Consider the following 56,418-nt stretch of genomic DNA (forward strand, 5'->3'; position numbering starts at 1 on the left):
GGCGCGGGCGCACCGCCGCCCCGGCGCGGCGGCCCGCCACCGCAGGGTGATCCGCGCGGCCCCCAACCGCCGCGCGGACCGGGCGGTCAGCCGCCCCGCCGACCGGGACCGCCGCCGCCACCCGCGCAGCGCTCCGGTCCCGGAGCGCCGGATCCGGCACGAGCCACCCAGAAGCTGAGCAGGCCCGACCAGACCACCAGGAAGACCTCGCTGAGCGAGGCGGTCGCCGAGCGAAACCAGCGTTCCGGCACAGCCACTCGGCCGCGCCCGGACCGCGACGGCAGCCGCCCGGCCACGGGCGGTCACCGCGCGGCCGGCGGTACCACCCCGCCGTCCGGTCCGCCGCCGCGCAAGAGCGGCGGTGGCGGGTCCGGCCCGGGTGGCCGCCGCCCGCAGGCGAAAAAGAAATCGCCGTGGCGGATCGTGCGGCGCGTGCTCTACGTGCTCGTGGCGCTGGCCATCGTGGTGCCCAGTGCGGTCTTCCTGGTCGCGTACACCACGGTCTCGGTACCCAAACCCGGTGACCTCAAAACCAATCAGGTCGCGTCGATCCTCGCCTCCGACGGCACCTCGGAGCTCGCGAAGATCGTGCCCGACGACGGCAACCGCACCGACGTCACCATCGACCAGATCCCGCCGCACGTGCGCAACGCGGTGATCGCGGCCGAGGACCGGGACTTCTACACCAACCCCGGCTTCTCCATCTCCGGCTTCGCCCGCGCCGCGCGCGACAACGTGCTCGGCAAGGAGAGCGCCGGCGGTGGTTCGACGATCACGCAGCAGTACGTCAAGAACTCGATGGTCGGCAACCAGCGCTCGCTCACCCGTAAGATGCGCGAGCTGGTCATCTCGGCCAAGATGGCGCGGCAGTGGGGCAAGGACGACATCCTCGCCGCCTACCTCAACACCATCCCCTTCGGCCGCGGCACCTTCGGCATCGACGCGGCGGCGCACGCCTACTTCGACAAGCCGGTCCAGGAGCTGACCGTGGAGGAGGGCGCGATGCTCGCCGCCACCATCCAGCAGCCCTACGGCCTGGACCCGGAGAACAACCCGAAGGGCGCCGAGGCGCGCTGGAACTACGTGCTCGACGGCATGGTCGGCGCGGGCTCGCTCCCGGCCGCCCAGCGCAAGGGCATGGTGTATCCGCAGGTGCAGCCCTCGACCAAGGCCGGCGAGGAATCGGCCGGTTCCGGTCCCGAGGGCCTGATCAAGCGGCAGGTGCTCGCCGAACTGTCCGAGGCCGGCATCAGCGACACCCAGCTGAATACCGAGGGCCTGCAGATCACCACGACGATCGACGCCAAGGCGCAGCAGGCCGCCGTGAACGCCGCCCAGAAGAACATGCAGGGCGAGCCGGACAACCTGCGCACCGCGGTGGTCTCGGTGGACCCGAAATCCGGTGCGGTGCGGGCCTATTACGGCGGTTCGAACGGCCAGGGCTACGACTTCGCCAACGCCGGTCTGATGCCCGGTTCGTCGTTCAAGGTGTTCGGCCTGGCGGCGAATCTCGAACTGGGCAAGCCGCTCTCGACGATGTACGACAGCTCGCCGATCACGGTGAACGGCATCAAGATCACGAACGTGGAGGGCGAGCAGTGCGGCACCTGCACCATCGCCGAAGCGCTCAAGCGGTCGCTGAACACCAGCTTCTATCGCATGGAGCTGGACATGGGCCAGAACTCGGGCCCGCAGAAGATCGCCGCCATGGCACACAAGCTCGGCATCCCCGACACCATCCCGGGCGTCGGCAAGTCGCTGGTCGAGCCGGACGGCGGGCCGCCCAACAACGGCATCGTGCTCGGCCAGTACCAGGCCCGGCCGCTGGACATGGCCTCGGCGTACGCGACGCTGGCCGCCTCCGGCGTCTACCACAAGCCGCACTTCGTCTCGAAGGTCGTGACCGCCGACGGCCAGGTGCTGCTGGACCGCGGCGACGTCGCCGGTGAACAGCGCGTCCCGGCCGCCATCGCCGACAACGTGACCTCGGCGATGCAGCCTATCGCGGGCTGGTCGCGCCACCACGACCTGGCCGGCGGGCGCGTCTCGGCCGCCAAGACCGGTACCGCCCAGCTCGGCGACACCGGCGAGAACCGCGACGCCTGGATGGTCGGCTACACCCCGTCGCTGTCGACGGCGGTGTGGGTGGGCACCGAGAACGGCGAGAAGCTGCGCAACGCGAGCGGGGGCATGATCTACGGTTCCGGCCTGCCGTCGGACATCTGGAAGGACACGATGGACGGGGCCCTGAAGGGCACGCCCAACGAGAACTTCCCGAAGCCGGCCCCGATCGCCGGCCAGGCGGGCGTGCCGTCGTGGACCGCGGCCTACACCCCGCCGTCGACGACGCAGGAATTCGTGCCGCCGGTGGTGGTGACTCCCTCGCAGGTGGAGATCCTGCCGGGCATCACCATTCCGGTGCCGGGCCTGGCGCCCAACCAGCAGCGCCCGCAGCAGCAACAACAGCAGCAGGGCCAAGGGCAGCAACAGGATTCGGGCCAGGGCCCGCTGCCCGGACAGCCGGTCGCGCCGTCCGGCGACCCCGCCTCGCCCGAAGGTAATCAGCAGCAGGGGACAGGGAACGGGACCTCGCCGCGGCAACGGTAGCCTCGGACGCCGTGATCGAGCAGCAATTGGCGCACCCCCCGGCCACCGGGGACGCGGAAGCCGACGACACACGCGGCTACGCGTCTCCGGCGCCGCCGGCGCCGGACCCGAGGTCGGCCGACCGGCGGGACAAACCCAGCCGCACCGATTCGCTGACCTCGCAATTGTCCACGATGATCGGCGGTCCGGTCGGTGACCACGCGCTGATCGGCCGTGCCCGCTTCTGGACGCCGCTGCGGGTGCTGCTCGCGTTCGCGGTGCTGTTCCTGGCGCTGAGCTGGGCCGGGAAGGCGGGTTGCCTGCAGCAGACCTCCGACGGCTCGGGCGGCCTGACCCTGGACTGGAACAACGGCCGCCAGTACGTGGCCATGTGCTACTCCGACACCGTGCCGCTCTACGGCGCCGAGCACCTCGACGAGGGCGCGTTCCCGTACAAGAAGCAGTGGACCGAATACGGCGCCGACGGCAAGCCGCAGACCCGGTACATGGAGTATCCGGTGCTGTCGGGCCTCTACCAGTACGCCGCGATGGAGGTGGCCGTCGCCTGGCAGCAGCTGCGGCTGCCCGCGGCGTTGCCGGTGGTGGTGTATTTCAATGTCGCGGTCGTCGGTCTGGCGATGGCATGGCTGGTGACGGTGTGGGCGTCGGCGCGGCTGTCCGGGCGCCGGGTCTGGGATGCGGGGCTGGTGGCGCTGTCGCCGCTGGTGCTGGTGCACGCGTTCACCAATTTCGACGCGCTGGCAACGGCTTTCGCGGCCACCGGCCTGCTCGCCTGGTCGCGGCGGCGGCCGGTGCTGGCGGGCGTGCTGCTCGGGTTGGGCGGGGCGGCGAAGCTGTATCCGCTGCTGCTGCTCGGCCCGATCCTGGTGCTGTGCCTGCGCGCCGACGGCCGCCACCGGCTGACCGGCCTGCGCGAGCGGCTCCGGGACCGCCACGGGATCGGGCACGGCCTGCGCGAGTACCTCGCCGACGCGCAGCTGAGCCCGCTGCGGTCGGCCGGGCTGGCGACCGCCGCGGCGGCCGGATCCTGGCTGCTGGTGAATCTGCCCGTCCTGCTGCCGTTCCCGGCCGGCTGGCGCGAGTTCTTCCGGCTCAACACCGAGCGCCACGCCGATCCGGACTCGATCTACAACGTGATCACCTCGTTCACCGGGTGGGCGGGCTTCGACGGACCGCTGACCGCGGCGGAGACCCCGAGCGTGCTGAACCTGGTGTCGCTGTTGCTGTTCGCGGGCGCCTGCGCGGCGATCGCCTACCTCGCGCTGACCGCGCCGCGCCGACCGCGGGCGGCGCAGCTGATGTTCCTGGTGGTGGCCGCGTTCCTGCTGACCAACAAGGTGTGGAGCCCGCAGTACTCGCTGTGGCTGGTGCCGCTGGCGGTGCTCGCGCTGCCGCATCGCCGAATCCTGCTGGCGTGGATGACGATCGACGCGCTGGTGTGGTTCCCGCGCATGTACTACTACCTCGGCACCGACAAGAAGGGCGTGCCCGAGCAGTGGTTCACGGGCACCGTCGTCCTCCGCGACCTAGCCGTACTCGCCTTGTGCACGTTGATCGTCCGGCAGATCTACCGCCCCGCCGAGGACCCGGTCCGCGGCGACGGCGTCGACGACCCGGTAGGCGGCGTCCTCGACCGCGCCCCCGACCCGCTGCTCCCCTGGCTACCCCCGTTCCTGCAACCCCGCCCCGTGAACTCCCCCGCCCGAGCCTGACAGCCTCCGAGGTCGGTTCGGCTGGAGCGCAGGTGGTTTGCGACTTTCGGGGACGGGTGGACCTGGCGTCGGCTGATGGTGCTGGCAAGATCACCGCTATGACCTCTCTGAGTGACAAGGCCGCCACGTTCCTCGCCCTGCATCGGCCCGGCGACCCGGTGGTGCTGCCGACGGTCTGGGATGCCTGGTCGGCGGGGCTGGTGCAGGAGGCCGGGTTCGCGGCACTCACCATCGGCAGCCACCCGCTGGCGGACTCGGTGGGCAAGGCCGACCAGGAGGGGATGGATTTCTCCGCGGACGTGCTGCGCCGGGTGCGCGAGATCACCTCGGCCGTCGACATTCCCGTCTCCGTCGATTTGGAATCCGGATACGGGCAGGAGCCCGCGCGGCTGATCGAGGGTCTGCTGGAGGCGGGCGCGGTCGGCTTCAATCTGGAGGACACCGTGCACGCGGAGGGCGGCCGCCTGCGCGAGCCGCAGGAGCACGCCGACCTCGTCGGTGCCCTGCGCCGCGCGGCCGACGCCACCGACGTGCACGTGGTGATCAACGCCCGCACCGATCTGCTGCTGCGTCAGATCGGCGACGCCGAGGACCGGCTCGACCGCGCCATCGCCCGGCTGCGCCTGGCCGCCGAGGCCGGCGCCGACGTGCTGTACCCCGTCGGCCGCCACGAGCCCGCCGACCAGCGCCGCCTGTGCACCGAACTCCCCTTGCCGATCAACGCCATCGGCCTCCCCGACCAAGACGAGCGCCCCACCTTCGCCGACCTCGGCGTGGCCCGCATCAGCTTCGGCCCGTTCCTCCAGCGCACCCTGTCCACCGAGGTGAACCGCCTGCTCGCACGCTGGAGCTGAACCGGCCCCAACGGTGCGCCGCACCGCGTGGTGAGTGGTCACCCTTCGGATCACGCGGCGCGGGTTGCTTTTTCGTCAGGCCGCGGACGTGGCGGACGCGGCGGTCCAGGACGGGTAGTCGCTGTAGCCCTCGGCGGTGCGGCCGTAGAGCACCTCTTCGCGGATCGGGGCGAGCGGCAGATCGTGCGTGATGCGGTGCACCAGATCGGGATTGGCGATGAAGGCGCGGCCGAACGACACCAGGTCGGCGTGGCCGGCCCGGAGCGTGCGCTCGGCGGCCTCGGCCGAGGTGGGTGCGCGGTTCTCGCCGACGTTGGCGATCAAGGTGCCGTGCCAGCGCGGGCGCAGGTCCGCGAGGGCGGGGTAGTCGTCGTTGTCGGTGAGGTGCAGGTAGGCCAGGTCCCGGCGGTCCAGTTCGGCGACCAGGGCGCGATACAGCGGAGCCGGATCCTGTTCGCGCATACCGAACTGCGGATTTCCCGGCGACAGGCGGATCGCCGTGCGCCGCGAACCGACCTGCGCCACAACGGCATCGGTGACCTCCAGGGCGAAGCGCATCCGGTTGGCCGGTGTGCCGCCGTACTCGTCGTCGCGGAGATTGGTGTTGTCGGCGAGGAACTGGTGCACCAGATAGCTGTTCGCGGCGTGGATCTCGACGCCGTCGAAGCCCGCGTCGACGGCGTTGCGCGCGGCCGCGGCGTAATGCCGCACCGCCGCTTCGATGTCGGCCCGCGTCATGGCGCGCGGGGTGAGCGACTCCGCCTTGCCGCCGTCGATCAGGTGCAGCACGTCGCCGTCGGAGACCGCGGACGGCCCGGCCGGCAGCGAACCATCGATGCGGGCCAGCGGATGCCCCTTGCGCCCGCCGTGCATGAGCTGGGCGAAGATTCGGCCTCCGGCGGCATGCACCGATGCGGTCACCCGGCGCCAGGCGGCCACGTGCTCGGGGGTCTGCAAGCCCGGCACCCAGGCCTCGCTCTGCCCGCTGGAATGCGGCCAGATCCCTTCGGTGACAATCAATCCCGCCGACGCGCGCTGACTGTAGTAGTCGGCGACATCCGCCGTGGGCGAACCGTCGGCGTGCGAGCGCAGGCGGGTCATCGGGGCCATCACCACGCGGTTGGGCAGCGTGAGATGCGGGGCGCGGTATTCGGTCAGCAGCTTCATGCGCGTACCGTAAAACCTAACATCAATGTCAGGTGCAAGGAGCGACCCGTGCGAATCGGTGAACTGGCGCAACGTACCGGGGTGAGTGTGCGCTCGCTGCGCTACTACGAGGAGCAGAACCTACTGTCCTCCACCCGCACCCCCGGCGGCCAGCGCGACTACCCGGAATCGGCCGTCGACCGAGTGGTCCGCATCCAGGAGCTGTTCGCGGCGGGCCTGCACAGCCGCACCATAGCCGAACTCCTCCCCTGCATCCACGACACCGACGGCACCCCCAGCGCCCTCGCCACCCCCTGGCTCACCGAAACCCTCGCCGCCGAACGCGCCCGGATCGAAGACTCCATCAAGGACCTGCGCCGCGCCCGCGAGGTCCTCGACGGCGTCCTCCGCGCCGCCGAGGGCCGCCCGGCCGATTGACGTGATATCCGACCCTGCCGTTTGTTCGGATGCGGTCATTCGGACAGCGAGGCCGGGATGCGATCAGCGAACCGCGAGACGTTGTGCGCGAGTGCCATCCCCGAGATTCGTAGCGCTTTCCGGGGCCTCGCGCGGCACCCTCCCGGACCGCAACGACGCCAGCACCATGCCGAGCACGCCCACCGCGAGACCGGCAATCGTCAACGGCCGCAACGGCTGATCGATCAGCGCCCACGCCAGCACGGCGGTGACGGCGGGCGTGGCGAAGAACAGCTTGCCGACCCGGGTGGTGTCCCAGCGTCGCAGCATGGCGTTGAGCAGCAGGAACGCGCCCATGGAGTTGATCAGCACCATCCAGACCATGGCGCCGGCGAAGCGACCGGGGTCCGAGACGTGGAAGTCGTTGTGCGCCACCACCACCAGCCCCGCGACCGGCGCGCTGGCGAGGACGTGCACGGCCGTCGCGCTGCGGGAGTCGATCGCCGGTGTGAATCGCTTCTGATACACCGTGCCCAGGCTCAGCCCGAGCAGCCCGGCGACGCACAGCACCAACCCCGCCACGGAGAACGCGGACTGATCCACCACGGCCAGCCCGACCCCGATCCCGCCGACCCCGAATCCCAGCCACTGCCGCACAGTGACCTGTTCACCGAGCACCCGCCCGGCGAACAACGCGATCACCACCGGATTCAGGCCCTGCACCAGCGAGATCACCGCGGCCGAGACATGTTCGGCCATCGCCGTGTAGAACGCAGCGAACTGCACCAGTTGCATCAGCAGCCCCGCGACCACGGCATGCCCCAGCTCAGCACCGCGCGGGCGACGCGCGCCCACCGCCAGCGCGTACAGCGTGAGAGCGATTGCCGCGGTACCGAATCGGACGAACAGCACCAAGAACGGCGGCGCGGCACCCACGCCGATGACGCCGGCGATGAACGCACTGCTCCACATCACCACGAAGGCCACGGGCGCGGCCGTGTCCATCAGACGATTCTTCACCGGACCTCCCGAGGTAACCACTTAGACCGGTTACTACCGTCGCAGTCGCGGACGTAACCTGTCAAGGCGGTTACTATCGGAGGCGTGTTCACTTTCGTCAGCGGCAACCTGGCGCTGGACTTCGCCGGCACGGTCAATGCCCGGACCACCGAGTACCTGGATCGGCTGACCACGCCCGCGGACCTGGCCCGCTGGCTGCGCGAGGCCGGCGTGCTCGACGCCGCCCCCGACTGCGACGAGACCGCGCTGCGGCGTGCCGTCGAGGTGCGCGAGGCCGGCTACCGCTCGGCCCTGGCCGCCATGCACGGCGAGCCGCCCGCACCCGCCGACCGCACCGTGCTCAACGAGGCCGCACGCGCCGACACGCCGGTCGTCACCCTGCGCGCGGACGGCTCGATACACCGCACCGGCACCGTGCCCGCCGCCCTCGCGGCCGTGGCCCGCTCCGCGATCGAACTCCTCGGCGGCCCCGACCGCGAACGCATCAGGCAGTGCGGCCGCGACACCTGCACCCGGCTCTACGTCGACACCTCACGCGGCGGCACCCGGCGCTGGTGCGATATGGCCCGGTGCGGCAATCGCGCGAAGAGCGCCGCCTTCCGAGCCCGGCACGGTGGGGTGTGACCGAACGTCGAACCCGTTGCGGCCCGGCGGTTTCGCGATGAACTCGGCGCGCCGGCGAGGTCGTCTCAACGATAAATCGAGACCAGCTCACCCGGCGTGAAGCTGGGCACCGGTATCGGTTCCGGGCGGCGGCCACGGAGATTCGCCCGCAGGAAGACGAAGAAGAACACCACCAGCAGCAGGGCCCGCCCCCAGACCCCGAACTGCACCACATGCTCCTCGACCTCGGCCGACTCCCCCGCCCCCAGGGCATAGAAGTACCGGAACACCCCCACTCCGATCGCCGCATCGGCCACCAGATATCCGGCGACCGCCACCCATGGCACCTCGAGCAGCACCAGGAACGGAATCAGCCACAGCGTGTACTGCGGGGAATGCACCTTGTGGAACAACAGGAATCCACACAGCATCGCGCCGCTCACGCCGACCCACGGAAACGCCGCGCCCGCGCTGTAGCGCTTCCACCCCAGCCACACCGCCACCAGGAACGACGCCAGCACCAGCACCGGCGACGCCGCCGACACCACGTCCTGGAACGAATTCTCGCTGCCGGGCGACTCGCCGAACAGCGGCCGCAACCCCCAGTACCAGATCGAATTGGTGGTGATGTCGGCCTGCCGCAACTGCTGGAAGGTGATCGAGGCGCGCCACCCCTCGTAACCGGCGAGCGCGAAGGGCAGGTTGATCGCCACCACCGTCAGCGCCGCAGCGCCCGCCACCGCCAGCGCGCCGCGCACGTCGTAGCCGCGGGCCTCGTCGCGCGGTTCGTCGCCCCGGGTGAGCACGTACACCAGCAGCGGCAGCACGAAGATGCCCGGATACAGCTTGAGACAGAAGCCGATTCCCAGCAGCACGGCCGCGGCGATGCCCCGGGTGCGCAACGAATAGCGGGTCAGCGCGGTGACCACGTACACCGCCGCGACCGCCGTCCACACCACGGGCAGCTCCCAGTTGTGGAAGGCGTAGAGCACCAGCGGCGGGCCCGCCCACAGCAGCGCGGCCGATCCGGACAACCGTCCCAGCAGCCACGCGGTCAGCAGCGCGAACGGCGCCAGCAGCAACGCCGAGTGCAGCAGGAACGCGGCGTCGTCGTCCGCACCGATCGCGCCGAGCCACATCAGCAGCCCGCTGAGCACGGGGTACTCCACCGCACCGCCGGTCAGCGTCCCGTCCGGCGTGATGCCGCCACTGATATAGGGGAAGACATGCTGGTCGATGCTGCGGCCGAGCCACAGGAATTGGATGTCGGAGTAGCAGACCTCGGCATCCTTGATCTTGTCGAACGCCGCGCTGCGACCGTCGGCATCGAACGGGCCGACCGCGCAGCGCGCCTTGTTGAAGTAGGCGAACACCAGCATCACGCCGCACAGCAGCGTCGCGACCACGGCGGGCGCCCGCCCGGCCGGACGCGCGCTGTCCGCTCGGTTCGACATGGGGACCACGATATGTGCCCCGCCTCGCGCGCGCCCGAATTCGTCCCACGCCGGACCTCGATTTCGTCGCGGAAGCCCAGCTCATGTAGCCTTGTCGGGTTGCTGACGCGACGACCCTCCTGCCCACGGACCGTCCGTGGGCCGTCCTTAGTCCACAGGAGGTGATGGGTTCCCGTGCGTCAATACGAAGTAATGGTCATTCTCGATCCCAGTCTGGATGAGCGCACCGTCGGTCCGAACCTGGACAAGATGCTCGGCGTGATCTCGCAGCAGGGCGGCAAGGTCGACAAGGTCGACATCTGGGGCCGCCGCCGGCTCGCCTACGAGATCGCCAAGCAGAGCGAAGGCATCTACGCGGTCGTCGACCTCACCGCCGAGCCCGACACGGTGAGCGAACTCGATCGCCAGCTGGGACTGAACGAGTCCGTGTTGCGCACCAAGGTGCTGCGCAACAACAAGAAGTAAGTCCCTCTCGGAGAGCGAACCGCACTCGTAGTCGTCGGTGCCTGTCTCTAGGCTCTAGCGCAACAGCGAGTGCACGGCGGACTGCACCGAAGAGCAGGAGGAACCATGGCTGGCGACACGGTCATCACCGTCATCGGAAATTTGACGGCCGACCCGGAACTTCGATTCACGCCCGCGGGCGCTGCGGTGGCCAATTTCACCGTGGCATCGACACCCCGCGTGTTCGACCGCAACAGCAACGAGTGGAAAGACGGCGAGGCGCTGTTCCTGCGCTGCAACATCTGGCGTGAAGCTGCGGAGAATGTCGCCGAGAGCCTGACCCGAGGCGCTCGCGTGATCGTGAGCGGACGACTCAAGCAGCGCTCCTTCGAAACCCGCGAGGGCGAGAAGCGCACGGTCGTCGAACTCGAGGTCGACGAGATCGGTCCCTCCCTGCGCTACGCGACCGCGAAGGTCAACAAGACCTCGCGCGGTGGCGGCGGCTTCGGTGGCGGCTCCGGCGGAGGTGGGGGCTACAACAGCGGCGCCAACGGTGGCGGCCGCGGCGGGCAGCAGCAAGGCTCCGCCGGCGGCGACGACCCGTGGGGCAGCGCTCCCGCAGCCGGCTCCTTCGGGGGCGGCGCAATGGACGACGAACCGCCGTTCTAGAACGGCTTTCATTGGGGCCCACGGGCTCCCAGGCATGACGGAGTAAGAACAATGGCCAAAGCACCGGCGCGCGAAAAGGTGCTGAAGAAGAAGGCGTGCGCCTTCTGCAAGGAGAGCAAGGCTGCCGCCAAGGACGGCAAGAAGGCAGCCGCCATCGACTACAAGGACACGACGCTGCTGCGGAAGTTCGTGAGCGACCGCGGCAAGATCCGTGCCCGCCGCGTCACCGGCAACTGCGTGCAGCACCAGCGTGACGTCGCCATCGCGGTGAAGAACAGCCGCGAGGTGGCGCTGCTGCCGTACGTGTCCACGGCTCGCTGAGAGGGAGGCACACGACGATGAAGCTGATTCTGACTGCCGATGTGGACAACCTCGGTGCGCCCGGCGACACCGTGGAGGTCAAGGACGGTTACGGCCGCAACTTCCTGCTGCCCCGCGGCCTGGCCATCCCGGCCACCCGCGGTGCACAGAAGCAGGTCGAGGGCATCCGCCGGGCGCAGGACGCCCGCCGCGTGCGCGACCTCGACCACGCCAACGAGCTGAAGCAGGCCATCGAGGGCCTGACCGGCGTGTCGCTGTCGGTGAAGACCGCCGGCACCGGCAAGCTGTTCGGCTCGGTCACCCCGGCCGACGTCGCGGGGGCCATCAAGGCCGCCGGCGGCCCGGTCGTGGACAAGCGCAGCATCGAGCTGCCGAAGGCGCACATCAAGAGCACCGGCAAGCACGGTGTCGTGGTGCACCTGCACCCCGATGTGGCCGCCAAGTTCGACCTCGTGGTCGACGCCGCGGAGTAATACCGGTCGCCCGGGCATCTCGGGCGGCAGCGCATTCGTCGAAGACCACCTCCGTGCGCCTGGCACGGGGGTGGTCTTCGGCTGCTCGGGCTCGTCGACGCTCATTGTTTGCTATTAATTAGCTATTCTCGGGAGACGCCGCGGCGGAGATCGTCGGCAACTATGCGTGATCGCTTTAACCCCAGTTCGGGATGGTTTGGGGAAAACTCGTCAAACCGACCATTCGTAATGTGATCCACGCCATAACCGGCGAGAGCACTGTTAACCCAACACGCCCGGCCGTTCATCTCGGCCGACACGCCGATGCGCTGTTGATCCACAAGTCCACAGGCACCGAAAATGGCATCTACCTGGGAGATAACGCCTTTCGGCAGATATTTTCCCCAGGTAGTCCACATGGGCTGCACAACGGCAGGTGAACAGTCCCCAGTTTCTCCACAGGGGAGTGCACAGTCCGGTTTGGTACTCCACAGTTCGGTCGCTTAGGTTCTTCCCGGTGTCGTGAACCCACGCCCCGAATCCCCCGATTTCGCGAGTCTTGCAGAATGCTCCGCCGGTTTGCTGGATCGCCGCCTCCGAGCTGCGCCGGTCGCGGCGGCGGCGCTGTGCGGCGGGCCGAACGTGTCGGTGCCGGGGGGTAGAAAGGGTGCTCGATACTCTCGGAGCCGCGAGCGTGAGGGAGAGGACGGTCGAGTCGGGTGGCAGTCGTCGATGATCGCGGGCATTCGGAGTATTCCGACTCGCCGGGGGAGGATTTCGGCCGCCAGCCGCCGCACGACATGGCGGCCGAGCAGTCGGTGCTCGGCGGCATGCTGCTGAGCAAGGACGCCATCGCCGATGTGGTCGAGGTGGTGCGGCCGGGCGATTTCTACCGTCCCGCGCATCAGGCGGTCTACGACGCCATCCTCGATCTGTACGGCCGCGGCGAACCGGCCGACCCGGTCACCGTCGCCGCCGCCCTGGACCGCCGCGGCGACCTCAAACGCATCGGCGGCCCGCCGTACCTGGTCACCCTGACCCAGACCGTCCCCACCGCCGCCAACGCCTCCTACTACGCCGAGATCGTCGCCGAGAAGTCGGTGCTGCGCCGCCTGGTGGAGGCCGGCACCCGCATCGTCCAGTACGGCTACGCCGGCGCCGACGGCCAGGACGTCGCCGAGGTCGTCGACCGCGCCCAGGCCGAGATCTACGAGGTCACCGAACGCCGCTCCAGCGAGGACTACATGCCCCTCGAGGAGCTCCTGCAACCCACGATGGACGAGATCGACTCCATCGCCAGCCGCGGCGGCATGTCCCTCGGCGTCCCCACCGGCTTCACCGAACTGGACGAGGTAACCAACGGCCTCCACCCGGGCCAGATGATCATCGTCGCCGCCCGTCCCGGTGTCGGCAAATCCACTCTGGGAATGGATTTCATGCGGAGTGCTTCGGTGAAGCACGGGTTGGCGAGTGTGATCTTCTCGCTGGAGATGAGCCGGACCGAGATCGTCATGCGTTTGTTGTCGGCGGAGGCGAAGATCAAGCTCGGGGATATGCGATCCGGGCGGATGAGCGACGACGACTGGACTCGGTTGGCGCGCAGGATGAGTGAGATCAGCGAGGCGCCGCTGTTCGTGGACGATTCACCGAATATGACGATGATGGAGATCCGGGCCAAGGCGCGGCGGCTCAAACAACGGCACGACCTACGCCTCGTCGTGGTCGACTACCTCCAGCTGATGACCTCCGGCAAGAAAGTCGAATCCCGCCAGCAGGAAGTCTCGGAATTCTCCCGAAGCCTCAAACTGCTGGCAAAGGAACTGGAAGTCCCGGTGGTCGCCATCAGCCAGCTGAACCGCGGCCCGGAACAGCGAACAGACAAGCGCCCCATGGTCTCCGACCTGCGCGAATCCGGATCGCTCGAGCAGGACGCCGACATGGTCATCCTTCTCCACCGCCCCGATGCCTTCGAGCGGGACGACCCGCGCGGCGGTGAAGCGGACCTCATTCTCGGTAAGCACCGAAACGGTCCGACCGCGACCATCACCGTCGCCCACCAGCTGCACCTCAGCCGCTTCGTGGATATGGCGCGCGGGTAATCGCCGATGTAGGTTCTCGGAAATCGTGGCCAAATCCCGAAATGAATGGCCACAGGTTGGCCAGTTGGCCACGATTTCGAGATTCCACCTCTCCGCTGATCGGCTCGTGCATGATCCTCGCCAGTTGCCGTCCACAGCAGGAGGATTCGGTTTGGTCCGTTGCGCTGCCCGCGAATCCGAGGAGATCGTGCCGCTTGCTGCGGTGAGTGCGGAGACTCTGAGGGGGTGGAGATACCGATCTCGATCAAGAACGATGGCGAGTTTCCGCGCCCCGAGCGCATCAGGGTTATATCGGTCGGGAAATTCGTTCCAGACGGGTCGTGAGGTCAATTCATGCCGGCGTCTTCGACGATCAGGGTCAGCAGTCTGATCAGTTCCGAGCGTTCGGTAGGCGATAAGGCCCGCACGAGTTGGTTCTGTGCGTTCGCGAGCAGAGCGTCCAATACGGCGAGATGATCGACGCCGGTTTGGGTTATCGCGATGATGTTGCGACGGCCGTCGGCCGGGTCCGGGCCCCGCCGGACGTACCCCTGTTCGGCCAGTGAGTTGATGGTGGCGGTGATGTCGCTGCGGTCGATGCCGACGCACCGCCCAAGGTCGGCCTGGCTGGAGGGGCCGAACTCTTCCAGCGCCGCCAAGGTCGCGAAGTGATACCGACGTGCGCCGGTACCACCGAGTGCTTGATCGGTCAGCCGGTTGGCCGCGATCGCCGCCAGGTTCACCAACCGGGTCGGCATAGCACGCAGCCGGACCGGGCTCGTCGGCATCGGCTTCCGTATGGGCATGCATCTACCCTAGCAAAAATTGTTGGCGTCACCCACAATTCGGAGGTATGTTGGCCATACCAACGTTGGAATCACCAACATTTTGGAGGATGACATGTCCACACCATCACCCACCTTCGGACGAGCGCTCGGCGAGGCAGCACGGCAGGTGGGCAAGCTCCACCGTCGCGCCTTGGCGGCATTCGACACCGATTTCCCGAGTTGGATGCTGCTGGCCCTGCTTCACGAAAACCGAAAACCTTTGCCGCTGACCATCGTCGCCGAGGAACTGGAGCGACGCATGGACCTTGCCGCACCCGAAACGAAACACCTTGTGCAACGTGCAGCCGGGCTGGGCTGGGTCGAGTGTCGGTTCGGCGACACCGAGCCCGCCGTCGAACTGGCCGACACCGGGGCGCGACACTTCGAGCGTGTGTACGCCCACGCTCGCGGGATGACCGACGCCGTATTCGACGGTATCGACGCCGAGTCCGTGCAGGCCGCCGTCAACGTTCTGGTCGCCGTGGACCGGAGAGCGGCGGCGCTGCTCGAGGAGGCGTAAGGCATGAAATGCTCAGCGGCCGTGGCTTTCATCGCGTCAGCGGTCCTCTCGCTGACGGCGGCTTGCAGTCGAAACAGCGACGACTCGGCCACTTCGCACCTGACCGATCGCGATCAGATCGCGGGGCTGGTCACCTTGCTCGGCGCGTCCCTCGACGAACGTGATTTCGATCGGCTCCGGATGATCTGTTCGGAGGATGTCACCGTGCACACCCCTGGAGGGCAATCGGCCGGGCCGACCGCGGTGATCGCACAGGCGGAGAAGATCCATTCCCGCCGGCAACGTACCCAGCACGTGCTGTCCGACATCATCGTCGACGTGACACAGGACCGCGCAAAGATCCGCGCCAACTCGGTCGCAACTTTCGTACCCACTGACGTCGATACCACCCCGCCGGAACCGCTGTTCCGCATCGGCGAGGTCTACACCTTGGAGGCAAAACTCACCGATCAGGGTTGGCGCCTTTCCCGAATCGCTTCGGCTCCCGTCTGGCTGCAGGGCGCACTGCCGCCAGGCATGGCTGGCAATTGAGCCAACGACCCGGGGCGTGTGCCCAGGCAGCTCCCGGGTTGTTGCGGACTTGCCCGGCAAGAGGATTGGCCATCGAAATGAGACCGCAGGTCATGGCCACCGTGTGAGACAAACTGAGAACCGCAGGTATAGAAGGCGGCACTGGCCACGATTTTGAGACCCTACAGCCGATGTGAGACAACGGCTTTGCTGTAAATCCGGTCGGATGACCGCGTACGGGTAGAGCGTCATTATCGCGATCGCCGGGGAAGCAGCGTCGTGACCGCGAGCACGATCAGCACGACGCCGTAGCCGGTGGCGGTGGTCAACAGGCTGACGCTGGTCGCGATGACTCCCGCCGCGACGGCCGGGACACAGAAGGCGAGGTAGCTGAGCACGTAGAACGCGGCGACGAGTTTGCCGCGTTCGGTGGCCGGTGCGAGCGGGAGCACAGTGCGGGTAACGCCCTGAAAGCTTGCGCCGAAGCCGATCCCGGCGATCACTGTGCCCACGAACAGCAGTGTCTGCGACCCGGTCCGGATGGCCGCGATAGTCACCGCGAGTCCGATCGCCAGCGCGGCGGCGCCCAAGCGCATCACCCGGGTGGCCGCGACCTTGCGCAGCAGCCAGATCGCCGCCGCACCCGCCCCGGCCAGCGTGAACACCAGCAACCCGCCGAGCAGGATCGAGCTCGAGCCGGTGACCACACGGACCAGGCTCGGACCGAGCGAGAGGTAGAAGCCGCCCAACGCCCACGCTGCGATATCCAGCAGCGCGGTGGCGGCGAAGGCGGATCGGGCCGCTGCCGGGACACCGATCTTCGGCCGGATCGCCTGCCGCACACCGGGCAGCATCGGCGAGGTCTCGGTCACCACGATCGTGCCGATCGCCTCGATCACGAACACCGCGATCAGCACCAGGTACACGGTCTGCCGCGGCCACGGCAGGAACTGGACGAGCACTGCGGAACCGAGGCCGCCGACAGCCAGCCCCGCCATCGGCGCAACGCTGTTCACGACCGGCCCGTGTGGTCGCTCCGCATCGAGGATCGCCGCGGCCAGCGCACCGGTTGCCGCGCCGGTCGCGATGCCTTGCAGCATGCGCGCCGCGATCAGCAACGCAACGCCGTCCGCGGTGCTGAACACCACCATGGCCACCACGTCCATCGCGATGGCGCCGAGGATCACCGGGCGGCGTCCCACGTGGTCCGACAGCGACCCGACGGTCAGCAGCGCCAGCAGCAGGCACACCGCGTAGACGCCGAAGATCACCGTCAGCATGCCCGGGGAGAACGCCCAGCGCGCCTGGTAGACGCGGTAGAGCGGGGTCGGCGCGCTGGATGCGGCGAGGAACGTCAGCATGGTCGCCGCCGGCAGGACGGTGGCCAACCCGGACGACAGGCGCCGGGTGTCCGGAGCGATGAGCATGAAGGACCCCATCTCAGTTAAAGCGAAGATTGTTGCTTTAGTTGACCGTACACGGGGCAAGCCTTAAAGCCAAGACATCTGCAATAATGGTCGAATGTCGGCTACTACTCCAGCCCGGCGGCCGGGTGGGCGCAGCGCGAAGGTCCGGGACGCCGTCTACACCGCCGTCGGCCAGCTCATGGGCGAGGGCAAGGCGGACCGCATCACCATTCCGGTGCTGGCTAACCGGGCAGGGGTCAACCCGACCAGCATCTATCGCCGCTGGGGCGACGTGGACACGCTGCTCGAAGAGGTCGCCGTCGCCGCGCTCACCAAGGACGGCGACGAACCGCCGAACACCGGATCACTGCACGGCGACCTGTCGGCGTGGGCTCGGATCGTGGTCGACGACATCACCCAACCACGCCGGACCCGTTACCTGCGCGCCATGGTGGCCGCCCGGGACGAGGTGATCACCTGCCCGTGCTGGGAGCAGCGCCGCGCGCAGGCCGAGGTGATGCTGGACCGGGCAAGGGCGCGCGGAGAGCGGACGCCGACCGAGCAGCAGGTCCTCGATCACGTGATCGCACCGATGTATCACCACGTGGTCTTCGGCCTGTCCGCCGACCGCGCCTTCGCGGACCGACTGGTCCACGACGTGCTCGCCATGGCCTGAGCCGTCTCCGCGAGGGCGTACTCGCGCCGGTGCGCCCTCCGGCACACTCGGGTCGGTGGCTTCGACGATCGGACGTCGCTTCGCCGATCGTGAAGGGCCGCTGAAGATCGACGTTCGCGTGAAGGTCGGAGTCAGTCGGGACGGAAGAAGGCGAGCATTCTGCGGCTCGCGTCCGGCTGGGTGAGGAGTTCCTGTATTCGGGCGGATTCGCGGCCGATGGCGCTGGTGCGGGCGAACATCTCGCGTTCGTATTCTTCGATGGCGGAAGGGAAGTCGTCGGGGTGGGCGGCCAGGGAGCGGGCGAGTTGGGCGCCGTCGAGCAGGGCCATGTTGGCGCCCTCGCCTACCGGCGGCATGAGGTGGGCGGCGTCGCCGACGAGTGTGACGTCCGGGGCGGACGGCCAGGTGAGGCCGACCGGGAGGGTGCTGATCGAGCGCGGGACGATCGTGTCGTCACAGGCGGCGATCAGGGCGCGGAAGCGCGGGTGCCAGTCGGCGAACAGGTCGAGCAGGCGGGCGCGGGCGGCGGCCGGGTCGTCGAACGGGATGCCGCTGGTGGCGAACCAGTCCGCGGCGGTGTTGTAGAAGCTGAGGCCGATGCGGACGCGGCCGTCGCCATTGCGTTGCGCCGCAAGGGATCTGCCGTCGCCGAGGACCCAGTAGTTGCCGCGGCCGACCATCGCCGCGAGGTCGGGGTGGGTGCGGTCGATGTCGGGGATGCCGAGTTCGACGGCGTTGTGGCCGGTGTGCACAGGTTGGGCGTCCGTGAGCAGCGGGCGAATTCGGGAATTCGCGCCGTCGGCGCCGACCAGCAGGTCGTACGTCGCAGTGCTGCCATCGGTAAAGCGCAGCACGCCGTCGCCTGCGGATTCGACAGCGTGGCCCCAGCGCACCGTGTGTTCGGGCAGCGAATCGAGCAGCAGTTTGCGCAGGTCGGCGCGGTCCACCTCCGGGCGCAGCAGCGGGGCGTCGTCGGGGGTGTCCTCCTGCAGCAGCAGGGTGCCGTCCGGTTCCAGCAGCCGCATGTCCTGGCCCTCACCTCGGGCGATCGCGAGGAAATCGTCGAGCAACCCCGCCTCGCGCAGCGCCTGTTGACCGGAGTGGATGTCGAGCATGCCGCCTTGATCGCGCGCGTTCGGTGACGAATCGCGTTCGTAGACAACAGCTTCGAGGCCGCGCACCTGTAACACCCGGGCGAGGGCCAGGCCGCCCATTCCGGCTCCGACAATCGCGATGGTCATATCCGTCCTCGATTCACCGTATCGGTCAATACACTGTATCAAGCATGGCGCTGTATCGTCTTCGGCATGTTGGTGTGGGAGCGGCCGGAGCCGCCGGATCGACCGGCGCCTGCCCCGCTGAGCCGGGAGCTGATCGTCCGAGCGGCGATCCGCCTTGCCGACGCGGACGGCCTCGACGCGGTGTCGCTGCGCAAGGTCGCCGCGGCGCTGGACGTCGGGCCGATGCGCCTGTACGGCTACATCGCCACCAAGGAGGAACTGCTCGACCTGATGGTCGACGCGGTCCACACCGAGATCCGGCCGACCGGCGACAATTGGCGCGAGGTGCTGCGCTCCTGGTCCGAAGCCACCCGCCGAGCCGCCCACCGCCACGAATGGCTCGCCGACCTACTCGGCGGACGACCGCAACTGGGCCCGAACACGCTCGCCAGCGGAGAGTCGGTCCTGGCCGCGATGACCGGCGTCGACCTGAACACCCTCGTCCCCGCGGTCGCCGCGGTCAACGCCTACGTGATCGGCGCCGTCCGCCGCGAGATCACCGAACGCCGCGCCGAACGAACCTCCGGCATGAACCAGCACCAATGGCAAACCACCTACGGCCCTTATTTGGAGCGCACTTTCGCCGAGGGCCACTTCCCGTCCCTGGCCACAGTCGTACGCGACGGCCCCCACCTAACCCCCGACCAAACCTTCGAAGCCGGCCTCGACTTCGTCCTGGACGGCATAGCAGCCCACATCCCGAGCTGACCCGGTTACCCGGCCGACCGTGCGAGTTCCTTTACCAGAGTGCGGGATTCGGGCTCGGTGGGGTGGTTTTCGAGGCGCCAGCCGCTGGGGGTGGTGACGTGGCCGCGGAGGGTTACTTCGGCGAACCGGGCGCTGCGGAAAGTCACGGTGAAGAATTGGGCTCGACCGTGAAAGACGGCGTTGGTGAAGTCGGCGCCGCCGTGGAACGTCGCCCCGGGAAACCTTGCGTCTCCGAGGAATTCGGTTCGGTGGAAGTGGGTTTCGCCGTGGAACACCGCACCGTCGAACCGTGCGTGCACGAGTCGGCAGCGGCTCAGGGAGAAATCCACCAAGCGCGCGCCGGACAGGTCGATGCTCATGTCCGCCCAATGGGCGGGCGGGGGTTCCGTGTCGTGCCGGAGATGCGTGGACAGCATGCGCTGCGCGGTCTTTCGCACCTGCAGTTCCTCGACGGCCGGCTGGGCGGCGGGCCCGTCGTCGCCGGACTCCGGCAGGACGAACGGCATGCGCAGATAGGCACAGAGGACGCTGACGATGGTCTGGCGATGCTCGGGGTGGCCGTGCGCGAGACGTTCCAGGGCGTAGAGCCCGGCCATCCGTACCGGCGCCTTGTCGCTGCCGAGTTGATCGGCCGCCTTGGTGTAGAGCTCGGTGACGCGGCGCTCGATGGCGTCCGCGCGGGCGAACTCGTCGGAGCGCACCTTCGCCCGATGCTCGGCCTGGTTGAGCCGGAAGCGATGGACGGTGATGAAGGTGGCGAGCACGGCCAGGACCGAGGCAGCACTCTTCCACGCCAGATCGAACGCGCCTCGGTGCGCGGCGACGTCACCGCCCCACAGCAGCCACAACACCACCGCGCCGACGGCGAGTGCGCTGCCCAGGGCTGTCCACACCCATCCCCAATGGAAGTCCTGGCCGGCCGCGGTCCGGGGCACGGGCTGGTCCGACGAATACCGTTCGGGGAGTTCCATACCGACATTTCATCGCATCCCAGGACATCTCGCGGCGCGGCGCGGGAAGTCACGGCTGAGGCGTGAGGCCGGGCTACGGAGTGGTTGGGGGGAGGAGGGATTCGTAGTGGGCGGACATGCTGGGGAAGTAGTCGGCGAAGTTGGGGTGTGGGGCGTTGGTGCGTGCTGCGCCGAGTCGGTCGAGGTAGTACTCCCAGCCGGGGCCGACGTGGGTTACCTGGGCGATTTCGGGTTCGGTGAGCAGGTGGTGGATGAAACGCAACTCGGTGACGCCCTCGGACTCGGTCAGCAGGAGTTCCAGTCGCCAGGCGCCGTGCTCGTCCACGGCGGAGACGCCGAGCCGGTGCGGCGGGTCGCAGGCGTCGATGCGCATGTCCATCCACGGCTGCTCTTCCTCGAAGGCCATCTGCACCTTGATGTTTCGGCCGGGGCCCGGGTCGCCGGTCCACGGGCCGAACCAGCGGGCGGTGCGTTCCGGCTCGGTGACGCTCGCCCACACGTCGTCGATGGGAGCGCGGTAGGTGCGGGTGAGCACCAGGTCGCGGCCCTGCGCCGCGGCCAGCAGGCGGCCCGTGGGTGTCGGGGTCATGCGGTCTCCTCTTCGTGGGATTCGGGTGCGGGACGGGTGGCGCGGTGTTCGCGACGGGTGCGGTACACCTCGGTTTCCAGTGCGTCGAGGTGCCGCGCCCAGTCCGGCCGCGCCTCGAATTCCGCTATCCAGCGCGCGATTTCGGCGAGCGGTCCGGCGTCGAGCAGGTAGTACCGCTGCCGGCCGACCAGCTCGTCGTGCACCAGGCCGCTCGCGCGCAGCACCCGCAGGTGCCTGCTGACGGCGGGCCGGCTGATGTCGAACTGTTCGGCGATGGCGCCCGCCGTCAGCCGACCGTCGCGCAGCAGCTCCAGGATTCGTCGCCGAACCGGATCCGCGATCGCGCCCGCCACCTCGTCCACACCGAAAGCGTAACCAACTGGTTACGCTTTGTCGAGCCCTGTCCGACACCGCTCTCGTCGGTGACGAACTCGGACGCTCAACGAGTCCGGCGCAGCCCCGCGATGAGCAGTTCGACGAGACGCCGAGCGCTGTAGCGCGGGTCGGCGCCCGCGCCCGCGCACAGGCCGCCGATTCCGCGCATGAGTTCCTGCGCGTCCTGGCCGGCGCGGATCTCTCCGGATTCGGCTGCGGCAGTGAGCAATCGGGTGCATACGGGCACCAGGCGGTCGAGGAAGTAGGAGTGCAACGGGTCGTAGCAGGGATCGTCGGATTGCAACACGGCGGCCAGACCCTGCTTGGTGACCACGAAATCGACGAACGAGTCGATCCAGCGCTCCAGCGCGGCATACGGACTCGCGCTGTCCCGCAATAGATTCGACCCGGCCTCCGCCAGCGCCTCGACCTGATGCCGGTAGACGGCGACGATGAGATCCGCCCGGGTCGGGAAGTGGCGGTAGATGGTGGCGGTCCCGACCCCGGCCCGCGCCGCGATATCGCGGATCGGCGCCTCGACACCGGAATCGACGAAGACGGTGGCGGCCGCGTCCAGCAAAGCCTGCTCATTGCGCCGCGCGTCCGCCCGCTTGGGACGCGCGGGCCGTCCGTCGCTCTCCTGCACCTGGCCACCTTCCGACGCCGGATTGATAAACGGGACAGCGTCCCGTATCTTCAAACGGGACAGGGTCCCACTTATCGGCCATCGTATACGGCTGCCCGGACGACCGGGCAGCGCGCGGACGGAGCGAGAGATATGTCGACGTATGTGCTGGTACACGGGTCGTGGCACAGTGGGCAGTGCTGGGCGCGGGTGCTGCCCGCGCTGGGTGCGGCGGGGCATCGGGTGAGCACGCCGACGCTGACCGGATACGGCGACCGGCGGCATCTGCTCGGCCCCGAGGTGGGGCTCGAGACGCACATCGACGACATCGTCACGCTCCTCGTCGAGGAAGACCTCACCGAGGTGATCCTCGTCGGGCACAGCTACGCGGGGCTGGTCGTCGCGTCGGTGGCCGACCGGGTCCCGGACCGCATCGCGCGCGTGGTGTACCTGGACGCGATGGTGCCGCGGGACGGCGAGACGGCGGTCGACGTGATGCCGGTCTCGCAGGCGCTCATCGACCTCGCAGAGCGGTCCGGCACCGGCTGGCGCATTCCGCCGCTCCCCGAGTCACCGCCTCCCGCAGGCCTTTTCGGTGTGACCGACCCGGCCGACATCGCCTGGTTGCGCACCATGCTGTCCGATCAGCCCGCGCTCTGCCTGCAACAGCCGGTGCGCCTGGGCAATCCGGCCGCCGACGCCATCCCGCGCACGCACATCCATTGCACCGCGGGCAAACCCGAGGGCTTCGACCGCCGACCCGTGCCCGCGACACAGCCCAACGGCACGCCCGCGGAGGTCTGGGAGCTGCCGACCGGTCACGACTGCATGATCACCATGCCGCTCGAACTCGCCGACCTCCTGCTGAAACTCGGCTGACCGCAAGGGATTACCGAGGACCGGTCAACGCGCTCCGGCCTGCGGCGAACCCGCTGTGGCCGAGCGCTTTCCCGCAAGATGCTCCCGCAGGAACTCGGTGATGACCGCGCGAGCGGGCACAGCCTCGGGAACCAGGCCGGGCAGGGTGATGAACGCGTGCGGCGACTGGGGGTGTTCGGACAGCCGGGTGGGTGTGCCTGCCGCGCGGAGGCGTTCGGCGTATCGGCGGCCCTGATCGGCCAGCGGGTCCAAGGTGGGGATCACCACGAGGGCCGGGGGCAGATCGGCGAGGTCGGCGTAGAGCGGCGACACCGCACGGGCGTCCGCCCCGGCCGGGACGGCGAGGCGGCGGAACAGCCGCATCTTCGGGATGGTCAGGGTGGGGCTGTCGCCGTACCGGTCGAACGAGGGGTAGTCGAGCATCGTCTCGGTCAGGTCGGCGCCCGGGTTGACCAGCACCTGCGCCCGCAAGGGCACGCCGGATGCCTTGGCCCGCAGCGTGATCAGGGCGGAGACCAGTCCGCCGGTGCTCTCCCCCGCGACGGCGACCCGGGTCGGGTCGACCCCCCACTCCGCGGCGTTCGCCGTGATGTGCCGCAGCACGTCCCACCCGTCGTCGATCACCGCGGTCAGCGACGTTCCGGGCGCGAGGAGGCGGTGCTCGACCGAAACCACGACCGCCGGGAGCCGCGCGGCGAGACGACTGTTCGCCCAATCGCATTGCGCCGCCGTGCCCACGAAGCCACCGCCGTGCACGTGCACCACGAGTGGCAGGCTCTCGGTCCCGCCGCGCTTGGGCCGGTACACCCGGACCCGGACGGTGCGGTCGGGCAGCGAGACGTCCTGCCATCGGATCGTCGCACCGCGATCGGGGAACCCGGTGATCACCCGGAAGAGCCGCGACCCGGCCTTACGATTGGCCGCCTCGCGGAAGGCGATCAACTCCTCGGTCGTCATGGTCGACCAGTCGGGATCCTTCTGCAGCGGTCGCACCAGCCGTACACCCAGCGGCAGCCGTTCGTCCACGGATGCGTGGTTCATGACATTCCTCCTCGCTCGCCCGCGCCGGTGCCACCGCGCGGTACACCCCTCCATTTTCGCGCGGCCGCGCCGCCGGGTCTTGGAAAAATGTTCCGGCCGGGCAAGGCATCCGCCTCCCACGCGCCGGACCGCGAGAAGGCCTGGCACAGTGCAGCTATGTCTTTGGTGGCGCAGTTCGAGTTGCAGGCGAAGGCCTGCGCGAAGCTCGGTTCTCCGTTGTACGGATCGCTGGTGGCCGAGGTGGCTCGCGATATCGAGCGGGGCGGGGTGTGCGCCCGGGTGCTCGCCGGATACGAGGAGGCGCCGCTGGTGGACGCGGTGCCGCTGCGGTTGATGGGCGCGGTGCACGGGCTGGTTCTGACCGGGCAAGCGCCCAACCTGGCGGCCTATTACCCCAGCGCCACACCGGAAACCGAGCTACGTGCGGCCAATGACGGTGCGTGGCAGGCATTCCGCGCGGCCGTGGACGCGAATCCGGAGTGGATTCGCGACTGGCTGACCCGGCCACCGCAGACCAACGAGGTCGGCCGCGCGGTGCCACTGCTCGCCGGACTGCTGGCGGTCGTCGACGAGACCCCGCTCCCGGTCCGCCTCCTGGAGCTGGGTAGCAGCGCCGGGCTGAATCTGCGAGCGGACCACTTCCGTTGGTACACCGACGATTTCGGCTGGGGTCCGGAGGACTCGCCCGTCACTCTCGGCGGCGCGTGGGACGGTCCGGTGCCCGCATGGCTGACCGCGGCCGTGCAGCGCCATCCGCACCTCGAGATCGTCGAGCGACGCGGCTGCGATCCCACTCCCCTGGATCCGCGGTCGGCCGTCGACGCGCTGGCGCTGCGTTCCTACGTGTGGCCGGACCAGCCCGAGCGCGCCGCCCGGCTGAACGGGGCATTGACTGTGGCCCAACAGGTTCCGGCCGAGGTCACGGCGGTCGGTGCGGCGGATTTCCTGGCGGGCGTCGAACTCGAGCCGGGCACCCTCACCGTCGTGTGGCATTCGGTGATGCGCCAATACGTTCCGGCGGACCAGTGGGCGCGCGCCACCGCGGAACTGGAGCGGCTCGCGGCATCGAGCCGTCCCGATGCCGGGTTCGCCCACATCGCCTTCGAGCCCGTGGCGCGCAGCGGCAGCGGGTTCCCGCTCACCGTCCGCATCGGTTCCGCGCCGGCCGTGGTACTCGCGCGGGCGAAACCGCACGGCATTCCGACCTTCGCCGCGGCCGACTGAAACCTTTGCGGGACAAGAGTTTTCAGGCTCGCTCGTGCAGGAGCAGCAAGGAGTAGGCGGCCAGCGTCCCGGAGTCGGTGATCGCGCCGGTGCGGATCATGCGCTCCAGGTCCGCGCGGGCGAACCAGGCCGAGCGCATGTCCTGTTCCTCCGGCTCGCGTTCGGGTTCGCCGTGCGTCAGGTCGGTGGCGAGGAATACGCGGCCGCGCTGGCTGAGCGTGGCCGGCGCCGCGTTGAGCGGGCCGAGGAAGGTCATGGTCGCGGCGCGCAGGCCGGTCTCCTCGCGCAGTTCGCGATGCGCGAGATCGACCGGGTCGCCGACCGCGCGATCGGGCAGCGTCCCCGCCGGGAACTCCCAGCAGCGTTGTCCCAGTGGGTATCTGAACTGCTCCACCAGATGGAACCGGTCGCCGTCGCGCGGCACGACCATGACGAAATCCGGCCGGTCGACCACCCCGTAGATGCCGGTGGAGCCATCGGACCGGCGGATGGTGTCCTCGCGCACCTCCATCCACCGGTTGCTGTAGACCGTGTGCGATCCGAGCGTCTCCATACCCGGATTGTGCCGCACCGGCGCGCGGCGGATCCGCGACCACCCGGCGGCGAGCCGTACGCCGCAGGTCAGGTCGCTTTGGACAGGTACTTGACCGTGGGCGGCGTGGAGTATCCGAGCCGGCGCAGGAACCATCGGGTGAGGGTGAGGCCGCGACCCTCGGGCGGGGTGCCGTCCATCGTGTCCATGATGCGGTTGATGGCGTGGAACGCCACGCTGATGCGCACGGCCTCCTCGAGCGCCTCGTCCGCCACACCCGCGACGCGCACGCGCTCCACATCGGCCGCGGTGACCCCGTCGGGGTCCGCGGCCAGCTTCGCGAGGAAGTCCAGCACCACCACCACTTCGATGCGCTGCCCCGATTCGGCGGGCCGCTGCAACGCGCGAATCACCAGCTCGGGCTCCTGGTAGCTCTCGGCGACGGCCTGGTGACAGGTCCGGCAGAACTCGCAGTGATTGCGCGCGGAGGTGAAGGCGGCGAACAGTTCCCGCTCGCCGACGCTCCACGCCGACGGGCCGCGCATCAGGTCCTGCATGTGGTCGCTGAACGGTGTGCCGAAGAAGCGATGCCGGTAGAGCAGCACCTTGATCACATCGGGCACCTCGGTGCGGCCGAGGATGCGCATGGCCCGCAGCGTCCACCGGCCGGGGAGGTCGTGGCTCCGCTCGACGACCTCGAGCCTCATGCCCGCTCTCCCATCGCGCGCAGGGCGGCGCGCAGTCGCCGGTCGGCGGCCCCGACGGCGGCGACCACGGTGGCCTCGAACACCTCGTCCTGGGTTCGGCTCTCGGTCAGGCAGTCGACCTGCTTGTCGGTGACGCGGTAGGCGTGCCGGGCCACGGTGTCGACGAAGCGGGCCAGCTCGTCCGGGAGCGCCGACGCGTCGCCGCCCGAGGCCGCCTTGAATATCGATCTGCGGGTATCGATGGACAGGGCGGCGGGGGCCAGCTGCACATGCTCGACGAAACCGTCCCACTGCTCTGCTCGTGATGCCATGCGCCCATGATGCAACACGGGCCTTCGGCGCGAACTACATTCCGACAGCGCGGTTTTCGGCGGGCTTCATATCTCCGCGACGATAACAGCGTAATAGCGCAGGCCACGGCAGGCCCGCGGTGCCAAGGCCCGGTGACGCCCGCCCGCGGCATTCGTAGACTCGCGATCGTGACCGAACTGGACGATGTGCGACGGACCCGCGACGGCTACGACGAGGTGGCCGAGCTCTACACCACGATGTTCGAACACGCGCTGGCCGGTGACCCGTTCGACCGGGCCGTGCTGGGCGTGTTCGCCGAGCGCGTCGGCGCCGGGACCGTGGCCGACCTCGGGTGCGGACCGGGCCGGATCACCACGCACCTGGCTTCGCTCGGTCTCGACGTTTTCGGCATCGACCTCTCGCCGGAGATGATCCGGCTGGCCCGCGCCGCCCGGCCGGACCTGCGGTACGAGGTGGGCTCGATGGAGAGCCTGCCGATCGCCGACGGCGCACTCGCCGGAATCTCGGCCTGGTACAGCATCATTCACACGCCGCCGCGGCGCGTGCCGGGCATCGTCGCGGAGTTCCGGCGGGTCCTCGGCGACGGCGGGCAGCTGGTGCTCGCGTTCCAGGCCACCCACGCCGACACCGTGCAGACCCACGACCACAAGGTCGCGCCGAGTTTCGTCTGGCCGACCGCGCGGCTCGAGGAGGTGCTGCGCGACGGCGGGTTCCGGACCGTGGCCCGGCTGGTGCGCGAGCCCGACACGGAAGCGCATCCGCAGGGTTACGTGCTGGCGGAACGGTCACCGGCGAGTTGATCGCCGCACGTGGCGGTCGCCGTGATATCCAGGGCAGATGCAGCCGACACGTGCCTCCTACGACGTCGTCGTCGCCGGCGGCGGCCACAACGGCCTGGTGGCGGCCGCGTATCTCGCCCGTGCCGGGCGCTCGGTGCTGGTGCTCGAGCGGCAGGACCACACGGGCGGGGCGGCCGTGTCCGAGCGCGTGTTCGCGGGCGTGGACGCGCGGCTGTCCCGGTACTCGTATCTGGTGAGCCTGCTGCCGCGCCGGATCGTGCGGGACCTGGGGCTGCGATTCGAGACGCGGCGGCGGCGGATCTCGTCCTACACGCCGGTCGGCGACACCGGGCTGCTGATCGACACCGCCGACGAATACCGCACGCGCGCAAGCTTTCTCCGCATCACCGGCACCGAGTCCGAGCACCGCGCGTGGCGGGAGTTCTACGGCGCGACCGACCGGCTCGCGCAGCGGGTGTTCCCCACCCTCACCGAACCGCTGCCGACCCGCGCGGAACTGGAGCGCGTGGTCGACGACCCGGCCCTGTGGGAGGCCATCTTCGAGCGGCCGCTCGGCGAGACGATCGAGGCCGCCTTCGCCGACGACACGGTGCGCGGCGTCGTCTTCACCGACGCGCTGATCGGCACGTTCACCCACGCCCACGATCCGACGCTGCGCCAGAACCGATGCTTCCTGTACCACGTGATCGGCGGCGGCACCGGCGACTGGGACGTGCCGGTCGGCGGGATGGGCGCGCTGACCGACGCGCTGGCGGCGGCCGCGCGCGCCGCCGGGGCGGAACTGGTGACCGGCTGTCCGGTCACCGCGATCGAAACCGACGGCGGCACAGCGGAAGTCCGGTTCGACGGCGGCGCGGTCGGCGCCCGGCAGGTGCTGGTGAACGCGGCCCCGCTCGAATTGGCGCGGCTGCTCGGCGAACCCGAGCCGGAGACGCCGGAGGGTGCGCAGCTGAAGATCAACATGCTGCTGCGGCGGCTGCCCCGGCTGCGGGACACGGTCGATCCGGCCGAGGCGTTCGCCGGCACCTTCCACATCGCCGAGGGCTACGCCCAGCTGGACCGGGCGTACCTGGAGGCCGACGCCGGGCGCCTGCCGACCGCGCCGCCCGCGGAGATCTACTGCCACACCCTCACCGACCCCTCGATCCTCGGGCCGGATCTGGCGGCGCAGGGCGCGCACACCCTGACGCTGTTCGGGCTCCACACTCCCGCAAGCCTTTTCGCCGCCCAGCCGGCGGAAACCACCGAGCAGCTGGTGGCCGCGACCCTCGCGCAGCTGGATTCCGTACTCGCCGAACCCATCCGGGACTGCCTCGCGGTGGACGCGGACGGCCGGCCGTGCCTGGAAGCGAAGACGCCGCTCGACCTCGAACGCGAACTCGGCCTGCCCGGCGGCCACATCTTCCACCGCGACCTGGACTTCCCGTTCCGCCCCGACGACGCCACCGACCCCGCCGCCCGCTGGGGCGTCGCGACCGGCCACCGCAATATCCTCCTGTGCGGTGCGGGCGCGGTGCGCGGCGGCGGTGTCAGCGGCATCGGCGGCCACAATGCCGCCATGGCCGTCCTGGCGAGCGACGGCTAGCGCAGGATCGAGCGAATCACCAAGGTGCGCAAGGGCAGCTCGAATTCGCCGTGGCCGGTTTCGGGGCGGCTCCGCAGAAAAGTGGTTATGCGGGTGAGGATTTCGGCGCGCTCCTCCGGCGGGACGACCAGGGTGTGGGAGTGCGTGCCGATGGTCGCCGCCAGCGTCTCCGCGGTGCGGCGGTGGGTGTGCGGGAAGTAGCGCTGCTCGAAGGGGCCGAAAAGTGGGTGGGCAGGCGCGAAATCCGGATCCGGGCCGCGGAGGGAGACGCCGGACCTGGACACGCGGTCCAGCTCGTCGACCCAGTCGACGCGCCGGTCGTGGGTGTTCCAGAAGGCCGCGAGCACACCGCCGGGGCGCAGCACCCGCGCGATCTCCGGCAGCGCGACCGGCAGGTCGAACCAGTGGAAGGCCTGCCCGACGACCACGGCGTGCACCGAATCATCCGGCAGCGGAATGCTTTCCGCGCTGCCGGTCAGCACCGGGACCTCCGGGTGCTGCCGCTCGAACTCGCGCCGCATGGCCTCGTCGGGCTCGACCGCCGTCACCCGCACGCCCAGCGACGCGAGGCCGCCCGTGAGCTTCCCGGTCCCGGCCCCTAGATCGACGACCTCGCCGGCGGCGATATCGGCGAGCGATTCGAGGGCCCAGCGAATCCCGTCGGCCGGATAGTCCGGCCGGTGCGCCGCGTACGCCGCGGCCTCGGCGCCGAACGAGTTCGCCCGCCGCGCTCGCAATTCCGCCTCGTCCGGCGTCAACGCACCGGTATCTCCCACCACGCGATCATGCTAGTCGCGCGCCGCGGCGCGGTCCCGCGATTTTCGGCCCGCGACAACGACCGCGGCAATCGCCGTACCGCCTCGACGATCCGGGCCAGGGAATCGGCGGAGGCACAACGCGATAGGCAGGATGGTCGGTGGCTCCGGACGTCATTCGCCGGGATTCGCGGCCGCCGTCACCGACACGCAGCACTCGACGAAGCTGCGCACCACCGGATTCGGCTCGCCGCCCGCGGGCCACGCCACACCCACGGCCAGCGGTCCGAGCCCCGTCACGGGCCGGTACTCCACGCCCGGTCGCGGGTAGTAGCGCGCCGAGGACGCGGGGGTGAAGCTCACGCCGAAGCCGTTGCCGATCGCGGTGAGCCATTCGTCGGTGTTGTGGGCCAGCGCGCCGACCACGACCGTGTCCGCCGGCCGGGCGTCCGCGCCGATCCAGAAGTCCCGCCACGCGCCGCTGTCCGGCGGTGCGGCGACGAACGGTTCCGACCACAGCTGTTCGAACGGGATCTCGGCGTGCGCGGCCAGCCGGTGCCCGGCCGGCAGTGCGACCCACCGCGGTTCGGTGAACAGCTCGCGCAGCCGGTAGGTGTGCTGGTCCGGGAACGGCAGCCACACCAGGGCGACGTCGACGTCGCCGGTGCCCAGGCCCGCGCTGGGCTCGAGCCAGCCGAACTGCCGCATGTCGACCCGCCAGTCCGGGTTGCGGCGGCCGAACTCGGCGACGATCGCGGCGGTGAATTCGTGTGCGGCGCTGGCGATGAAGCCGACCCGCACCACCCGGGCGGCGTGTGCGGCGCTGCCCTTGGCCGCGCGCAGGATCCGGTCCCAGTCGGCCAGCAGGCCCGGAACCTGTGCCGCCAGTACGCGTCCGGCCGCGGTCAGGGTCATGCCGGTGCGCGACCGCTCGAACAGCTCGACGCCGAGCCGGGCCTCCAGCTGCTTGATCTGCTTGGTCAGCGCCGGCTGGGACACATACAGCCGCTGCGCCGCGCGGGTGAGATGGCCCTCCTCGGCCACGGCGGCGAAATAGCGCAACAGGCGCGTGTCGATGTCCATGGCCTCAGGCTATGGAAAGCGGCCGGTCCCGCGATCACCGGACGACGGGCAGACCGGCGCTCGGTTCGGACAGCCACAGCAGCCAGTGCGGCACGATCAGCGCGGCGAACTCCTCGTAGCCTGCGGCGCTGGGGTGGTAGCCGTCGCCCGCGGAGACCTCGTGCATCCAGGTTCCGCTGTGCCGCAACGCCTGATGCACGCGAACGTACGAAACTCCCTCGTTGTCACAGACTTCGGCGAACGCGGCATCCAATTTCTCGGTGCGGTCGTTGTGTTCGTCGTCGTCGACCGGCGGCGGCGCGACCACCAGCGTCGGCCAGCCGTGCGCCCGGGTGCGCCGCAGCATGTCCGTCAGGTGGGCCACCGACTCCTCGGTGGGCACCGGCGGGCGGCCGTCCAGCGGCAGGGTGTCGTTGACGCCGAAGGAGAAGACGACCCGCCCGTCGACCTCGGCCGGTAATCGGCGTACGCATTCCGCTTCCCAGCGCTGCGCGACAGCCGCGGAACTCTCCCGCCGCACACCTAGGTTGTAGTAGGTCAGCGGCTGACCGGCCCCCGCCGCGCGCGCCGCGAGGCGGCCCGCCCAGCCCAGGCACTGACGGTCGCCCAAGCCGGCCACCAGGGAATCCCCCACGAAGCAGATACGGACATCTCGAACCACCGTGTGATGGTTTCACGCCGCGCGCCCGTTGTCGGGACAAAGGCCGGAATCCACGCACGATACCTACGCAATAAGATCGCGGTGGTTTGTCCGGGAGGGAGTTCGCATGGCAACAGAGGCACCGCTGCCGCGGTGGTTCACCGATCTACTGGCACACCGCCGCTGGATCCGCCGGACCCGCCCCTTCCCGCACGTCTACGTGCGCGACGTCTTCGCCGACGGCTTCTATCGGCGGCTGGCCGAGGAATTCGACCGGGTGCACCGGGAGCCGGGACGGTTCACGCCGGTGTCGGACGGGTACAGCGCGACGGGCGTGAGCCTGGCCGCGGTCCGCAACGGCCCGCTGGAGGTGTTCCTCTCGCGCGCCTGGCACGACCTGATCGAGCGGGTCGCGGCGGTGCGGGTCACCGGCGACGTGGAGGGCTCGCTGCATCACCACGCGCCCGGCGGCCCGGCCGGACGGCCGCACCACGACCTGGCGCCCGCGTGGTTTCCGGCCACGCCGCCGGAGCCGGCCGCGGTCGGCCTGCCGGACAACGCGATCGATCTGCGCACCGGCGCGCGCCCGGCGGGCACGGCGGCGCGGGAGCTGGTGCGCGCGGTCGCGGTGCTGTTCTACCTGAACAACGCCCCGTGGCGGCCCGGCGACGGCGGCGAGACCGGGCTGTTCGGCGAGGTCGGCGCGGCGGAGCCCGTGCCCACGCTGGCCGTTCCGCCGCTGAACAATTCGATGCTGGTGTTCGAGTGCACCCCGCGGTCCTGGCACACCTTTCTGGGCGCCAACACCGCGGCCCGCAACAGCGTGGTGATGTGGCTGCACCGGCCCAGGGACGAGGCGGCGCGCCGCTGGGGAGGAGACCGCATTGCCGACTGGTGAGAACCGCCGGGTGTGCCTGCTGACCGGAGCGGGCGGAATTCTGGGCGACGCGTTCTGCCGCGCGTACTACACCCGCTACGACATCGTGGCGGTGTGCCGCACCCGGACGCCGGCGGCGCCGTCCCAGGAGGAGTGGTTCATAGACCCGCTCGAGCCCTCGAAACCGTTGCCGGAGAACGATTCCCGGGTGTTCGTGGTGCGAGCCGACCTGACCCGCGAGGGCGAGGTCGAGCGGGTGGTGGACCTGGCGCTGGCGAAGTTCGGGGGCGTGGACCTGCTGGTCAACAATGCCGGGTACGCGAGCACGCAGCCGCGCGGGATCGTCGACGGCGATGCCGCGCTGGATCGGTTCGATCCGACCTTCACGATGAATGTCGCTGTGCCGCTGCGTTTCTCGGCTCGGCTGGCGCAGCGCTGCTGGCTGCACAGCGATGCGGACAACCGGGCGCGCAACCGCAATGTCGTGAACGTGTCGAGCATCTCGGGTTCGCAGGTGTTCCCCGGCGGGCAGGCGGTCTACGCGGCGTCGAAGGCCGCGCTGGACCAGCTGACCCGGCACCTCGCCGCCGAGTTCGCCGAGTTCGGTGTCCGCGCCAACGCCGTCGCCCCCAACTCCTTCCCAGCCCTGGTGCCGACCGAACGGGTAGCGGCGGCCATCACCGAACTCGACGCCGGAACCATGACCGGCGGCGTCTACAGCGTGGACGCCCCGGCGGCCCCGGCCACCGACGGCCGCCCCGCCCGCACGGCGGCCGAGCAACCGGGGTGAACGAGGACGGCGACGACACCCGGCGCACCGGCGACACGGTGCGCCGGAACAGCGACGGTCGGCAACGCACCGACGGCAAGGTGCGCCGGAACAGCGAAGGCACGCAACGCACCGATGACACGGTGGGCCGGGGCAGTGCCGGGACGCAGCGGACCGGCGACAGGATGCGCAGGGAGATGGCACGCCGGGCGGAGCGGCTCGGGGCCGCAGGGGTGCGGGTGCGACGGCGTGTTGGCGGCGGGCGGGTGGCAACGCTGCTGCATACTCTGTCCCGAGCCGACCCCGGGACCGACGCCGCTCCCTCGATCCGAAAGTTCCGATACGACATGCGAGTCGACGGACGGGAGATTCCCGTCTCCGGCAGCCTGCTGCAACCGCGGATCCGGCGCACCAGCGACATCATTCGCGTGGTGCTGTCGGCTCTGCTGGTGGCGCTCGTCGTCGCGGGCTCGGTGATCACGCGGCCGCGCTGGGAGGCGCTGGAGCGCTCGCTGTCCGACATCGTCGGCTTCCTCACGCCCGAGCAGTCGAATCTGGTGTATCTGCTCTACGGCGTCGCGATCGTGGCGCTGCCGTTCGCGATCCTGGTCCGGCTGATCTTCCGCTGGCAGTGGACGCTGCTGTTCGGCTACCTGGCGGCCGGGCTCATCACCGTGGTGCTGCTGTCGATCACCGGCACCGGGATCTCCGCGCCCCAGTGGCATCTGGTCGTCCCCGAGCAACTGGACACGTTCCTGTCGCAGTTCCTCGACGACCCGCGCTGGATCGCCATGCTGACCGCGATGCTGACCGTGGCCAGCCCCTGGCTGCCGGTGTCGTGGCGGCGCGGGTGGTGGGCGCTGCTGCTGGCGTTCGTGCCGCTGCATCTGTTCGTAAGTTTGGTCGTCCCGTCGCGGGCGATGTTCGGACTGGCGGTCGGCTGGTGTGTGGGCGCGGTGATCGTGCTGCTGGTCGGAACGCCCGCGCTGGAGGTGCCGCTCGATTCCGCCGTGCGGGTGCTGGCCAAACGCGGCTACACCGTCACCGGATTCACGGTGTTGCGACCGGCGGGTCCGGGACCGCTGCAACTGTCGGCGGAGACCGGGCCGGAGCACCGGCTGATCGTGGAGCTCTACGGCCAGAACCAGCGCAGCTGGGGCATGCTGCGGCAGGTGCGCCGCTGGCTGACCTTCCGCGCGGGCGAGCGCGCCCCGGCGTTCGCGTCGCTGCGGCGGGCGGTGGAGCATCGGGCGCTGATGGGCATCGCGATCGGCGATTTGGGTCTGGCCAGCAACAAGCCGCTCACCGTCGCCGCGCTCGAACGCGGCTGGACGCTGTACGCGCACACGGTTCCGCGCGGCGCGGCGCTGTCGTCGTCGGACGGCGAGGTGGTGCTGACCAACGTCTGGTACGCGCTGCAGAACATGCATCGCGCCCAGATCTCGCACGGCGACCTGCGCGCCGAGGAGATCCGGGTGGTGGAGGGCCGGGTGCTGTTCGGCGGGTTCATGTCCGCCGAGTTCGGCGCCTACGAGTCGCGGTTCTCCTCCGACGTGGCGCAGCTGCTGCTGTCGACCGGCGCGCTGTACGGCGTGGCGCCCGCGGTGCGCACCGCGATCCAGGTGCTCGGCGCGCAGGCCGTGCTCAATGCCTCACGGCGACTGACGAAGTCGGCGCTGCCCGCGCACGTGCGCAATTCGGTGTCCGAGCCGGGCGCCCTGATGAAGCGGGTGCGCGAACAAGTTCAGCAGCAGACCGGCGAGGACCGCATCGAGGCCGCGCGGATCACCCGGTTCTCCCGCGGCCAGATCATCCAGCTGGTGCTGCTGATCGGCCTGGTGTACGTCGCCTATCCCTACATCAGCCAGGTGCCGACCTTCATCACCGAGCTGCGCACCGCCAACTGGTGGTGGGCGCTGCTCGGGCTGGCGGTGTCGGTGGGCACCTACGTCGGCGCGGCGATGGCGCTGTGGGGCTGCACCTCGGAGTCGGTGAACTTCCCCAAACTGCTGCTCGCGCAGGTGGCCAACACGTTCGCCGCCACCACCACGCCCGCCGGGGTCGGCGGTCTCGCGCTGAATGTGCGGTTCCTGCAACAGAATGGGCTGGGCGCGGTGCGCGCGACCGCGGCCGTGGCGCTGCAGCAGGCGGTTCAGGTGATCACGCACGTGGTGCTGCTGCTGTTCTTCAGTGTGGCGGCGGGGGTTTCGGCGAATCTCGGGCACTACGTGCCGAGCGCCACCACGCTGTATCTGGTGGCCGGTGCGCTGCTGGGACTGCTCGGCATCGCCATGTTCGTGCCGACGGTGCGGCGGTGGCTGCGCACCGAGGTCCGCCCGCAGCTGGCCGAGGTCGTGAACGAGCTGCGGTCGCTCGCGCACAGCCCGACCCGGCTGGCGATGATCGTCGGCGGGTGTGCGGCGATCACGCTCGGCGCGGCCGGGGCGCTGTGGGCCAGCATCGAGGCGTTCGGCGGCAGCGCCACTTTCGTGTCGGTCACCGTGGTCACCATGATCGGCGGCACGCTCGCCTCCGCGGCGCCGACGCCGGGTGGTGTCGGCGCGGTGGAGGCCGCGCTCATCGGTTTCCTCGGCGCGTTCGGGGTCGAGCCCGCCATCGCCGTGCCCGCCGTCCTGCTCTACCGCGTCCTGACCTGCTGGCTGCCGGTGTTCTGCGGCTGGCCGATCATGCGCTGGCTCACCGCGAACCACCAGATCTGAGGACGGCCCCACCGAAGGTCTTGGGGCGGTATAGCTTTCAGCCGATGCCCAGCTCCTCCAGGGCCTGGGCGGAGGCGAGGCTGCCGGCCGTGGTCAGCTCGAGGTTGGCCAGCGAGGCCTCGTGGGCCTGCGCGGCGGCCGCGGTGACGCAGTCGGCGAGCACGTGCACCGTGAAGCCGAGGTCGGTGCCGTGCCGGGCGGTCTGCTCGACCGTGAGATTCGTTGCCACGCCGGTGATCAGCAGCGTGTCCACGCCGCGGCCGGCGAACCAGTCGGGCAGGGCGCTGCCGGCGAGCCCGGACAGTTTCTGGTTGTCGAACACCGCGCCCCGCGCGGCCTGGTCCGCCATCGCCGGAATGATCTGTGCCCCCGGCGCTTCCGGACGGAACTCGGTCTGCGCCGCGGCCACCGACCGCATGAATCCGGTGTTGCGCACCAGCCCGCCCTCGCCGACCGGGATGGTGAAGCGGGTGAACACGACCGGCAGCCCGGCCTGCTGCGCCGTGGCGTGGAACACGGTGGCGCGGTGCACGACTCCGCTGGTGGCCACGGGCTCGGCCAGCATCGGCCCGAAGAATCCCTCGGGCTCGATGACGTTCACCTGCCAGTGCAGGGCGAGGACCGCGGTGCGCGCGCTATCGAGAGGCATGAAACACATACTGCCGCAACCACAGTGCGACCGCCCGGTGCGCGCTAGGCCGAATACTCCTTGCGCAGTTGCACCTTCACCACCTTGCCGCTGGCATTGCGGGGCAGCTCCGGCACCAGCACCAAGTCCTTGGGGTGCTTGTAGCGGGCCAGGTTCTCGTTGAGGAACGGTTCGAGTTCCGCGAGGGTGAGCGTGTCGTCCGGATTCGTCAGGGCGACAACGGCGACCGGGACCTCGCCCCACTTCTCGTGCGCGCGGCCGACCACGGCGGCCTCGTGGATCTTCGGGTGCGCGAACAGCACGTTCTCCACCTCGGCGCAGTAGATGTTCTCGCCGCCGGAGATGATCATGTCCTTCTTGCGGTCCACCACGTAGACGAAGCCCTCCTCGTCGACCCGGACCAGGTCGCCGGAGTGGAACCAGCCGCCGGCGAACGCCTCCGCGGTGGCCTCGGGCTTGTTCCAGTAGCCCTGCATGAGAGTCGGCCCGCGGTAGACGATCTCGCCGATCTCACCGGGCGCGACGTCGTTCATCTCGTCGTCGACGATGCGGGCCTGGATGGTCGGGATGGGGCGGCCCACCGAGCCCAGCTTGCGCAGCGCGTCGCGGCCCTCGAGCACGCAGGTGATCGGCGACATCTCGGTCTGGCCGAACACCGCGACGTTCTGGGCGTCGGGGAAGCAGTCGGCCATCGCCCGCAGCACCGTGTCGGAGGCGGGGGCCGCGCCCCAGCTCAGCATCTTCAGCGCCGTCTTGCGCTGCTTGACCGTCGGCTCCTCGCAGATCAGCTGCCACTGCGCGGGCACGCAGAACGCGGTGGTGGCCTGCTCGGCCTCGACGGCGTCCAGGAATTCGGTCGGGTCGAACGCGCCCAGCGGGTGCAGCACCGTCTTGCTGCCGAGTTGGAAAGCCGGTGCGAGGCTGCCCAATCCGGCGATGTGGAACAGCGGCGAGGTACAGAAGCCGACCGACTCGGGGGTCAGGTCCATGGCCCGGATGCAGGTGAGCGCCTGCGCGGTCATGTTGGTGTGGGTGAGGATCGCGCCCTTCGGGCTGCCCGTGGTGCCCGAGGTGTACATGATCAGGCAGGGGGTGTCCTCGGGGATGTCCAGCGGGACGTGCGGCTCCCCCTCCTCGGCCAGCGCGTCGTCGTAGCCCAGGACGCCCTCCGCGCTCTGCCCGCCGATCACGACGCAGGTCTCGAGCGCCGGGGACTGCGCCATGACGCCGGTGGCCAGCGGCTGCAGCACGGTGTCGGTGACGACGACCTTGGCGCCCGAGTCCGCGACGATGTAGGCCACCTCCGGCGGGGTGAGCCGGAAGTTGACCGGCACCGCGATGGCGCCGAGCGCGTTGATCCCGAACACGGCCTCCAGGTACTCGGGGTAGTTGAGCGCGAGGATCAGCACGCGGTCGCCGAAGCCGACCCCGCGGCGGGCGAGCGCGTCGGCGAACTTCTGCGAGCGCTCGTGCAGCCGCTTCCAGGTGGTGTCCCGCCCGCGGTACCGGATCGCGACGCCGTCCGGGCGCATCAGCGCATGCGTGGCCAACTGGTTGTTCCAGTGGTTGCGCCGCGACCGGATCGGCTCGTCGAGCGATGGGGCACCGGTGGTCATGCTGTAGTCCTCTCAGGCCGTCGGCTGAACATTCGTGAGAATACCAACTAACTTTTCATCGTGACAAGGGTTACAGAGAGTAATCGGCAACCTGCTTCTCACCTGATCATTTTCCAGCTCAGAGGCCAAATAGACGACGGCTGGCGCAGTCCCTTCGACTGGCGGGTTGTGGACATAGCCCGAGATGGAAGCAAACTGCGACTTACATGAAGGTTGTACTCGGCCCGGCGGCCGTGCCACCATCGAGCCCAGTCGCGGGCGGCGCGGGTCGGCACCGCCGCCGTACACAGCAGGAGGACAACCGATGTTGCGCACCAGGTTCACCGAGGAGTTCGGCGTCGAACATCCCATCGTGCAGGGCGGCATGATGTGGGTCGGCCGGGCCGAACTCGTCGCGGCCGTCGCCGACGCCGGTGGCCTCGGCTTCATCACCGCGCTCACCCAGCCCACCCCGGACGATCTGCGCAACGAGATCGCGCGCGCCCGCGACCTCACCGACAAGCCGTTCGGCGTGAACGTGACGATCCTGCCCTCGATCAACCCGCCGCCGTACGAGGAGTACGTCGAGGCGATCATCGAGTCGGGGGTGAAGATCGTCGAGACCGCGGGCAGCAACCCCGAGCCCTTCCTCCCCTACTACAAGGCGGCCGGGGTCAAGGTGCTGCACAAGTGCACCAGCGTCCGGCACGCGCTCAAGGCGCAGAAGATCGGCGTCGACGGCGTGTCGATCGACGGCTTCGAATGCGCCGGGCACCCGGGCGAGGACGATGTGCCCGGCCTGGTGCTGATCCCCGCCGCCGCGAAGGCGCTGGAGATCCCGATCATCGCCTCCGGCGGCATCGCCGACGCCCGCGGCCTGGTCGCGGCGCTGGCGCTGGGCGCGGACGGCGTCAACATGGGCACCCGCTTCCTGTGCACACAGGAGTCGGCGGTGCACCAGAAGGTCAAGGAGCGCATCGTCGCCCACAGCGAGCGCGACACCCAGCTCATCTTCCGCACCATGCGCAACACCGCCCGCGTGGCCGACAACGAGATCAGCCGCAAGGTCGTCGAGATCGAGGCCGCCGGCGGCACCTTCGAGGACGTCCGCGACCTCGTAGCCGGTGCCCGCGGCCGCCGCGTCTTCGAGGAGGGCGACCTCGACGCCGGCATCTGGTCCGCCGGCCAGGTCCAGGGCCTCATCGACGACATCCCCACCTGCGCCGACCTGATCTCCCGCATGGTCACCGAGGCCGAATCCCTCATCACCTCCCGCCTCTCCTCCTTCGTCGCCTGAGACCGCGGCGACGCTCGTGCGGGCTTTCGGGTTAGGCGCGGGCGAGGACGGCGTCGTAGTCGTGGCTGGCGATGACCTCGATGCCGGCGGGGAGGGCGTGTAGGCGCTGGATGGTTTCGAAGGTTTTGTCGCGGTCGGCGTCGAACAGGCGGCCGGGCATGGGGGCCTTCTCGCGAATCAGCTTGATCTGCACGGTGTTCCAGATGGCGTCGCCGGCGAGCAGGACGCGGGTGCCGTCGTCGACCGCGAGCAGGACGCCGATGCTGCCCGGGGTGTGGCCGGGCAGGTCGACCAGCAGCACCGCGCCGTCGCCGAACAGGTCGTGGCTGCGGGTGAAGGTGAGCACCGGTGGGCCGTCGAGTTCGAGGGTGCCGCGCGGGCGGTTCACCAGCGGGGCGCGGACCACGCCGTACGGGGCTCGGTCGCCTGTCATCGCCCAGTCGTATTCCGTTGCGGGAACCCGCAATTCGATCGACTCGGGCAGGTCGAGCAGGCCGGAGACGTGATCCCAGTGCAGGTGGGTCGCCACTGTGAAGTCGATGTCCGCACCCGAGAGCTCGCGCGCGGCCAGGGCGTCGGCCAGGCCGAGCACCGGCTTCTCCGGCGAGACCAGCATGCCCACCGGGAACGGCATGCCCGGTAGCACGCGCTTGTGCACCGCCGCGCAGATCGCCGGGTCGACCAGGAACCGGGCCTGCGGATGCTGAATCAGGAACGCGCCCATGGCCATCGGCAGCGAACGCAGCGAGCGCATCCCCTCGGCGACGACGGCGGCCGGGGCCGAGGTGCGGGCCTGCACCAGGGCGGTCAGCGCGACGGTGTTGCGGGCCGGGGGAACCGGGGCCACCTCGACGCGCGCCAGGAATCCGGGGTCGGGCCGACGCGGGCGCAGCAATCGACGCGGCGTCGCGAGCAGCGCGGAACAGCAGTCGGCCAATGCGTGTACGGCTCCGGGTCGCCCGGCGGCGAGGTCCGGCTGGGAGGTCGGTTCGGTCACAGCGCCACGTTATGCGATCGGTGCGACGCCCCGGAAGCCTCTTCTCCGCAGGGCAAGTTCTCGGCATAATCGCCGGGGGACACCTGACGGCCGGTGATCTCACCGGATGCGGGAGGGAGCGCCCTTATGGGTCACAGCAAGACGATCGAGCCTTACGCGACACCATGACCGAACCCCCGCCCAGCCCGGCCACCGGGCCCGCCGCGGTGGGCCGGGATGCGGCGATACCGGCCACCTCAGCGGCAACCCGCGCGCAAGCCGCACGGCCCCTGCATCTTTCGGCGGTCCCGGCCACCTCAGCGGCATCCCGCGCGCCAGCCGCACGGCCCCTGCGTCTTTCGGTGGTCCAGGCCACCTCAGCGGCATCCCGCGCGCAAGAATCACCCCCGCATCGTTCGGTGCTACTCGCGGCGGTGTTTCCCAAGCGCACGGAAGCTGCATCGCCACTGCTTCTTTCGGTGCTCGTCGCCGTGTTTCCCAAGCGCACAGAAGCTGCATCGCCACTGCATCTTTCGCGTTCCGGCTGGTCGGTAGGAGTCGGTCGATGAACGGGTCGGCGGATGGTCGGGGGCGGCAGGGGGTGTTGTTCCTGTTTTCCGGGCCGGGTGGTGAGCATGTGCGGATGGGGCGGGCGCTGGCGGCGCGGTATCCGGTGTTCGCGCGGGCGGTGGACGCGGCTACGGAAGCCGTGGTGCGGGCCGGTGGGCGGCGGGTCTGGACGCCTCGGCACGGTTTCGCGCGGAGCCTGGAGACGGCCGATTCGGTGCAGCCGACGCTGTTCGTGTACCAGCTTGCCCTCGCGGAACTGGTGCAGGCGTGGGGGATTCACGCGCACGCGGTGGCCGGGCACGGCGCGGGCGAGATCGCGGCCGCGGTGGTGGCGGGCGCGCTGTCGCTCTCCGACGGCGCGCGGGTGGCCGCGACGCGCGGGCACACCCTGTCCCGGCTGGACGATCCGGGCGCGGCCGCCGTCCTGCGCGCGACCCCGGCCGACGTGCGCCGGCTGGTGGAACCCATGCGCTCGGCGGTCTCCCTCGCCACCGTGGACGGACCGGACTCGGTGGTGGTGACCGGGGTGCCGCGCTACGTCGAGGCACTGGTGCGGCGCGCGCGAAGGCGCGGGTGGTCCGCCGAACTCAATGCGGTCGCGGACCTCAGCCACGTACCGGCCATGCGAGAAGCACTGCCGGAGTTCACTTCCCAACTCCGCGACGTGACTCCCCGCGCCCCGGGAATACCGGTGTATTCGACGGTGCGGCGGTCGGCGGTGATCACCACGCCGACCCTCGGTGCCGACTACTGGACCGAAAATATCTCGGGCACAGTAGAACTGGCGTCCGCCCTGGCGGCAGCCGCCGACGACGGCATGTCCACCGTGGTCGAGATCGCGCCCCATCCCACCCTCACGCCGGTGGTACGCGCCCACCCGGCCTTCGCCACCACCACCTATCCCCTGGTGGTCGCCGACAACGAGGCCGAGTCCTTCCTCGAAGCGGTAGCCCGCCTCTACGCCGACGGCCGCATGTCGAGCACGACAGCCGAAAACCCCTCGCGCCACGGACGATTCCCATCCCCACCGACTACCGAACACACCCACGCCCCACCACCGCAGACCGCTGCGGAGGAAAACAGCGATGGGGTCGGTCTCCGCGACAGCGACGGCGACGGCATTCCCCTCGGCCCGACGGTGAAAGCCGAATCGACGCAGGCGACAACCGGTTACGAGTGGTTGATCGCGGATCAGGGTGTGGTGGGCGACGGCAACGGGCAGCCGTGGCCGACCCGGGGCGCGGCCGTGTACGACCCCACTGTCGCCACCGCGACCGAGTGGGCGGCGACGATTGTCAACGAGGAGTACTGGGAGGCCGTCGACATTGCCGAAACGACCACCGCCCCCGTGAATCTGCCGTTCCACCAGGCCCTCGTGGTCGGCGAGTCCGCTGCCGCCGCCGAGCTCGAGCAGCAGCTGAGCCGACGGCTGCCGAGCCTGCGGATCAGGCGCGACCCGGTGGACGCGGGGCCGATCGCGGCCTCGCTGCTGGCGGATCAGGGTGTTCCGACGGCGGTCGTGCTGGTCTGGCCCGCGCCGGAGCTGCCGGGCCCGGTGACGACGGGTGTGGCCGGTGCGCTCGACCTGTTGCGCAGGCTGCTCGACAGCACCGTCGTGGCGACACTGACGGTGGTGCTGACCGACCGCACGTCACCGACCCAGCACGCGATCGCCGGCCTGGTCCGCACCCTGCAACTGGAGTCGGCGATACCGACCCGGCTGATCTGGACCGCCGACGGCGCACCGGAACGCCTCGTCGGCCTGGTACTGGAAACCGTTGGCCCGCAAGAGCTCCTGGTGCGCGGGTATACCGTCACCGCGCGCCGGTTCCGGCCCGCGACCGCGAGCGGCACCCCGATCACCATTCGGCCCGAGGGCACCTATGTGGTGACAGGCGGTCTCGGCGCGCTCGGTTCGGTCGCGGCCCGCTGGCTGCTCGACGCGGGTGCGCGCGACCTGGTGGTGCTGACCCGCACACCGCGCCCGCTGCCGCAGCTCCTCGACGGCTCCGACGACCGGATCGTGGTCGTCCGCTGCGATGTGACCGACCGCGCCGACCTCGCGAACGCCCTGTTCGACATCCGCGCCTGCGGGTCCACCATCCGAGGCGCGGTGCATGCCGCCGGACTCCGGCGCGACGCCGAATTCGGCGCTGTCACAACGAGTTCCCTTGCCGAGCTGTTCGAACCGCGCGCCGGCGGAGCCCGGCATCTGATCGACCTCACCGCAGCCGACCCGCTCGACTTCGTGCTGCTGTCCTCCTCGGCGACCGGCGCACTGGGCTCCCCCGGACAGGCCGCCGACGCCGCCGCGCACGCGGCTCTGAACGCACTGGCACACAACCGGACCGACGATCGGGTCCGCAGCATCGACTGGGGCGCATGGATTTCCGGCCCCGCCCCGGCGACCGCGCACTGGCGACGCGCCGGCGTCACCCCCTTCGACGTAGCCCGCGGCACCGCCGTGCTGTCGGTCGCCCTCGGCCACCGCGCGCCCTCGCTGCTCGCGGTGGACTACACGCCCACCGACGACCCGTCCCCCTTGGCCACCCGCCTGCGCGCGCTGCTCCCGCACCGCGACCACGGCCCACCCCCGAATCCCGACACCGGTCCCCTCCCGAAGCACCCGACCATTGCCGCCTTGAGCGCCGCACTGGCCGAGGGCTTCCCCACAGCACGCCAACGAGATTCGACATAGCGGACGCGACGGCCGGGAGCGGGAATGTCAGTCGGGCGAACGGCCGAGTAGGCGATCCGTCTCGCGGCGCTCCCGTTTCGTGGGACGACCGGAACCGCGATCGCGGCGCGGCATGGTGGCGAGGATTTCCGGGGCAGGCGGAGGAGGAGACTTGTCGATGAAGCACTGCGTGGCGATGGCGGCACCCACGCGTTTGGCGATGACCCGCTCCACGACGACGATGCGCTCGATGCCGTTGACACGGACTCGAACCTCGTCGCCGGGCTTGATCTGATGGGCGGGCTTCACCGCCACGCCGTTCACGCGGACGTGCCCGGCCCGGCAGGCGGTCGCCGCCGCCGACCGGGTCTTGAACAAGCGCACCGCCCACACCCAGGAATCGACCCGGGCGGAGGCGAGCTGCTGATCCGTCTCTGCGCGCATACGTTCAGAAGGTTACGCGCAGGACGGACCGGGGCAACTCTCAGGCGACGCGACGTGCGGTGACGATCGAGTCGGGGTTCAGGTGCGAGTACTCGACGGGCTCGCCGGCCTGCGGGGCGTGCAGGATCTGACCGTCGCCGGCGTACATGGCCACGTGGCCGCCGCCGTTCTGGATGATGAGGTCGCCGGGCTGCAGGTCCTGGAAGGCGACCGGGCGGCCGACGTGCGACTGCTCGAAGCTGGTGCGCGGCAGGTCGATTCCGGCCTGCTTGTAGGCCCACTTCACCAGGCCGGAGCAGTCGAAGCCGTTCGGGCCGTTGCCGCCCCAGACGTACTGGGCGCCGATCTTGCTGCGGGCCGCGTCGAGCGCGATGTCGCCGTTGGTGCTCGGCTTCTGCTGCTCGAAGAAGTTCGGCGCGGCGGGGCCGGGCGCGATGGCCTGCGGAGCCGCCAGCGACTGCTGGAAGCCCTTGATTTCGTCGGCGTGGTCGGCGAGTGCCTGGTTGGCCTGAGCGACCTGCTGGTCGTACTCGGCACCGAGCGGCACGTCGAAGTTGCCGAAGCCGGGAACGTTGATGGTTGCTGCCTGTGCCGAGATGGCCGGCATAGCACCAGTGGAAGCGGCGACCGCACCGAATACGAGCGCGCCCTTCACAGAATTCGGGAGCCGAGATTCCCGCTGCAAGCTGTGTTTACCCACCGAGCTGAGTCTCCTGTTTCTTCCTGCCCACCCACCGACCGGGTTAGCTGACGGGTTCGGGCCGGGAAGTTCGGCCCTACCTCGACGACCGTGTGGCCGAAGCGGATTCACCCCACAAACCTGGGTCCCCGGCTCGGATATCGGGCTGCCCACCCGGTATCCGATTAGGCGGTAACTCGATGGGCCGCCTCGCCTGCGAAGCGACTGCCTCCATCGGGTCACGAAGAGATTACGACGGGCGGGCGCTGTTGTCCACCCCACAGGACCGCGTGTTCGCCGCCGGCCGCGAATACCCAGGACAGCCACCGAATCACGCGCTCGGGCCCGGTGATAACGACTAGGCATCGCCCCGGACAACGGTGTTATCGAACCGAGCCGCGGCGGCGTTACCGACCGGTCGCGGCCGATCCACGTGGGCGTGGCTCAGTCGCGCAGGCGCAGCGCGCGTTCCAATTCGGTGATCCGGTCGCGCGCCTCGGCGAGTTCGATCTCGAGCCGGCCCAGCGCCATCACCAGCGGGCCGACCGCGAGATCGGCGACCAGCTGCGGATCGTCGTAGCCGCGCTCGATGGCCACCAGGATGTTGTCGCGGATGCGCGTGGCGACCGGAGCGTTCGCCGGCACGTTCCAGGATTCGACCACCTCGCCGACGGTGGGAGTGGATTCCTCCGACATGTCTCTCCCTGCGCTGGGACCCCGTTCGTGACACTGACAAGGATAGGTGCATGCCGGACGATAACTGTCTCTAGGGCATTCCGTAGATGCACCGAGAATGACATCGCGAGGGGCTACGGTGTACGGGCATGGACCCCGTGCGGAATCCGTATGCCCCCGGAGCCGGTCAGCGACCGCCCGAACTCGCCGGGCGCGCCAGGCAACTCGACGCCTTCGACATCGTGCTGGAGCGCGTCTCGCGCGGCCGACCCGAGCGCAGCGTGATGCTCACCGGCCTGCGCGGCGTCGGAAAGACGGTGCTGCTCAACCAGCTTCGTTCCACGGCCCGCTCGCGCGGCTGGGGCACCGGGAAATTGGAGGCGCGGCCCGATCAGGGACTGCGCCGGCCGCTGGCCTCCGCGCTGCACATGGCGGTGCGGCAGGTCGCGGTGGCACACCGCAATCCGGAGATGGTGGACGATTTCCTGGGCATCCTCAAGGCTTTCGCGCTGCGCGCCACCGCCGACAAGGGCATGCGCGAACGCTGGCAGCCCGGCATAGACGTGCCGGCCGTCACCGGGCGCGCCGATTCCGGCGACATCGAGATCGACCTGGTGGAACTGCTGATGGAGGCGGGCCAGCTGGCCCAGGACAGCGGCGTCGGCATCGCGGTCTTCATCGACGAGATGCAGGACCTGGGCCCGGCCGACATCTCCGCGATCTGCGGCGCCTGCCACGAATTGAGCCAGGAGGCAGCGCCGTTGATCGTCGTGGGCGCGGGACTGCCGCACCTGCCGGCGGTGCTGTCGGCGTCGAAGAGCTACTCCGAGCGACTGTTCGGCTATCACCGCATCGATCGGCTGGACCGGGAGGCGGCCGATCTGGCCCTCATCGCGCCCGCCGAACGCGAACAGGTGAAGTTCACCGAGGCGGCGCTGGACGCGCTGTACCGCAAGGCCGACGGCTATCCGTATTTCGTGCAGGCCTACGGCAAGGCCACCTGGGACGTGGCGGCGCAGAGCCCGATCGGCGTCGAGGACGTCGAACTGGCCGCGCCCGCCGCCGAGGAGGAGCTGGCGGTCGGGTTCTTCGGCTCCCGGTACGAGCGCGCCACCCCGGCCGAGCGGGAGTACATGCGCGCCATGGCCGATCTGTCCGGCGACGACGGCCCGGTAGCGACGGCGGCGGTGGCCAAGGAGCTGGGGCGCAAGCCCGCCTCGCTGTCGCCGGCGCGCGACGGGTTGATCAAGAAGGGCCTCATCTATTCGGCCGAGCGCGGCACCATCGGTTTCACGGTGCCGCACTTCGGGCGGTACCTGCGCAGCGTCAACACCTAGGGCATGCGCACGCAGCGCCCGGCGTAGGCGCCGTCGGAGTCTCGGAAGACCGGCCACTGCAAGGCCTTCGAGCGCGTCTCCGGGCCGTAGACGCCGTCGATGTCCGCGCCGCCGTCGGATTGCTCGTGCTTGACGGCGTTGGTGGTGGCGGCGTCGTAGAGACCGCTCACGGTGAGCGGTATGTGCCGGCACAGCGTGAGCGCCTCCTGCACCGCGCGCACCGGGTCGCCCTGGTCGCCGACGCCGAGGATGCACCGGCCGTCGTCGTGATCGGCCGCGCCGCTGGGCAAGCGCACGAACGAGCCGTCGCCGACCGGTACCAGGGACCGCCAGTAGCAGTGCCTGCTGGTGATCGAGGCGGCGCTGCTGCCGTGCGAAGGCGCGCCGGTCGACTCGCTCGATTTCTCCGGCAGCGCGATCACCGTCACCACGACGCCGACCACGGCCGCCGCCGCGAGCGCCGCGGCGATCGCCGCCCACCGGATTCCTTTCCGGGAAGGGCCGAATGCGCGTGCGGGAGCGGGCGGTTCGCCGTCGCGCAGGGCCGCGGTGACGGCGTCCGCGAATTCCGCGCAACTCTGGAAGCGGGCGTCGGGATCGTCGGCCATGGCCCGCGCGATGACGGCGTCCAGCGCGGCGGGCAGCTCGGCCTGCGAGCGCGTCGGGGCGTGGGCGGGGTCGTCGGGCTGGGTGGGCAGCGCCTCCGGCCGGGGCGACCGCCCGCCCGGGTTCGCGCCGGTGAGCAGGGCCAGCAGGGTGGCGCCCAGGGAGTAGATGTCGGCCCGCCGGTCCGCGGAACGGCCCGCCAGCACCTCCGGGGCCGCGTACGCGGGAGTGCAGTCCAGCCAACCGGTTTCGGTCACGGTGGCGTCCGCGTCGACGGTGCGGGACAGCCCGAAATCGACGACCAGGATCCGATCGCCGTCGTCGCCGTCGGCCACCAGCAGATTCGACGGCTTCACGTCGCGGTGCAGCAGGTTCTGGTCGTGCGCGTGCTGCAAACCGCGCGCGGCCGCGCACACGATGCGGGCGGCGCGGTCCGGCGGCAGCCCGGCGGGCGCGCGGCGGATGAGTTCGCCCGCGTCGGTGCCGTCGACGTACTGCATGGCGATCCACAGCGCGTCGTCCTCGGCGCCGCGGTTGTACACCGACACCACGTTCGGATGGTCGAGCCGGCAGGCCATCTCGGCCTCGCGGCGGAACAGGCCGCGGTAGCGCGGGTTGGCGCCCAGGCGCTCGTCGAGCACCTTCAGGGCCACCCGGCGCGGCAGTTCGGGATCGTCGGCCAGGTAGACCGCGCCCATGCCGCCCGCGCCCAGCGGGCGCACGATCGTGTACCCCGCGAACGTCTGCCCTGCCCGCAACAACATCCCCGTCCTCCGCTGGGCGCCGGTCCTCCTCACCCGTACACACAGTCAGCTCTCCACATCCGGACGCCCGCTGTCAAGCGCGGGGCCCGAGGGGCGGGGTTGCGCGTACTTCGCCGGATCGGCTCGCGAGCAATCGAATTCGACTTCGACAGGCCGTCGCGAGGTATCTCTACAGAGGTATCGCGGAAGAAGTAGATAATCCTAGATTTATCTCGAATCAAGTAGGACCAAAACAGTCCTACTGAGTTCCTATCGTTCCTTCCATGAGCAGCACAGAGATTCGCCCCTTCCGCATCGAGATCCCGCAGCCGGAGATCGACGACCTCCGGCAGCGGTTGGCCCGGACACGGTGGGCCGCCCAGCTTCCCGGTTCGGGACGCGACCGCGGGGTCCCGGTGTCCGAGGTGCGAGAGCTGGCCCGGTACTGGCAGAGCGAGTACGACTGGCGGGCGCAGGAGCGGCGGCTCAACGAGTTTCCGCAGTTCGTCACCGAGATCGACGGCGCGTCGGTGCATTTCCTGCATGTCCGCTCGGCGGAGCCGGGAGCGACTCCCGTACTGCTGAATCACGGCTGGCCGAACTCGTTCGTGGAATTCACCGAGTTGATCGGCCGGCTGACGGACCCGCGCGCCCACGGGGCGGACCCGGCCTCGGCCTGTCACGTGGTGGTGCCGTCGGTGCCGGGATTCGGCTTCTCTGAGCCGCCGCACACGACGGGCTGGACCGTCGACCGCGTCGCGGCGATGTGGGCGGAGCTGATGACCCGGCTGGGCTACGACCGCTACGTGGTGCAGGGCGGCGATCTGGGCACCTATGTCGCCACGGCACTCGCGCAGGCGGTCCCCGAGCGGGTGGTCGGCCTGTATATCACTGCGGGACTGGGCTTTCCGACCGAGGCCGACGCACCGGACCTGACCGGCGACGAGCGGGCCGCCTACGAGGCGCTGCTGTCCGCGGACTGGATGCACGGCGTCGACCACCACGCACTGCTGCGGGCGGCGCCGCAGACCTTCGACTTCGGCTGGACCGACTCCCCGGCCGCGGCGCTGGCGTGGATGTTGCAGAAGTTCCACGATTTCAGCGCCGCGGGCGCCCTCGACGCGGCGATCGATCGCGACGCGTTCCTGACCAACCTCAGCGTCTACTGGTTCACCCGGACGTTCGGCACCTCGGCGTGGACCTATTACGAGAGCACCGGTTTCGCCTGGCCGACGGGCTCGGCGGCGGTGCCGACCGGCGTGTACAGCGGCCCGCCCGGTATCCGACGGCTCGCCGAGCGCACCGCGAAGATCGTGCACTGGCCGACGGACAACCCGGCGGGTCACCACTTCATCGCCATGAACCGGCCCGACGACTACGCCGCCGACCTGCGCGACTTCCTTTCCACGGTCGACCGATAGGGCTTGTTCAGGTGAATATTCACCTATCTAGCATCGTTACTAGATAGGTGAATATCAGGCTCGCGGGTGGACGGCAGGAATGGCGTGAGCAGGTTCTCCTCGGTGGAGGGACCGAACTGCCATTCCGCGATCCACGGCCCGGTGCCCTCGCTCGGGTCCAGGACGCCCGCCTCGAGCCACTGGTAACGGCCGTCGAGGACGCCGCGCGCGATGGCGGTGTCGGCGTCGTCGGTGTTGTCCCACAGGGCGTCGAACAGCGCCTGCACCCGCAGCCGCGCCTGCCGACAGAAGGCATCCGCCAGCTGTTCGGCGGCCGCGGCCTCGGCATCGTTCTCGGCCCGCAGCGCCTGCGCCCGCACGCACGCCGCGGACATGGCGAACAACTCGGCCCCGATGTCGACGATGCGCCCGAGGAAGCCCTGCCGGTACTCGAGTTTCGCCTGCCAGCGCCCCATCGCGTACATCAGCGACCGGGCCTGCTTGCGCGACATCCGCTCCACGAACCGCACGTGCTTGGCCAGCGGCCCGAATTCGGCGTAGGTGGCCGGTACCGTGCCCGCGCCGACGGCCAGCTGCGGGAACCACTTCGCGTAGAAACCGCCCGCGCCGACCGCCGCCTTGGCCTTGTCCTTGAACTCGGCGTTGCGGTCGACCAGGGCGCCGGCGGCGGACATGTGCGCATCGGCCATCTCGCGCGCGATCAGCAGGCGCATGATCTCGCTGGAACCCTCGAAGATGCGGTTGATCCGCAGGTCGCGCACCAACTGCTCGGCGCCGACCGCGCGCTCGCCGCGGGCGCCCAGCGAGGCCGCGGTCTCGTAGCCGCGCCCGCCGCGGATCTGGACCAGCTCGTCGGCGATCCGGCAGCTCATCTCCGAGGCCCAGAGCTTGGCCAGCGCGGCCTCGATGCGGATGTCGTTGCGGTCCTCGTCGCACATGGTGCCCGACAGGTCCAGCGCCGCCTCCAGCGCGAAAGTCGTTGCGGCGATATAGGACAGCTTCGCGCCGACCGCCGCGTGCTCGCCCACCGGCCGGCCCCACTGCACGCGCTGGGCCGACCATTCGCGGGCGATCTTCAGGCTCCACTTGGCCGCGGCCGTGCACAGCGCCGGGATGGCCAGGCGGCCGGCGTTCAGCGTGGTGAGCGCGATCTTCAGGCCGTCGCCCTCGCGGCCGACCAGGTTGGCCCGGGGCACCCGCACGTTGTGCATGCGGGTGACGCCGTTCTCGATGCCGCGCAGGCCCATGAAGGCGTTGCGCCGCTCCACGGTGATGCCTGGGGAATCCGCCTCGACCACGAAGGCCGAGATGCCGCCGCGCCGTCCCTCGCCGCGCGGCACCCGGGCCATCACGACCAGCAGTTCGGCCACCACGCCGTTGGTGGTCCACAACTTCACGCCGTTGAGCACGTAGGCCTCGCCGTCCTCGGTCGGCGTCGCGGTGCAGGCCATGCGGGCCGGGTCGGAGCCCACGTCCGGCTCGGTGAGCAGGAAGGCACTGACCGCACCACGCGCACAGCGTGGCAGGAACTCGCGCTTCTGCTCGGGGGTACCGGCCAGCTTCAGCGGCTCCGGGACCCCGATCGACTGGTGCGCCGACAGCAGCACGCCCAGGCTGGGATGCGCCGAACCGACCACCATCAGCGCCTTGTTGTAGCCGACCTGCGACAGGCCCTGGCCGCCGTACTCCTCGGGGATCTTCAGCCCGAAGCAGCCGAGTTCGGCCAGGCCGCGGACGTATTCGGCGGGGATCTTCGCGGTCTGCTCGATCACGGCGCCGTCGATGGTGGCCACATAGGCCCGCAGCCGTTCCAGATAGGCCTCGGTCTTGGCGGCGTCCTCGGCCGACGGCCGGGGATAGGGATGGATCAGGTCGAGCCGGAACCGGCCGAGGAACATCTCCTTCGCGAAGGACGGCTTGGCCCAGGTGGTTTCGCGGGATTCTTCGACGAGCGCGCGGGCCTGTTCTTCGGTGGCGTCGACTTTCGCGGTGGTCGTCATGATGTCCTCCATCGGACGTGATCAGGATCACATCGAGTGTAGGAGGGTTTGTTACCCGCCGGTAGGGGCGAGCCGGGCGGCGGTTCGGCATCGTGTCCATAACGGCAGGTTCGCGCGGTTAACACGCTGGCAATACCTATCGACAACCGGGCAAGAACGGACTCCCGGGAGACGTCATGTCGATCGCACTCCGCGCCGCCGACCACGACGGCCACCATGTCACCGTCAGCGCCGACGACGGCACGCCACTGGCAGTGCGTGTCTTCGGCTCGGACGTCGCACCGCTGACCGTCGTCTTCGTGCACGGCCACTGCCTGCGCACCGAATCCTGGTCCTTCCTGCGCGAGCAGTTGCGGCGGCAGTGGGGCGAGGGCACCCGCATGGTGTTCTACGACCACCGCGGCCACGGCGAATCGGGCGCGGCCGACCCGGCCACCTACACCATCGACCAGCTCGGTCAGGATCTCGACGCGGTGCTGCGCACGGTCGCGCCGACCGGACCCGTTGTGCTGGTGGGACATTCGATGGGCGCGATGGTGGTGCTCGCCTACGCGCGGCTGTTCCCCGCCGCGATCGGGACCCGCATCGCCGGCGTCGGGCTGCTCTCCGGTGCGGCCGGCAGCCTGACCACCGTCGGCCTCGCCCGATTCCTGAACCGGCACGCCGTGTCCTCGCTGCGGGTCGCGGTGCGGCGGGCGCCCCGGATGATGCAGGCGTCGAAACGCCTGTCGCGCCGGATCTTCGAGCCGATGGTGCGCGAGGCGAGTTTCGGCACCCGCAAGGTGAGTCCGCGGATGATCGCCGTCGCGACCGCGATGCTCAACGACACCCCGCTGCTCACCATGACCTGTTTCCTGGACTCGCTGATCCGTTTCGACGAGACCGCGACGCTGCGCCTGCTGGCGGATCTGCCGGCGCTGGTGCTGGCGGGTTCGGCTGACATCATGATCCCGTTCGCTCACTCGGTGGTGCTGGCCTCGCAGCTCGGCGGGGCGGAGCTGGTCCGGCTCGACGGCGCCGGGCACAGCGTGATCCTGGAACGCGCCGAAGAGGTGGCGGCTGCGGTGGCCGCGCTGGTCGAGCGGGCCGTGGGCACCGCCGCCGCGCCGGGCTCGGCCTACGCCGTGGCGGGCTGACCGAAGATCACGTACTGTGTTGTAGATCACGATGTGCGGTCTGTCACACGGGCTCGAGGAGGTTTCGATGACACGCAGCGAGATTGCTGAGCTGCACTTCGCGGTGGGTCAGCTCCGGCAGTGCGTCGGCGCGTTGCGCGCCCACTACGGAGACGCCAACTCCGTACGGCGGCTGGAGAACGACCTCGAACGGCTCACCATCGATGCCGACGAATTCGAGAAGTCGCCCCCACCCGAGGTTTCCGACCGCCGGCAGCAGGAGGTCATCTACGTCCCGGACAGCAAGTCCGACGAGGCCGCCTGGATGGGCGCCCAGGACGAGGGCCTCGGCTTCCACTCCCGCCCCCGCACCAAGTAGCAAGCGACATCCGAGCCGCGAGCCGGGTAACCACCGGCTCGCGGCCCTGATGCGTGCGGGTGTGTGGTCAGGCACGGTGGGCCGAGCGTGATGGTCGGGCGTGATGGCCCGAGCGCGATGGCCCGAGCGCGATGGCTCAAGCGCGGTGGCTCGAGTGCGAAGGGGCGGGCGCGGATAGTCGAGCGCGGTGGGTCAGGCGCGGTGGCGGCCGGAGCGGCGGCTGCGGAGGCCGTGGAAGCGGGCGCCCTTGGGGGTGGCGGCGGTCGGGGCGGCGGTGGCGGATTCGAAGAGGATCGCGGTGCCGCGGTCGGGTGCCGGGTTGGCGGCCACCAGGGCGTAGGCGCCGCCGCGGCGGGCGAGTTCGTGCAGAAGGGACGTGGTCATGCGCGGGCCCGCGGCGGGGCCGGGGTCGCCCAGGGCGAGCGCGCCGCCGTTGACGTTCACCGCCTCCAGGTCGTGGCGGCCGAAGTGGCGAGTCAGCGCCAGCACCTCGACCGCCGACCGCTCGGCCACCTCCAGGACGTCGATGTCGTCGAGCGCGAGACCGTTGCGCGCCAACACTTTCGCCACCGCGGGAACCGCGGCGGGTGCGCTGCCGTCGGCACCCGCGGCGACCCAGTCGGTCAGATAGGCGAGCGGCTCCAGCCCGAGATCGACCAGCCGGTCCTCGGCCACCACCAGGCAGGCAGCCGCACCGGCACCCGCGGACGACACGGCCGCCGCGGTGAGCACCCCGTCCGGTTCCAACGGAGCCAGGCTGATCAGCGCGCGGGTCGACAGGTCCGCGCGCGCCTGCTCGTCGCGATCCACCAGATGCGGTACGGCGCTTTCGGTTCGGTGCCGCAGCTCGTCCGGCGCGGCGGCCACCACCGGCACCGTCTCGGCGTCGAAGAAGCCCTGCCGCCAGGCGCGCGCGGCGCGGCGGCGCGTGAGCAAGGCGTATTCGTCGGACTCGGCACGCGTCACGTGATAGCGGCGGGCCAGCCATTCGGCATGCGCCAGCTCCGCCGGATCGACCGGGGCGTCGAGCGGCGCGGCGTCATGCACACCCCCGGCGACCACCACCGACGCGACCTCGGAATGCACCATCATGGCCGCCGCGAGCAGCGCCGACAGCCCGGCCCCGGCTCCCGGCCCGACGTCGAAACCGGCCAGGGCGGACGGCAATCCCGCGTCCAGCGCCGCCGACCGGGCGAGTCCCGGCGGGCCCGCCAGCACCACCTCGTCGACCCGGCCGCCGTCGAATCCCGCGCGGCCGACGGCACCGGCGAGCGCGGCCGCGGCCAGTCGCCGCGGCGGCAGCGCCGCCAAGACGCCGCCGGCGAGACCGCTCGGCGTGCGCACCGGCGACACGATCGCCGCTCTCCTCATCGACTCTCCTCACTTCCCGCACCGGTGCCGGCAGCTAACTGCCGCGCGGTGCGACCGGCCGGCGGCAACCGCCCGCACCGCCCCGGCGCCACACCGTCCGGCACCCGCGCTCCGGCCCACCGGGGGAGCAGCCCACCACAGCGTTGTTGCTGGTGTGTGACGCGAAGACCAGCGCCGATCGGGTGTGAAACGACGCAATTCCGAGCAGGTGCCGAAAGGTGCTGCGCACCAGTGCGGTTCGTGAGGTTTGCTTACGGTTCACTGTCGAGACCGCCACGCCACATGATCAGAAAATGTGGCGCAAATCATAGCTGTCCAGCCGGGTCGATATTGCCGGGACCGGGCGCGTGTCATAGCAGGGGTGCCGTATGGTGCTCACCATCACATTCGATGCCGGAGGTAACGATGACGTTCCACGGGGTAGATCAGCGAGGCATCCTGCAGTGAACGCAGCACCGACACGCGCACCCGAATCGGGCACGGGAGTCTTCAGCGCCACTCGCGCGGCCATATCGGCACGGACGCTACGCACCGACCGGTGGTGGCTCCCGCCGCTGATCACCGTGCTGGGACTGGGCGCGTTCATCGTCTACGCGACCGTGAGAGCCTTTGTGCGCTCGGCCTATTGGGTCGCCGACTACCACTATCTGACACCGTTCTACTCACCCTGCGTGAGCACCTCGTGCGTCGAGGGCTCGGCGCACTTCGGGCACTGGGTGGGCGCGCTGCCGGTGTGGATCCCGCTCGGGTTCCTGGTGCTGCCGTTCCTGCTGCTGTTCCGCCTGACCTGCTACTACTACCGCAAGGCCTACTACCGGGCGGTCTGGTTCTCGCCGCCGGCCTGCGCGGTGGCCGAGCCGCACGCGAAATACACCGGGGAGACCCGGCTTCCGCTGATCATCCAGAACGCGCACCGCTACTTCTTCTATGTCGCGTGCATCGTCTCGGTGGTCAACACCTACGACGCGATCGTCGCCTTCCACGGCAAGTCGGGCGGCTTCGGATTCGGGCTCGGCAACCTGGTGCTGCTGCTGAACGTGGTGCTGCTGTGGGCCTACACGCTCTCCTGCCACTCCTGCCGGCACATCGCGGGCGGGCGGCTCAAGCACTTCTCGGCGCATCCGGTCCGGTACTGGTTCTGGACCCAGGTCTCGAAGCTGAACACCCGGCACATGGCGCTGGCCTGGACGACGCTGGGCACGCTGGTGCTCACCGACTTCTACGTCATGCTCGTCGCCAGCGGCACCATCGCCGACCTGCGCTTCGTCGACTGACGCGCGCCCCTTCGAAAACCCAGCCTTTTTCCCCAGTCTCCCAGGAGTATTCGGTTCCATGCCTGAAGTCGAACGGCACAAGTACGACGTCGTCGTGATCGGTGCCGGTGGCGCCGGTCTCCGCGCGGTCATCGAGGCACGCGAGCACGGCCTGTCGGTGGCGGTGGTGTGCAAATCGCTGTTCGGCAAGGCGCACACCGTGATGGCCGAGGGCGGCTGCGCGGCCTCGATGGGCAACGCCAACGAAAAAGACAGCTGGCAAACGCATTTCAAGGACACGATGCGGGGCGGCAAGTTCCTCAACAACTGGCGCATGGCCGAACTGCACGCCCAGGAAGCTCCGGATCGGGTCTGGGAGCTGGAAACCTATGGGGCGCTGTTCGATCGGACCCCCGACGGACGCATCAGCCAGCGCAACTTCG

General features: G+C 69.9%; 55 protein-coding genes and 1 riboswitch (1 of these 56 only partly in view). Of the genes, 29 read left to right on the forward strand and 26 right to left on the reverse strand.

All coding sequences use genetic code 11. The features are described 5' to 3' along the window. The 3 genes from IU476_RS33340 to IU476_RS33350 all read left to right on the forward strand — a co-directional run. Positions 1-2,607, forward strand: a 2,607-nt coding sequence (locus tag IU476_RS33340; protein ID WP_438944100.1) for a transglycosylase domain-containing protein, incomplete at its 5' end; no start/stop codon positions are given. Positions 2,608-2,633: 26 nt separating this feature from the next. Beyond that, positions 2,634-4,319, forward strand: a complete 1,686-nt coding sequence (locus IU476_RS33345) for a glycosyltransferase family 87 protein (protein WP_228824742.1) — start codon at positions 2,634-2,636, stop codon at positions 4,317-4,319. A gap of 98 nt (positions 4,320-4,417) precedes the next feature. After that, the gene (locus IU476_RS33350; RefSeq protein WP_195106317.1) at positions 4,418-5,173 is read left to right on the forward strand and encodes an isocitrate lyase/PEP mutase family protein; all 756 of its coding nucleotides are present in this window, start codon (positions 4,418-4,420) and stop codon (positions 5,171-5,173) included. A gap of 75 nt (positions 5,174-5,248) precedes the next feature. Here IU476_RS33350 and IU476_RS33355 read toward each other — a convergent pair whose 3' ends face one another. Next, entirely contained in the window at positions 5,249-6,340 is a 1,092-nt protein-coding gene (locus tag IU476_RS33355; protein ID WP_195106318.1) for an alkene reductase, read from the reverse strand. A gap of 48 nt (positions 6,341-6,388) precedes the next feature. Here IU476_RS33355 and IU476_RS33360 point away from each other — a divergent pair, with 48 nt between their 5' ends. After that, entirely contained in the window at positions 6,389-6,757 is a 369-nt protein-coding gene (locus tag IU476_RS33360; protein WP_195106319.1) for a MerR family transcriptional regulator, read from the forward strand. 63 nt (positions 6,758-6,820) lie between these two features. Here the strand turns inward: IU476_RS33360 and IU476_RS33365 are convergent, their stop codons facing one another. Then, entirely contained in the window at positions 6,821-7,756 is a 936-nt protein-coding gene (locus IU476_RS33365; protein WP_324194530.1) for a DMT family transporter, read from the reverse strand. An 84-nt stretch (positions 7,757-7,840) separates the two neighbouring features. On the opposite strand from IU476_RS33365, the gene IU476_RS33370 reads away from it, so the two are divergent. Next, entirely contained in the window at positions 7,841-8,380 is a 540-nt protein-coding gene (locus IU476_RS33370) for a CGNR zinc finger domain-containing protein (protein ID WP_195106320.1), read from the forward strand. Between the two features lie 65 nt (positions 8,381-8,445). Here IU476_RS33370 and IU476_RS33375 read toward each other — a convergent pair whose 3' ends face one another. Next, entirely contained in the window at positions 8,446-9,813 is a 1,368-nt protein-coding gene (locus IU476_RS33375; RefSeq protein ID WP_195106321.1) for a glycosyltransferase family protein, read from the reverse strand. A gap of 174 nt (positions 9,814-9,987) precedes the next feature. On the opposite strand from IU476_RS33375, the gene rpsF reads away from it, so the two are divergent. The 5 genes from rpsF to dnaB all read left to right on the forward strand — a co-directional run bounded on the left by rpsF (position 9,988) and on the right by dnaB (position 13,798). Beyond that, complete coding sequence (gene rpsF, locus IU476_RS33380; protein WP_195106322.1) at positions 9,988-10,278, forward strand: 30S ribosomal protein S6; 291 nt, start codon at positions 9,988-9,990, stop codon at positions 10,276-10,278. Between the two features lie 105 nt (positions 10,279-10,383). Next, positions 10,384-10,926, forward strand: coding sequence for a single-stranded DNA-binding protein (locus IU476_RS33385; protein ID WP_195106323.1), 543 nt, complete (start codon positions 10,384-10,386; stop codon positions 10,924-10,926). 51 nt (positions 10,927-10,977) lie between these two features. Further along, on the forward strand, positions 10,978-11,247 hold the full coding sequence (gene rpsR, locus IU476_RS33390; RefSeq protein WP_195106324.1) for a 30S ribosomal protein S18: 270 nt from the start codon (positions 10,978-10,980) through the stop codon (positions 11,245-11,247). 17 nt (positions 11,248-11,264) lie between these two features. Beyond that, positions 11,265-11,720 carry a 50S ribosomal protein L9 gene (rplI, locus tag IU476_RS33395; protein ID WP_195106325.1) on the forward strand — a complete coding sequence of 152 codons (456 nt, stop codon included), beginning with the start codon at positions 11,265-11,267 and terminating at the stop codon, positions 11,718-11,720. A 698-nt stretch (positions 11,721-12,418) separates the two neighbouring features. Beyond that, positions 12,419-13,798 carry a replicative DNA helicase gene (gene dnaB, locus IU476_RS33400; RefSeq protein WP_195106326.1) on the forward strand — a complete coding sequence of 460 codons (1,380 nt, stop codon included), beginning with the start codon at positions 12,419-12,421 and terminating at the stop codon, positions 13,796-13,798. 326 nt (positions 13,799-14,124) lie between these two features. Here the strand turns inward: dnaB and IU476_RS33405 are convergent, their stop codons facing one another. Next, a complete protein-coding gene (locus IU476_RS33405; protein ID WP_228824736.1) occupies positions 14,125-14,583 on the reverse strand; it encodes a MarR family winged helix-turn-helix transcriptional regulator in 459 nt (152 codons plus the stop codon). Positions 14,584-14,755: 172 nt separating this feature from the next. On the opposite strand from IU476_RS33405, the gene IU476_RS33410 reads away from it, so the two are divergent. Continuing rightward, the gene (locus IU476_RS33410; protein ID WP_195106327.1) at positions 14,756-15,124 is read left to right on the forward strand and encodes a helix-turn-helix domain-containing protein; all 369 of its coding nucleotides are present in this window, start codon (positions 14,756-14,758) and stop codon (positions 15,122-15,124) included. Between the two features lie 21 nt (positions 15,125-15,145). Continuing rightward, the gene (locus IU476_RS33415) at positions 15,146-15,655 is read left to right on the forward strand and encodes a nuclear transport factor 2 family protein (protein WP_195106328.1); all 510 of its coding nucleotides are present in this window, start codon (positions 15,146-15,148) and stop codon (positions 15,653-15,655) included. Positions 15,656-15,885: 230 nt separating this feature from the next. On the opposite strand, the gene IU476_RS33420 is transcribed toward IU476_RS33415, so the two are convergent. Then, positions 15,886-17,061, reverse strand: coding sequence for an MFS transporter (locus IU476_RS33420; protein ID WP_195106329.1), 1,176 nt, complete (start codon positions 17,059-17,061; stop codon positions 15,886-15,888). 94 nt (positions 17,062-17,155) lie between these two features. Between IU476_RS33420 and IU476_RS33425 the strand changes: the two genes are divergently transcribed. Continuing rightward, the gene (locus IU476_RS33425) at positions 17,156-17,716 is read left to right on the forward strand and encodes a TetR/AcrR family transcriptional regulator (RefSeq protein WP_195106330.1); all 561 of its coding nucleotides are present in this window, start codon (positions 17,156-17,158) and stop codon (positions 17,714-17,716) included. Between the two features lie 131 nt (positions 17,717-17,847). On the opposite strand, the gene IU476_RS33430 is transcribed toward IU476_RS33425, so the two are convergent. After that, positions 17,848-18,957, reverse strand: a complete 1,110-nt coding sequence (locus IU476_RS33430; protein ID WP_195106331.1) for an FAD-dependent oxidoreductase — start codon at positions 18,955-18,957, stop codon at positions 17,848-17,850. Between the two features lie 66 nt (positions 18,958-19,023). Between IU476_RS33430 and IU476_RS33435 the strand changes: the two genes are divergently transcribed. After that, complete coding sequence (locus IU476_RS33435; protein ID WP_195106332.1) at positions 19,024-19,704, forward strand: TetR/AcrR family transcriptional regulator; 681 nt, start codon at positions 19,024-19,026, stop codon at positions 19,702-19,704. A gap of 5 nt (positions 19,705-19,709) precedes the next feature. On the opposite strand, the gene IU476_RS33440 is transcribed toward IU476_RS33435, so the two are convergent. The 4 genes from IU476_RS33440 to IU476_RS33455 all read right to left on the reverse strand — a co-directional run bounded on the left by IU476_RS33440 (position 19,710) and on the right by IU476_RS33455 (position 22,285). Beyond that, positions 19,710-20,675, reverse strand: a complete 966-nt coding sequence (locus IU476_RS33440) for a pentapeptide repeat-containing protein (protein WP_195106333.1) — start codon at positions 20,673-20,675, stop codon at positions 19,710-19,712. A gap of 73 nt (positions 20,676-20,748) precedes the next feature. Further along, positions 20,749-21,264: an SRPBCC family protein gene (locus tag IU476_RS33445; RefSeq protein ID WP_195106334.1), complete on the reverse strand. Its 516-nt coding sequence runs from the start codon at positions 21,262-21,264 to the stop codon at positions 20,749-20,751. Beyond that, a complete protein-coding gene (locus IU476_RS33450; RefSeq protein ID WP_195106335.1) occupies positions 21,261-21,626 on the reverse strand; it encodes a metalloregulator ArsR/SmtB family transcription factor in 366 nt (121 codons plus the stop codon). Before IU476_RS33450 ends, IU476_RS33445 begins: the two co-directional genes overlap by 4 nt. Before the next feature lie 77 nt (positions 21,627-21,703). Further along, entirely contained in the window at positions 21,704-22,285 is a 582-nt protein-coding gene (locus IU476_RS33455) for a TetR/AcrR family transcriptional regulator (protein WP_195106336.1), read from the reverse strand. Positions 22,286-22,417: 132 nt separating this feature from the next. Here IU476_RS33455 and IU476_RS33460 point away from each other — a divergent pair, with 132 nt between their 5' ends. After that, positions 22,418-23,143 (forward strand): alpha/beta fold hydrolase, encoded by a 726-nt coding sequence (locus IU476_RS33460; RefSeq protein ID WP_195106337.1) that lies wholly within the window; start codon positions 22,418-22,420, stop codon positions 23,141-23,143. A gap of 24 nt (positions 23,144-23,167) precedes the next feature. Here the strand turns inward: IU476_RS33460 and IU476_RS33465 are convergent, their stop codons facing one another. Next, a complete protein-coding gene (locus tag IU476_RS33465) occupies positions 23,168-24,184 on the reverse strand; it encodes an alpha/beta hydrolase (RefSeq protein WP_195106338.1) in 1,017 nt (338 codons plus the stop codon). Positions 24,185-24,340: 156 nt separating this feature from the next. On the opposite strand from IU476_RS33465, the gene IU476_RS33470 reads away from it, so the two are divergent. Next, positions 24,341-25,408 (forward strand): DUF2332 domain-containing protein, encoded by a 1,068-nt coding sequence (locus IU476_RS33470; RefSeq protein WP_195106339.1) that lies wholly within the window; start codon positions 24,341-24,343, stop codon positions 25,406-25,408. A gap of 22 nt (positions 25,409-25,430) precedes the next feature. Here IU476_RS33470 and IU476_RS33475 read toward each other — a convergent pair whose 3' ends face one another. The 3 genes from IU476_RS33475 to IU476_RS33485 all read right to left on the reverse strand — a co-directional run bounded on the left by IU476_RS33475 (position 25,431) and on the right by IU476_RS33485 (position 26,958). After that, entirely contained in the window at positions 25,431-25,961 is a 531-nt protein-coding gene (locus tag IU476_RS33475; protein ID WP_195106340.1) for an NUDIX domain-containing protein, read from the reverse strand. 68 nt (positions 25,962-26,029) lie between these two features. Beyond that, positions 26,030-26,647: a carboxymuconolactone decarboxylase family protein gene (locus IU476_RS33480; protein WP_195106341.1), complete on the reverse strand. Its 618-nt coding sequence runs from the start codon at positions 26,645-26,647 to the stop codon at positions 26,030-26,032. Continuing rightward, positions 26,644-26,958, reverse strand: a complete 315-nt coding sequence (locus tag IU476_RS33485) for a hypothetical protein (protein ID WP_195106342.1) — start codon at positions 26,956-26,958, stop codon at positions 26,644-26,646. The genes IU476_RS33480 and IU476_RS33485 overlap by 4 nt, the downstream gene beginning before the upstream one ends. Positions 26,959-27,126: 168 nt before the next feature. On the opposite strand from IU476_RS33485, the gene IU476_RS33490 reads away from it, so the two are divergent. After that, complete coding sequence (locus IU476_RS33490) at positions 27,127-27,759, forward strand: class I SAM-dependent methyltransferase (protein ID WP_324194533.1); 633 nt, start codon at positions 27,127-27,129, stop codon at positions 27,757-27,759. A gap of 37 nt (positions 27,760-27,796) precedes the next feature. Then, positions 27,797-29,344 carry a phytoene desaturase family protein gene (locus tag IU476_RS33495; protein ID WP_195106343.1) on the forward strand — a complete coding sequence of 516 codons (1,548 nt, stop codon included), beginning with the start codon at positions 27,797-27,799 and terminating at the stop codon, positions 29,342-29,344. Here IU476_RS33495 and IU476_RS33500 read toward each other — a convergent pair. From IU476_RS33500 to IU476_RS33510, 3 genes are all read right to left on the reverse strand, one after another. Then, positions 29,341-30,123 carry a class I SAM-dependent methyltransferase gene (locus IU476_RS33500; protein ID WP_324194535.1) on the reverse strand — a complete coding sequence of 261 codons (783 nt, stop codon included), beginning with the start codon at positions 30,121-30,123 and terminating at the stop codon, positions 29,341-29,343. The two genes, IU476_RS33495 and IU476_RS33500, sit on opposite strands and share 4 nt — an antisense overlap. 150 nt (positions 30,124-30,273) lie before the next feature. Continuing rightward, positions 30,274-31,182, reverse strand: a complete 909-nt coding sequence (locus IU476_RS33505) for a LysR family transcriptional regulator (RefSeq protein WP_195106344.1) — start codon at positions 31,180-31,182, stop codon at positions 30,274-30,276. A 34-nt stretch (positions 31,183-31,216) separates the two neighbouring features. Continuing rightward, entirely contained in the window at positions 31,217-31,843 is a 627-nt protein-coding gene (locus tag IU476_RS33510; RefSeq protein WP_195106345.1) for a DUF459 domain-containing protein, read from the reverse strand. Positions 31,844-31,949: 106 nt separating this feature from the next. Between IU476_RS33510 and IU476_RS33515 the strand changes: the two genes are divergently transcribed. From IU476_RS33515 to IU476_RS33525, 3 genes are all read left to right on the forward strand, one after another. Beyond that, positions 31,950-32,720, forward strand: a complete 771-nt coding sequence (locus IU476_RS33515) for a 2OG-Fe(II) oxygenase family protein (RefSeq protein ID WP_195106346.1) — start codon at positions 31,950-31,952, stop codon at positions 32,718-32,720. Further along, positions 32,707-33,489, forward strand: coding sequence for an SDR family NAD(P)-dependent oxidoreductase (locus IU476_RS33520; RefSeq protein ID WP_228824738.1), 783 nt, complete (start codon positions 32,707-32,709; stop codon positions 33,487-33,489). The genes IU476_RS33515 and IU476_RS33520 overlap by 14 nt, the downstream gene beginning before the upstream one ends. A 326-nt stretch (positions 33,490-33,815) precedes the next feature. After that, a complete protein-coding gene (locus IU476_RS33525) occupies positions 33,816-36,188 on the forward strand; it encodes a lysylphosphatidylglycerol synthase transmembrane domain-containing protein (protein WP_195106411.1) in 2,373 nt (790 codons plus the stop codon). Positions 36,189-36,225: 37 nt separating this feature from the next. Here IU476_RS33525 and IU476_RS33530 read toward each other — a convergent pair whose 3' ends face one another. Both IU476_RS33530 and fadD5 read right to left on the reverse strand, forming a co-directional pair. Next, entirely contained in the window at positions 36,226-36,837 is a 612-nt protein-coding gene (locus IU476_RS33530; RefSeq protein WP_195106347.1) for a cysteine hydrolase family protein, read from the reverse strand. A gap of 44 nt (positions 36,838-36,881) precedes the next feature. Then, positions 36,882-38,453, reverse strand: coding sequence for a fatty-acid--CoA ligase FadD5 (gene fadD5 / locus IU476_RS33535; protein WP_195106348.1), 1,572 nt, complete (start codon positions 38,451-38,453; stop codon positions 36,882-36,884). Positions 38,454-38,757: 304 nt separating this feature from the next. On the opposite strand from fadD5, the gene IU476_RS33540 reads away from it, so the two are divergent. Further along, a complete protein-coding gene (locus tag IU476_RS33540) occupies positions 38,758-39,729 on the forward strand; it encodes an NAD(P)H-dependent flavin oxidoreductase (RefSeq protein ID WP_195106349.1) in 972 nt (323 codons plus the stop codon). 31 nt (positions 39,730-39,760) lie between these two features. Here the strand turns inward: IU476_RS33540 and IU476_RS33545 are convergent, their stop codons facing one another. Then, positions 39,761-40,726, reverse strand: coding sequence for an MBL fold metallo-hydrolase (locus IU476_RS33545; RefSeq protein WP_195106350.1), 966 nt, complete (start codon positions 40,724-40,726; stop codon positions 39,761-39,763). Between the two features lie 544 nt (positions 40,727-41,270). Here IU476_RS33545 and IU476_RS33550 point away from each other — a divergent pair. Beyond that, positions 41,271-43,973: an SDR family NAD(P)-dependent oxidoreductase gene (locus tag IU476_RS33550; protein WP_267466681.1), complete on the forward strand. Its 2,703-nt coding sequence runs from the start codon at positions 41,271-41,273 to the stop codon at positions 43,971-43,973. A gap of 27 nt (positions 43,974-44,000) precedes the next feature. Here IU476_RS33550 and IU476_RS33555 read toward each other — a convergent pair whose 3' ends face one another. The 3 genes from IU476_RS33555 to IU476_RS33565 all read right to left on the reverse strand — a co-directional run bounded on the left by IU476_RS33555 (position 44,001) and on the right by IU476_RS33565 (position 45,771). Continuing rightward, the gene (locus IU476_RS33555) at positions 44,001-44,396 is read right to left on the reverse strand and encodes an RNA-binding S4 domain-containing protein (RefSeq protein ID WP_195106352.1); all 396 of its coding nucleotides are present in this window, start codon (positions 44,394-44,396) and stop codon (positions 44,001-44,003) included. 40 nt (positions 44,397-44,436) lie between these two features. Next, positions 44,437-45,003, reverse strand: a complete 567-nt coding sequence (locus IU476_RS36540) for a C40 family peptidase (protein WP_228824739.1) — start codon at positions 45,001-45,003, stop codon at positions 44,437-44,439. Positions 45,004-45,113: 110 nt separating this feature from the next. Beyond that, positions 45,114-45,277, reverse strand: a riboswitch (cyclic di-AMP (ydaO/yuaA leader). 242 nt (positions 45,278-45,519) lie between these two features. Further along, on the reverse strand, positions 45,520-45,771 hold the full coding sequence (locus IU476_RS33565; RefSeq protein WP_195106353.1) for a hypothetical protein: 252 nt from the start codon (positions 45,769-45,771) through the stop codon (positions 45,520-45,522). Positions 45,772-45,899: 128 nt separating this feature from the next. On the opposite strand from IU476_RS33565, the gene IU476_RS33570 reads away from it, so the two are divergent. Then, positions 45,900-47,087: a DUF8462 domain-containing protein gene (locus tag IU476_RS33570; RefSeq protein WP_195106354.1), complete on the forward strand. Its 1,188-nt coding sequence runs from the start codon at positions 45,900-45,902 to the stop codon at positions 47,085-47,087. On the opposite strand, the gene IU476_RS33575 is transcribed toward IU476_RS33570, so the two are convergent. Then, entirely contained in the window at positions 47,084-48,457 is a 1,374-nt protein-coding gene (locus IU476_RS33575; RefSeq protein WP_195106355.1) for a serine/threonine-protein kinase, read from the reverse strand. The two genes, IU476_RS33570 and IU476_RS33575, sit on opposite strands and share 4 nt — an antisense overlap. Before the next feature lie 263 nt (positions 48,458-48,720). Here IU476_RS33575 and IU476_RS33580 point away from each other — a divergent pair, with 263 nt between their 5' ends. Then, positions 48,721-49,857, forward strand: coding sequence for an epoxide hydrolase family protein (locus IU476_RS33580; protein ID WP_195106356.1), 1,137 nt, complete (start codon positions 48,721-48,723; stop codon positions 49,855-49,857). A 23-nt stretch (positions 49,858-49,880) separates the two neighbouring features. On the opposite strand, the gene IU476_RS33585 is transcribed toward IU476_RS33580, so the two are convergent. Then, entirely contained in the window at positions 49,881-51,857 is a 1,977-nt protein-coding gene (locus IU476_RS33585; protein WP_195106357.1) for an acyl-CoA dehydrogenase family protein, read from the reverse strand. A gap of 176 nt (positions 51,858-52,033) precedes the next feature. Here IU476_RS33585 and IU476_RS33590 point away from each other — a divergent pair, with 176 nt between their 5' ends. Further along, entirely contained in the window at positions 52,034-52,993 is a 960-nt protein-coding gene (locus IU476_RS33590; RefSeq protein WP_195106358.1) for an alpha/beta fold hydrolase, read from the forward strand. Positions 52,994-53,060: 67 nt separating this feature from the next. After that, the gene (locus tag IU476_RS33595) at positions 53,061-53,351 is read left to right on the forward strand and encodes an Rv0250c family protein (RefSeq protein WP_195106359.1); all 291 of its coding nucleotides are present in this window, start codon (positions 53,061-53,063) and stop codon (positions 53,349-53,351) included. 192 nt (positions 53,352-53,543) lie between these two features. Here IU476_RS33595 and IU476_RS33600 read toward each other — a convergent pair whose 3' ends face one another. After that, on the reverse strand, positions 53,544-54,722 hold the full coding sequence (locus tag IU476_RS33600) for a thiolase family protein (protein ID WP_195106360.1): 1,179 nt from the start codon (positions 54,720-54,722) through the stop codon (positions 53,544-53,546). Positions 54,723-55,165: 443 nt separating this feature from the next. Between IU476_RS33600 and sdhC the strand changes: the two genes are divergently transcribed. After that, positions 55,166-55,996, forward strand: a complete 831-nt coding sequence (gene sdhC / locus IU476_RS33605; RefSeq protein ID WP_195106361.1) for a succinate dehydrogenase subunit SdhC — start codon at positions 55,166-55,168, stop codon at positions 55,994-55,996. A gap of 58 nt (positions 55,997-56,054) precedes the next feature. Further along, on the forward strand, positions 56,055-56,418 hold the 5' end (the start) of the coding sequence (locus IU476_RS33610; protein ID WP_195106362.1) for a fumarate reductase/succinate dehydrogenase flavoprotein subunit. It continues 1,574 nt past the right edge of the window; the window shows 364 of its 1,938 coding nt (coding positions 1-364); its start codon is at positions 56,055-56,057; its stop codon lies off the right edge, out of view.

It is taken from the genome of Nocardia blacklockiae (genome assembly GCF_015477355.1).
GTDB lineage: Bacteria > Actinomycetota > Actinomycetes > Mycobacteriales > Mycobacteriaceae > Nocardia > Nocardia blacklockiae.

Excerpts from the sequence above, each read along its gene's own strand:
- IU476_RS33350 (WP_195106317.1), top strand. The coding sequence starts at position 4,418 with ATGACCTCTCTGAGTGACAAGGCCGCCACGTTCCTCGCCCTGCATCGG.
- IU476_RS33355 (WP_195106318.1), bottom strand. The coding sequence starts at position 6,340 with ATGAAGCTGCTGACCGAATACCGCGCCCCGCATCTCACGCTGCCCAAC.
- IU476_RS33375 (WP_195106321.1), bottom strand. The coding sequence starts at position 9,813 with ATGTCGAACCGAGCGGACAGCGCGCGTCCGGCCGGGCGGGCGCCCGCC.
- IU476_RS33385 (WP_195106323.1), top strand. The coding sequence starts at position 10,384 with ATGGCTGGCGACACGGTCATCACCGTCATCGGAAATTTGACGGCCGAC.
- rpsR (WP_195106324.1), top strand. The coding sequence starts at position 10,978 with ATGGCCAAAGCACCGGCGCGCGAAAAGGTGCTGAAGAAGAAGGCGTGC.
- rplI (WP_195106325.1), top strand. The coding sequence starts at position 11,265 with ATGAAGCTGATTCTGACTGCCGATGTGGACAACCTCGGTGCGCCCGGC.
- IU476_RS33405 (WP_228824736.1), bottom strand. The coding sequence starts at position 14,583 with ATGCCCATACGGAAGCCGATGCCGACGAGCCCGGTCCGGCTGCGTGCT.
- IU476_RS33420 (WP_195106329.1), bottom strand. The coding sequence starts at position 17,061 with ATGCTCATCGCTCCGGACACCCGGCGCCTGTCGTCCGGGTTGGCCACC.
- IU476_RS33425 (WP_195106330.1), top strand. The coding sequence starts at position 17,156 with ATGTCGGCTACTACTCCAGCCCGGCGGCCGGGTGGGCGCAGCGCGAAG.
- IU476_RS33430 (WP_195106331.1), bottom strand. The coding sequence starts at position 18,957 with ATGACCATCGCGATTGTCGGAGCCGGAATGGGCGGCCTGGCCCTCGCC.
- IU476_RS33435 (WP_195106332.1), top strand. The coding sequence starts at position 19,024 with ATGTTGGTGTGGGAGCGGCCGGAGCCGCCGGATCGACCGGCGCCTGCC.
- IU476_RS33440 (WP_195106333.1), bottom strand. The coding sequence starts at position 20,675 with ATGGAACTCCCCGAACGGTATTCGTCGGACCAGCCCGTGCCCCGGACC.
- IU476_RS33445 (WP_195106334.1), bottom strand. The coding sequence starts at position 21,264 with ATGACCCCGACACCCACGGGCCGCCTGCTGGCCGCGGCGCAGGGCCGC.
- IU476_RS33460 (WP_195106337.1), top strand. The coding sequence starts at position 22,418 with ATGTCGACGTATGTGCTGGTACACGGGTCGTGGCACAGTGGGCAGTGC.
- IU476_RS33465 (WP_195106338.1), bottom strand. The coding sequence starts at position 24,184 with ATGAACCACGCATCCGTGGACGAACGGCTGCCGCTGGGTGTACGGCTG.
- IU476_RS33470 (WP_195106339.1), top strand. The coding sequence starts at position 24,341 with ATGTCTTTGGTGGCGCAGTTCGAGTTGCAGGCGAAGGCCTGCGCGAAG.
- IU476_RS33475 (WP_195106340.1), bottom strand. The coding sequence starts at position 25,961 with ATGGAGACGCTCGGATCGCACACGGTCTACAGCAACCGGTGGATGGAG.
- IU476_RS33480 (WP_195106341.1), bottom strand. The coding sequence starts at position 26,647 with ATGAGGCTCGAGGTCGTCGAGCGGAGCCACGACCTCCCCGGCCGGTGG.
- IU476_RS33485 (WP_195106342.1), bottom strand. The coding sequence starts at position 26,958 with ATGGCATCACGAGCAGAGCAGTGGGACGGTTTCGTCGAGCATGTGCAG.
- IU476_RS33495 (WP_195106343.1), top strand. The coding sequence starts at position 27,797 with ATGCAGCCGACACGTGCCTCCTACGACGTCGTCGTCGCCGGCGGCGGC.
- IU476_RS33505 (WP_195106344.1), bottom strand. The coding sequence starts at position 31,182 with ATGGACATCGACACGCGCCTGTTGCGCTATTTCGCCGCCGTGGCCGAG.
- IU476_RS33515 (WP_195106346.1), top strand. The coding sequence starts at position 31,950 with ATGGCAACAGAGGCACCGCTGCCGCGGTGGTTCACCGATCTACTGGCA.
- IU476_RS33525 (WP_195106411.1), top strand. The coding sequence starts at position 33,816 with ATGCGAGTCGACGGACGGGAGATTCCCGTCTCCGGCAGCCTGCTGCAA.
- IU476_RS33530 (WP_195106347.1), bottom strand. The coding sequence starts at position 36,837 with ATGCCTCTCGATAGCGCGCGCACCGCGGTCCTCGCCCTGCACTGGCAG.
- fadD5 (WP_195106348.1), bottom strand. The coding sequence starts at position 38,453 with ATGACCACCGGTGCCCCATCGCTCGACGAGCCGATCCGGTCGCGGCGC.
- IU476_RS33540 (WP_195106349.1), top strand. The coding sequence starts at position 38,758 with ATGTTGCGCACCAGGTTCACCGAGGAGTTCGGCGTCGAACATCCCATC.
- IU476_RS33550 (WP_267466681.1), top strand. The coding sequence starts at position 41,271 with ATGAACGGGTCGGCGGATGGTCGGGGGCGGCAGGGGGTGTTGTTCCTG.
- IU476_RS33555 (WP_195106352.1), bottom strand. The coding sequence starts at position 44,396 with ATGCGCGCAGAGACGGATCAGCAGCTCGCCTCCGCCCGGGTCGATTCC.
- IU476_RS36540 (WP_228824739.1), bottom strand. The coding sequence starts at position 45,003 with ATGCCGGCCATCTCGGCACAGGCAGCAACCATCAACGTTCCCGGCTTC.
- IU476_RS33565 (WP_195106353.1), bottom strand. The coding sequence starts at position 45,771 with ATGTCGGAGGAATCCACTCCCACCGTCGGCGAGGTGGTCGAATCCTGG.
- IU476_RS33570 (WP_195106354.1), top strand. The coding sequence starts at position 45,900 with ATGGACCCCGTGCGGAATCCGTATGCCCCCGGAGCCGGTCAGCGACCG.
- IU476_RS33575 (WP_195106355.1), bottom strand. The coding sequence starts at position 48,457 with ATGTTGTTGCGGGCAGGGCAGACGTTCGCGGGGTACACGATCGTGCGC.
- IU476_RS33580 (WP_195106356.1), top strand. The coding sequence starts at position 48,721 with ATGAGCAGCACAGAGATTCGCCCCTTCCGCATCGAGATCCCGCAGCCG.
- IU476_RS33585 (WP_195106357.1), bottom strand. The coding sequence starts at position 51,857 with ATGACGACCACCGCGAAAGTCGACGCCACCGAAGAACAGGCCCGCGCG.
- IU476_RS33590 (WP_195106358.1), top strand. The coding sequence starts at position 52,034 with ATGTCGATCGCACTCCGCGCCGCCGACCACGACGGCCACCATGTCACC.
- IU476_RS33595 (WP_195106359.1), top strand. The coding sequence starts at position 53,061 with ATGACACGCAGCGAGATTGCTGAGCTGCACTTCGCGGTGGGTCAGCTC.
- IU476_RS33600 (WP_195106360.1), bottom strand. The coding sequence starts at position 54,722 with ATGAGGAGAGCGGCGATCGTGTCGCCGGTGCGCACGCCGAGCGGTCTC.